The sequence below is a fragment of the Cupriavidus oxalaticus genome, assembly GCF_038900635.1.
GTDB classification, from domain to species: domain Bacteria; phylum Pseudomonadota; class Gammaproteobacteria; order Burkholderiales; family Burkholderiaceae; genus Cupriavidus; species Cupriavidus oxalaticus_B.
In genome coordinates, this window is the sequence record NZ_JAYMRX010000029.1 from 1 (window position 1) to 57,671 (window position 57,671).

47 protein-coding genes and 3 pseudogenes (1 of these 50 running past the window's edge) are annotated in these 57,671 nt (G+C 66.9%); 22 read left to right on the forward strand and 28 right to left on the reverse strand.

Annotated features, from left to right (window positions below; all coding sequences use genetic code 11):
• Positions 1-649 precede the first annotated feature (649 nt).
• A complete protein-coding gene (locus VSR71_RS30285; protein WP_342917255.1) occupies positions 650-1,120 on the forward strand; it encodes an SRPBCC domain-containing protein in 471 nt (156 codons plus the stop codon).
• A gap of 30 nt (positions 1,121-1,150) precedes the next feature.
• On the opposite strand, the gene VSR71_RS30290 is transcribed toward VSR71_RS30285, so the two are convergent.
• The 5 genes from VSR71_RS30290 to VSR71_RS30310 form a co-directional block, all read right to left on the reverse strand.
• Complete coding sequence (locus tag VSR71_RS30290) at positions 1,151-1,372, reverse strand: hypothetical protein (RefSeq protein WP_342917256.1); 222 nt, start codon at positions 1,370-1,372, stop codon at positions 1,151-1,153.
• Between the two features lie 80 nt (positions 1,373-1,452).
• Positions 1,453-2,082: a TetR family transcriptional regulator gene (locus VSR71_RS30295; protein WP_342917257.1), complete on the reverse strand. Its 630-nt coding sequence runs from the start codon at positions 2,080-2,082 to the stop codon at positions 1,453-1,455.
• Positions 2,083-2,102: 20 nt separating this feature from the next.
• Positions 2,103-2,480, reverse strand: a complete 378-nt coding sequence (locus VSR71_RS30300) for a nuclear transport factor 2 family protein (RefSeq protein ID WP_342917258.1) — start codon at positions 2,478-2,480, stop codon at positions 2,103-2,105.
• A 17-nt stretch (positions 2,481-2,497) separates the two neighbouring features.
• Complete coding sequence (locus VSR71_RS30305) at positions 2,498-3,283, reverse strand: glucose 1-dehydrogenase (RefSeq protein WP_342917259.1); 786 nt, start codon at positions 3,281-3,283, stop codon at positions 2,498-2,500.
• Positions 3,284-3,322: 39 nt separating this feature from the next.
• On the reverse strand, positions 3,323-4,210 hold the full coding sequence (locus VSR71_RS30310) for an alpha/beta fold hydrolase (protein ID WP_342917260.1): 888 nt from the start codon (positions 4,208-4,210) through the stop codon (positions 3,323-3,325).
• 179 nt (positions 4,211-4,389) lie between these two features.
• On the opposite strand from VSR71_RS30310, the gene VSR71_RS30315 reads away from it, so the two are divergent.
• The 17 genes from VSR71_RS30315 to VSR71_RS30395 all read left to right on the forward strand — a co-directional run bounded on the left by VSR71_RS30315 (position 4,390) and on the right by VSR71_RS30395 (position 27,110).
• Complete coding sequence (locus VSR71_RS30315) at positions 4,390-5,181, forward strand: SDR family oxidoreductase (protein ID WP_342917261.1); 792 nt, start codon at positions 4,390-4,392, stop codon at positions 5,179-5,181.
• A gap of 121 nt (positions 5,182-5,302) precedes the next feature.
• Complete coding sequence (locus VSR71_RS30320) at positions 5,303-6,871, forward strand: DUF1302 domain-containing protein (protein ID WP_342917262.1); 1,569 nt, start codon at positions 5,303-5,305, stop codon at positions 6,869-6,871.
• 62 nt (positions 6,872-6,933) lie between these two features.
• Complete coding sequence (gene dmpE / locus VSR71_RS30325) at positions 6,934-7,716, forward strand: 2-oxopent-4-enoate hydratase (RefSeq protein WP_342917263.1); 783 nt, start codon at positions 6,934-6,936, stop codon at positions 7,714-7,716.
• A 47-nt stretch (positions 7,717-7,763) separates the two neighbouring features.
• The gene (locus tag VSR71_RS30330) at positions 7,764-8,687 is read left to right on the forward strand and encodes an acetaldehyde dehydrogenase (acetylating) (protein ID WP_342917264.1); all 924 of its coding nucleotides are present in this window, start codon (positions 7,764-7,766) and stop codon (positions 8,685-8,687) included.
• 11 nt (positions 8,688-8,698) lie between these two features.
• Complete coding sequence (gene dmpG, locus VSR71_RS30335; RefSeq protein ID WP_342917265.1) at positions 8,699-9,724, forward strand: 4-hydroxy-2-oxovalerate aldolase; 1,026 nt, start codon at positions 8,699-8,701, stop codon at positions 9,722-9,724.
• Between the two features lie 84 nt (positions 9,725-9,808).
• On the forward strand, positions 9,809-10,795 hold the full coding sequence (gene surE / locus VSR71_RS30340) for a 5'/3'-nucleotidase SurE (RefSeq protein ID WP_342917266.1): 987 nt from the start codon (positions 9,809-9,811) through the stop codon (positions 10,793-10,795).
• A gap of 10 nt (positions 10,796-10,805) precedes the next feature.
• Positions 10,806-11,468, forward strand: coding sequence for a carboxypeptidase-like regulatory domain-containing protein (locus VSR71_RS30345; RefSeq protein WP_342917267.1), 663 nt, complete (start codon positions 10,806-10,808; stop codon positions 11,466-11,468).
• Positions 11,469-11,783: 315 nt separating this feature from the next.
• Entirely contained in the window at positions 11,784-14,150 is a 2,367-nt protein-coding gene (bcsB, locus tag VSR71_RS30350; protein WP_342917268.1) for a cellulose biosynthesis cyclic di-GMP-binding regulatory protein BcsB, read from the forward strand.
• 1 nt (position 14,151) lies between these two features.
• A complete protein-coding gene (bcsZ, locus tag VSR71_RS30355; RefSeq protein ID WP_342917269.1) occupies positions 14,152-15,360 on the forward strand; it encodes a cellulose synthase complex periplasmic endoglucanase BcsZ in 1,209 nt (402 codons plus the stop codon).
• Complete coding sequence (locus VSR71_RS30360; protein WP_342917270.1) at positions 15,333-19,175, forward strand: cellulose synthase subunit BcsC-related outer membrane protein; 3,843 nt, start codon at positions 15,333-15,335, stop codon at positions 19,173-19,175. The genes bcsZ and VSR71_RS30360 overlap by 28 nt, the downstream gene beginning before the upstream one ends.
• A gap of 44 nt (positions 19,176-19,219) precedes the next feature.
• Positions 19,220-20,959: a cellulose biosynthesis protein BcsE gene (gene bcsE, locus VSR71_RS30365; RefSeq protein ID WP_342917271.1), complete on the forward strand. Its 1,740-nt coding sequence runs from the start codon at positions 19,220-19,222 to the stop codon at positions 20,957-20,959.
• 22 nt (positions 20,960-20,981) lie between these two features.
• Positions 20,982-21,185, forward strand: a complete 204-nt coding sequence (locus tag VSR71_RS30370; protein WP_029047114.1) for a hypothetical protein — start codon at positions 20,982-20,984, stop codon at positions 21,183-21,185.
• On the forward strand, positions 21,182-21,994 hold the full coding sequence (gene bcsQ / locus VSR71_RS30375; RefSeq protein ID WP_342917272.1) for a cellulose biosynthesis protein BcsQ: 813 nt from the start codon (positions 21,182-21,184) through the stop codon (positions 21,992-21,994). Before VSR71_RS30370 ends, bcsQ begins: the two co-directional genes overlap by 4 nt.
• The gene (gene bcsA, locus VSR71_RS30380) at positions 21,994-24,585 is read left to right on the forward strand and encodes a UDP-forming cellulose synthase catalytic subunit (RefSeq protein ID WP_342917313.1); all 2,592 of its coding nucleotides are present in this window, start codon (positions 21,994-21,996) and stop codon (positions 24,583-24,585) included. The genes bcsQ and bcsA overlap by 1 nt, the downstream gene beginning before the upstream one ends.
• Before the next feature lie 42 nt (positions 24,586-24,627).
• A complete protein-coding gene (gene bcsG, locus VSR71_RS30385) occupies positions 24,628-26,226 on the forward strand; it encodes a cellulose biosynthesis protein BcsG (RefSeq protein WP_342917273.1) in 1,599 nt (532 codons plus the stop codon).
• Positions 26,223-26,441, forward strand: a complete 219-nt coding sequence (bcsR, locus tag VSR71_RS30390; protein ID WP_342917274.1) for a BcsR/BcsP family cellulose biosynthesis protein — start codon at positions 26,223-26,225, stop codon at positions 26,439-26,441. Before bcsG ends, bcsR begins: the two co-directional genes overlap by 4 nt.
• A 171-nt stretch (positions 26,442-26,612) precedes the next feature.
• On the forward strand, positions 26,613-27,110 hold the full coding sequence (locus VSR71_RS30395; protein ID WP_342917275.1) for an acyl-CoA thioesterase: 498 nt from the start codon (positions 26,613-26,615) through the stop codon (positions 27,108-27,110).
• Positions 27,111-27,199: 89 nt separating this feature from the next.
• Here the strand turns inward: VSR71_RS30395 and VSR71_RS30400 are convergent, their stop codons facing one another.
• The 12 genes and pseudogenes from VSR71_RS30400 to VSR71_RS30455 all read right to left on the reverse strand — a co-directional run bounded on the left by VSR71_RS30400 (position 27,200) and on the right by VSR71_RS30455 (position 43,339).
• The gene (locus tag VSR71_RS30400) at positions 27,200-28,618 is read right to left on the reverse strand and encodes a sensor histidine kinase (protein ID WP_342917276.1); all 1,419 of its coding nucleotides are present in this window, start codon (positions 28,616-28,618) and stop codon (positions 27,200-27,202) included.
• A gap of 293 nt (positions 28,619-28,911) precedes the next feature.
• Complete coding sequence (gene ltrA, locus VSR71_RS30405; RefSeq protein WP_342917277.1) at positions 28,912-30,309, reverse strand: group II intron reverse transcriptase/maturase; 1,398 nt, start codon at positions 30,307-30,309, stop codon at positions 28,912-28,914.
• A gap of 482 nt (positions 30,310-30,791) precedes the next feature.
• Positions 30,792-30,995 carry a CsbD family protein gene (locus VSR71_RS30410; RefSeq protein WP_342917278.1) on the reverse strand — a complete coding sequence of 68 codons (204 nt, stop codon included), beginning with the start codon at positions 30,993-30,995 and terminating at the stop codon, positions 30,792-30,794.
• 148 nt (positions 30,996-31,143) lie between these two features.
• Complete coding sequence (locus tag VSR71_RS30415) at positions 31,144-31,725, reverse strand: hypothetical protein (RefSeq protein WP_342917279.1); 582 nt, start codon at positions 31,723-31,725, stop codon at positions 31,144-31,146.
• 242 nt (positions 31,726-31,967) lie between these two features.
• Positions 31,968-35,090: a CusA/CzcA family heavy metal efflux RND transporter gene (locus VSR71_RS30420; RefSeq protein WP_342917280.1), complete on the reverse strand. Its 3,123-nt coding sequence runs from the start codon at positions 35,088-35,090 to the stop codon at positions 31,968-31,970.
• 13 nt (positions 35,091-35,103) lie between these two features.
• A complete protein-coding gene (locus VSR71_RS30425) occupies positions 35,104-36,336 on the reverse strand; it encodes an efflux RND transporter periplasmic adaptor subunit (RefSeq protein ID WP_342917281.1) in 1,233 nt (410 codons plus the stop codon).
• A gap of 24 nt (positions 36,337-36,360) precedes the next feature.
• On the reverse strand, positions 36,361-37,776 hold the full coding sequence (locus tag VSR71_RS30430) for a TolC family protein (protein WP_342917282.1): 1,416 nt from the start codon (positions 37,774-37,776) through the stop codon (positions 36,361-36,363).
• 378 nt (positions 37,777-38,154) lie between these two features.
• Positions 38,155-39,015: pseudogene (locus tag VSR71_RS30435) on the reverse strand (acyl-CoA dehydrogenase family protein); the annotation flags it as partial.
• Positions 39,016-39,264: 249 nt separating this feature from the next.
• On the reverse strand, positions 39,265-40,449 hold the full coding sequence (locus VSR71_RS30440) for an OmpP1/FadL family transporter (protein WP_342917283.1): 1,185 nt from the start codon (positions 40,447-40,449) through the stop codon (positions 39,265-39,267).
• 154 nt (positions 40,450-40,603) lie between these two features.
• Positions 40,604-41,668 carry a CDP-6-deoxy-delta-3,4-glucoseen reductase gene (locus tag VSR71_RS30445; RefSeq protein ID WP_342917284.1) on the reverse strand — a complete coding sequence of 355 codons (1,065 nt, stop codon included), beginning with the start codon at positions 41,666-41,668 and terminating at the stop codon, positions 40,604-40,606.
• A 28-nt stretch (positions 41,669-41,696) separates the two neighbouring features.
• Complete coding sequence (locus VSR71_RS30450; RefSeq protein WP_342917285.1) at positions 41,697-42,239, reverse strand: VOC family protein; 543 nt, start codon at positions 42,237-42,239, stop codon at positions 41,697-41,699.
• Positions 42,240-42,262: 23 nt separating this feature from the next.
• The gene (locus tag VSR71_RS30455) at positions 42,263-43,339 is read right to left on the reverse strand and encodes a fumarylacetoacetate hydrolase family protein (protein WP_342917286.1); all 1,077 of its coding nucleotides are present in this window, start codon (positions 43,337-43,339) and stop codon (positions 42,263-42,265) included.
• Positions 43,340-43,580: 241 nt separating this feature from the next.
• Here VSR71_RS30455 and VSR71_RS30460 point away from each other — a divergent pair, with 241 nt between their 5' ends.
• Positions 43,581-44,480 (forward strand): LysR family transcriptional regulator, encoded by a 900-nt coding sequence (locus VSR71_RS30460; RefSeq protein WP_342917287.1) that lies wholly within the window; start codon positions 43,581-43,583, stop codon positions 44,478-44,480.
• A gap of 52 nt (positions 44,481-44,532) precedes the next feature.
• Here the strand turns inward: VSR71_RS30460 and VSR71_RS30465 are convergent, their stop codons facing one another.
• The 10 genes from VSR71_RS30465 to VSR71_RS30510 form a co-directional block, all read right to left on the reverse strand.
• Positions 44,533-45,606, reverse strand: coding sequence for an amidohydrolase family protein (locus tag VSR71_RS30465; protein WP_342917288.1), 1,074 nt, complete (start codon positions 45,604-45,606; stop codon positions 44,533-44,535).
• Positions 45,607-45,644: 38 nt separating this feature from the next.
• The gene (locus VSR71_RS30470; RefSeq protein WP_342917289.1) at positions 45,645-46,589 is read right to left on the reverse strand and encodes a PDR/VanB family oxidoreductase; all 945 of its coding nucleotides are present in this window, start codon (positions 46,587-46,589) and stop codon (positions 45,645-45,647) included.
• Positions 46,590-46,706: 117 nt separating this feature from the next.
• Entirely contained in the window at positions 46,707-47,621 is a 915-nt protein-coding gene (locus VSR71_RS30475) for a VOC family protein (RefSeq protein WP_342917290.1), read from the reverse strand.
• A 26-nt stretch (positions 47,622-47,647) separates the two neighbouring features.
• Positions 47,648-48,178, reverse strand: coding sequence for an aromatic-ring-hydroxylating dioxygenase subunit beta (locus tag VSR71_RS30480; protein ID WP_342917291.1), 531 nt, complete (start codon positions 48,176-48,178; stop codon positions 47,648-47,650).
• A 10-nt stretch (positions 48,179-48,188) separates the two neighbouring features.
• On the reverse strand, positions 48,189-49,496 hold the full coding sequence (locus VSR71_RS30485; protein ID WP_342917292.1) for an aromatic ring-hydroxylating dioxygenase subunit alpha: 1,308 nt from the start codon (positions 49,494-49,496) through the stop codon (positions 48,189-48,191).
• Positions 49,497-49,542: 46 nt separating this feature from the next.
• Positions 49,543-50,415, reverse strand: a complete 873-nt coding sequence (locus VSR71_RS30490; protein ID WP_342917293.1) for an SDR family NAD(P)-dependent oxidoreductase — start codon at positions 50,413-50,415, stop codon at positions 49,543-49,545.
• Between the two features lie 32 nt (positions 50,416-50,447).
• Entirely contained in the window at positions 50,448-50,897 is a 450-nt protein-coding gene (locus VSR71_RS30495; protein ID WP_342917294.1) for a nuclear transport factor 2 family protein, read from the reverse strand.
• Positions 50,894-51,310, reverse strand: coding sequence for a DoxX family protein (locus VSR71_RS30500; protein WP_342917295.1), 417 nt, complete (start codon positions 51,308-51,310; stop codon positions 50,894-50,896). The genes VSR71_RS30495 and VSR71_RS30500 overlap by 4 nt, the downstream gene beginning before the upstream one ends.
• A 172-nt stretch (positions 51,311-51,482) precedes the next feature.
• The gene (locus VSR71_RS30505) at positions 51,483-53,105 is read right to left on the reverse strand and encodes a long-chain-fatty-acid--CoA ligase (RefSeq protein WP_342917296.1); all 1,623 of its coding nucleotides are present in this window, start codon (positions 53,103-53,105) and stop codon (positions 51,483-51,485) included.
• 52 nt (positions 53,106-53,157) lie between these two features.
• Complete coding sequence (locus tag VSR71_RS30510) at positions 53,158-53,976, reverse strand: SDR family oxidoreductase (RefSeq protein ID WP_342917314.1); 819 nt, start codon at positions 53,974-53,976, stop codon at positions 53,158-53,160.
• A 284-nt stretch (positions 53,977-54,260) separates the two neighbouring features.
• Between VSR71_RS30510 and VSR71_RS30515 the strand changes: the two genes are divergently transcribed.
• Together VSR71_RS30515 and VSR71_RS30520 are read left to right on the forward strand one after the other, a co-directional pair.
• A complete protein-coding gene (locus VSR71_RS30515; RefSeq protein WP_342917297.1) occupies positions 54,261-54,950 on the forward strand; it encodes an isochorismatase family protein in 690 nt (229 codons plus the stop codon).
• Between the two features lie 253 nt (positions 54,951-55,203).
• Positions 55,204-55,620 (forward strand): PaaI family thioesterase, encoded by a 417-nt coding sequence (locus VSR71_RS30520; protein WP_342917298.1) that lies wholly within the window; start codon positions 55,204-55,206, stop codon positions 55,618-55,620.
• A 436-nt stretch (positions 55,621-56,056) separates the two neighbouring features.
• Here VSR71_RS30520 and VSR71_RS30525 read toward each other — a convergent pair.
• A pseudogene (locus VSR71_RS30525) lies at positions 56,057-56,626 on the reverse strand (integrase arm-type DNA-binding domain-containing protein); the annotation flags it as partial.
• Positions 56,627-56,802: 176 nt separating this feature from the next.
• Between VSR71_RS30525 and VSR71_RS30530 the strand changes: the two are divergent.
• Positions 56,803-57,671, forward strand: a pseudogene (locus VSR71_RS30530) (MFS transporter); its annotated part runs 367 nt beyond the window's last position; the annotation flags it as partial.

Sequence of the window (57,671 nt, forward strand, 5' to 3'; positions counted from 1 at the left end):
GGCGATCAGATCCTCTGGAATGGCCGGCAGCTCACGGTCTGCGGCTTGGCTCGTCTTCGTCTTGCGTGGCATACATGCTCCTTATCGACATGTTATGCCCTAAACACAAAATTTCTGACAGGTCCCCGGCGCGCAGCGCAGCCGTAGGCGTTCCTACCATGCCGCCAGCAGCAGGAGCCACCCACAGCTCTGGGCTCGTTCAAACACCGCGTCAACGCCGAACCACGGTGGCGCACCACGGCGTCAGGCAGTCTTGTCCTGCAACGAAGCGAAGCCCCGTACGAAAGCTTCGGCACGCTACGATAAGTGTGGCCGCCCGCCCGGGGCAGTAAACGCGCTTTTGGTTACTTTTGCCGCTCGGGCAAAAGTGACTCGCCCCTTTAGGGGCGAAACCAGGGCATATCAAATAGCTACCAGATGCCCAGCAGCAAGCAACAACCAATAAACCAATAAAAAAAATGCCGGACCATAACCCCCAAGCCCGGCACCAAGCTCACAGCAGTTGGAGACTCGCGGAGCATAACGACAATATCCCTCAGCCACCCGCAAACATCTTCGTCCACCCGGACTCGTCCATTCAGGGTATGCGCACCCCACAGCCCAGCCCTAGTGTTGTACTCCCAATCCAAGAATGAAAGGAGACAACAAAATGGCCAAGCCCGAAAACCTCGTCACCTCGATCACCGTGGAAATCGAAGCCCCCGCCTCCCTGGTATGGGAAGTCCTGACCGACTTCCCCCGCTACGCCGAATGGAACACCTTCTGCCCGGGCCTGGAAACAACCGCGAAGCTGGGCGACATGGTCCATATGCAAATCCGCATCCCAGGCACCGACCAGATCATCCCGGTCAACGAGACCCTGGTGGCGTGGGAACCGGAGCGCCTGCTGTCGTGGGAGCAACGCCCCACGGACGCAAACAAGGATGCCGCCCGCCGCGACCAGTACATCGAAGCGATCGCCCCCGGCCGCACCCGCTACTTCACCACTGATCTCTTCCTCGGCCTGAACGCTGAGATCATCATGCGCGAACACGGCGCCTGGGTAAAACAGGGCTTCGACCAGGTGGCAAGAGATGTCAAGGCGCGCGCTGAAGCGCTGCATTTGCAGCGCCAGCGCTGACCAGCAGCGCGGAAGACCATCCCGCCGCAGTCATTGCGGCGGGCGCTGGCTGAGCACCACCATGGCCGCAACGCCCCGGCTACGCACGCAGGCTGCATCGCACCCATCCGGCGCCGTGCCGGCAGCACGGGTTTCTTCGTGACCGCCGTACGCCACGGCAACCCCATTGCCGCCGGCAAGCACCCACGCCACGCCAAAGCCAGCCCCAACCGCGGCCAGCCCGGCCGCCCAACGAAATCCGAGCCGCTTCATCGCTGTCTCCTCCGCACCCTTTCCGGGTCCTTTGACAGCATCGTAGGCGGCGCCCGCCGCCATCTCTTCGTCCGAGCAGACTAGGGGGTATCCCGAGGAAATGCCGCGCCGCCGGCGGCATCCGGACATGCACCGCGTTGCATACCCGGCGGCGCATACAGCCGCGCCAGCGATGCCGCGCATCCGGACAGGCCCGACGGCGCCAGCTGCAGCGCGTGGGCGCTCAGCAGGCCCCACAGGTGCGCGACCAGCAGGCCGGCCAGCGCGGGAGCGGGCATCGTGGCCGCCAGCGTGTCGCGCAACATATCGACACCACGCAGCACACGCGCCCGCAGCGGACAGAGCTCACAGTCGGCGCCGCATTTGTGCTGCAGCAGGAACGCCAGCAGGCTGACATGGCGTGCCATGCCGTCGCCATCGAGCAAGGCGGCAAGCGCCGGCTCCAGCACGTCCGGGGCCGCGCCGGCGTGGTGCCGGGCCAGCGGTGCGAGCCGTTCCGCAAGGTCCGCTTCGGCACAAGACAGCAGCGCGTCCATCAACGCGGCGCGCGAGCGGAAATGCGCATACACCGCCCCGCGCGTCATGCCGATGGCGCGGGCCACGTCTTCCAGCGTGACGCAATGCACGCCCCGCTGGCGCATCAGCAGCTGCGCACTGGCCACAATGCGCCCGCGCGTGGCAACGGCATCGTCGCGGCTACGCCGGACCATTGGTGCGGCCGGTGCGGGTCTTAGACGAAATGCACGTCGTCCGGCCCCCAGTGGGCGCGCATGCTCTGGATGCGCCCGTCCGCGCCGAACGTCATGATGTCGGTCACGTCGATGCGTGCCGCACGTCCTTCAAGCCGCGCATGGACCGCGAAGGTCAACGCGGCGGCGTTGCCGTGCGACCCGCGCGGCGGCGCCACCACCTCCAGCCGCGCGCCGAGCGAAGTGGCGTGCTGGTAGAAGGCGAGGATGGCCGGCTTGCCGGCAAGCGGCTGCGCGCCGACCGGATCCTCCACCGTGGCATCGTCGGCGTAGAGCGCGGCGATGCCCTCTGCATCGCCGGCATTGAAGCGTTCGACATAGGCAAGCAGCGTGGCTTTCATCGCGGCGCTATCGGGCATCGTCCTCTCCGTGTCCGTCAGCGCGCGGTGTAGCCGCCGTCGATCACCAGCTCGGCGCCGGTGACATAGCGTCCGGCATCGGACACCAGGTACAGGATGCCCGCCGCGATGTCGCGCGGCTGCCCGACCTTGCCGATCGGCGTCAGGCCGCCGAGATAGTCGAACAGCGCCTCGCCCTGCCCTGAGGCCTGCGCCACATGTTCGAGCATCGGCGTGCGGATGTAGCCGGGATGGATGGAGTTGGCGCGGATCCCCTTGGCCGCATAGAGCATGGCATCGGTCTTGGCCATCATCCGCACCGCGGCCTTCGACGCGTGGTAAGGCGGCACGTCCGGCCCCGCGGCAATGCCGTACATCGACGACACGTTGACGATGGCTCCGCTGCCGGCGCGCTCCATGTGCGCGATCGCATGCTTGGTGCACAGGAAGGTGCCGGTCACGTTCACCGCCATGACCTTCTGCCATTGCTCCAGCGTCACCTGGTGGGTCGGCTCGTTCGGGCCTTCGATGCCGGCGTTGTTGACGAGGATGTCCAGCCCTCCGAAGCGCGCCGCTACCGCGTCCAGCACGCGCGCCACGTCGCTTTCGCTGGTGACGTCGAGCTGCCAGAACGCAGCCTCGCCGCCTGCGCTGCAGATGGCCTCGGCAGTGGCCTTGCCGTCCGCTTCCAGCACATCGAGCACGGCCACCTTCGCGCCTGCCGCCGCCAGTACGCGGGCGGTTTCCGCGCCGATGCCGCGCGCGGCGCCGGTGATGGCGGCTACCTTGCCGCGCAGGTCGAACAGGCTATACGGGTATTCCATGATGTCTCCCGGATGTCGTTGTATGAGTATGGGCGCCAATTATGCCGCGACGGCCTGCGCGGTATCGGCCAGCGCAGTGTCGACCAGGAAGGCGAGGCATTCGCGATTGAAATACGCGGCGTGCTCGACCATCACCCAGTGCCCGCAGCGGTTGATCATGACAAAGCGGGCATCGGCGCAGCCGCCGAGGAACTTCATCGCGCCGGAAGCAGGATTGAACTGGTCTTCCGTGCCCCAGAAGCCAAGCACCGGGCAGCGGATCTCGCCCAGCCGCGCGGTCAGGTTGGGCACCTTCATGGTGGCCAGCACCTCGCGCGGCTGCTCGCGGCACACCGCCATGCGCTCGTCCACCAGCGCGTCGGTGACCAGGCTGGCGTCATGCACCAGCAACTGCAGCAGCTGGCGCATCGTTTCCGGGTTCATGTGCCCGCCGGTGAACAGCGACACCATGCGCTGGATGCCTTCCATCTGGAAGTAGGTCTCGCGCTCTTCCACGCCGCCCGGGGCCATCATCACCAGCCGGCTCACATGGTCGGGATAGTCCAGCGCGTACTGCAGCGCGATGGCGCCGCCGAGCGAATTGCCGACCAGCACGCAGCGCGGCAGCTCCAGTGCCACCAGCTGCTCGCGCAGCGCGGCGACGAAAAAGTCCAGCGTGTATTCGACGTCGTCCGGCTTGGACGACAAGCCATACCCGGGCAAGTCCACCACCACGGTACGGAAGCCCGCCGCGGCGAAGGCCGGCACGTTGAAGCGGAAGTTGCTGTGCCCGCTCGCCCCCGGCCCGCTGCCATGGATAAAGACCACGGGTTCGCCACTGCCCGTATCCAGGCAGTGCAGCCGCAGGCCCCCGGAAGTGGTGACGAAGCGCCCGACCGGCAGGTTCGGATGCAGGGACGAAGGCGTTTGCTGCGGCGTAGCGGACATGTGGGCGTCTCCCGTGTGATTGCGTGCTCTCTCTGCAAGCCAGGCCTGCGAGCGATATCTGCGAGCGGTGTCTGCCAGCGATATTGCGCAGCGCCGGCGCGCCGGGCATCGTTCATTCGGACTACGAGCGATACGCCCACTTCTCCTACGATGGGCCCTCCATGCATCAGGGGGACCCCATGACAGGATTCGACTACACCGGCCAGGCCGTGCTGGTGACCGGCGGCATGCGCGGCATCGGCCGCGCCATCAGCGAAGCCTTCCTGCGCGCCGGCGCGCAGGTCTTCGTCTGCGGACGCACCGCGCCCGCGCACGACGGCGAGCTGCCGTGCGCAAACGGGCGCAGCGCACGCTTCATCGCCGCGGACATCCGCGACCTCGAACAGGTCGACGCCATGCTTGCCGCGATCGCCCGGGCCAGCCCCACGCTCGACGTCGTGATCCACAACGCCGGCGGCTCGCCGTACGCACTGGTCGCCGATGCCTCGCCACGCCTGCTGGACTCGGTGATCCGGCTGAACCTGGTGGCACCGCTGCAGCTGGCGCAGCGCGTCAACGCCCGCATGCAGCAGCAGCCCGGCGGCGGCACGCAGCTGTTCGTCGGCAGCGTCAGCGCGCTGCGGCCCTCGCCCGGCACCGCGGCCTATGGCGCCGCCAAGGCCGGCATCCTCAACGCGGTGCGCACCCTCGCGGTCGAGTGGGCGCCGCGCGTGCGCGTTGCCGCGGTCAGCCCGGGCATGGTGCTGACCGACACCTCGCGCGACCAGCACTACGGCGATCCCGAGGCGTTGCGCTCGATGGCGGCGACGGTGCCGCTGAACCGGCTCGCGCAGCCCGACGATATCGCCAGCGCCTGCATGTTCCTGGCTTCGCCGCAGGCGTCGTACGTGTCCGGCGCCAACCTCGTGATCGACGGTGGCGGCGAACGTCCGGCCTTTCTCGACGCGGCGTCGCTGAACCGCAGCGCGTAGGGAAACCGCCTAGTCCGTTCTGCCGATTTGTGCAGGTCTCCCCCTCTCTACGCTTGCGGCCAGAGCGCGCCATTCGAAGTGCCAGGCCATGAACCACCACCGAAACCAAGGGGAGACCACCATGCAACAACCACCACGCGGCCCAGTGAAGCGCCGCAGCCGGCTGCGGCCGATCGCCATCGCCGCGATGACGGCACTGGCCACGCTGCTTGCGCCCGCCGCGCATGCCGGTGACACGATCGAATTCGGCCGCGACACCACGCTCGACTACAGCGTGACCGCGTCCTACGGCGCCGCGGTGCGCACCGGCCACCGCAGCGACACGCTGCTGAGCCCGGCGAATATCAACGGCGACGACGGCGACCGCAACTTCAAGCCCGGCGACATGATCGCCAACCGCGTGTCGCTGCTGGGCGAAGCCCACCTGCGCCACGGCGCCTTCGGCGCGCTGGTGCGCGGCAGCGTGTTCTACGACTGGGCCTACCGCGGCACCAACTCGAACAACGCGCCGTTCACCGTCAACCACAGCGGCCCGTTCAACCAGTTCACGGAATCGGCGCAGGATTACCACGAGCATCGCGCCCAGCTGCTCGATGCCTATGTCTACGGCGCCACGCCGGTCGGCGGCACGCAGCTCAGCTTCAAGCTGGGCAACCAGGTGGTGGCATGGGGCGAGAGCCTGTTCTTCGCCAATATCGCCGGCGCGCAGGGCCCTGCCGATGCTACCAAGGCCTTCGTGCCGGGCGCCGAGGTCAAGGACATCCTGCTGCCGGTGCCGCAGGCATCGCTGCAGCTGCAGGTCACGCCGTCGTTCAGCCTGATGGGCTATTACCAGTTCACCTTCAAGCCGAACCAGCTGTCGGCGCCGGGCAGCTACTTCAGCACCAGCGACCTGGTCGGCCCCGGTGCGGAGTTCATCATCGGGCCCGGCTTCCGCATCCCGCGCGGGCCGGACGTCCGCCCGTCCGACTGGGGACAGTGGGGCGTGGGCGCGCGCTGGCGCGTGTTCGAAGGCACCGAGGTCGGGCTCTACCAGCTGCGCTATCACGACAAGAACCCGAGCGTCGTGACCTCGATGTTCCCCACGCTGCAATACCAGGAGAAGTTCTTCGGCGGCATCAACCTGACCGGCGCCAGCTTCTCCACGCAGATGCTCGGCGCCAACATCGCCGGCGAAGTCAGCTACAAGGACGGCATTCCGATGCTGGTGGACGTGGCCGGCTCGCCCACCGCCTCGCGCGGCAAGGCACTGCAGGGACAACTGTCGGCGATCTACTCGGTCGGGCCGACCTTCCTCGCCAACTCGCAGTCGCTGCTCGGTGAAGTCGCCTACCTGCATGTGCTGAGCGTCGACCCGGTGATGGGCTTCAGCCAGCTGACCAACACGCGCAACTCGGCGGCGTTCCAGCTCGGCTGGTCGCTGACCTACAACAACGTGTTCGACGGCTGGGACCTGACCGTGCCGCTTACCTATGCGCACCAGTTCAGCGGCCGCTCGGCCGTGGCCGGCGCCTTCGGCACGCTGATGGGCTATGGCGACCGGCGCGCCAGCGTGGGGGTGACCTTCAAGTACCTGAACAACCTGGAGCTCAACCTGACCTACGCGGCCTTTATCGGCGGGCCGAGCATTACCAACCGCCCGCTGGCCGACCGCGACTACGTGGCCTTCAACGCCAAGTACTCGTTCTGACGTCCCCTTCGTCCCGGGCTGCCGCGGCAGGCGCCGCGGCAGCGATAACCCCGTTTCCTGCCATGCACGCCGACCAGATCGCTACGCTCAGCCACGAACTCCACCACGCGCTCGTCACGCGCTCGCCGGTGCCGCCACTGAGCGGCCGCGGCCTGGCGCTGGATGTGAACGACGCCTATCGCATCCAGCAAGGCTTCATCGCCCACCGCCTCGCCGCGGGCGACCGCGTCTGCGGCAAGAAGATCGGCGTGACCAGCAAGCCCGTGCAGCAGATGCTGGACGTGCACCAGCCGGACTTCGGCATCCTGCTGCAGAGCATGCACTACGCCGCGGGCCAGCCGATTCCGGCGCACACGCTGATCCAGCCCCGCGCCGAGGGCGAGATCGCCTTCTTCCTGCGGCGCGACCTGCGCGGCCCGGGCGTGACGCGCGAGGACGTGCTCGACGCGACCGAGTCGGTGGCGGCGTGCTTCGAGATCGTCGACTCGCGCATCCGTGACTGGCGCATCCGCATCGAGGACACCGTCGCCGACAACGCATCCTGCGGCGTCTACGTGCTCGGCGACGAACGTGTCAGTCCGCACGGCCTCGACCTGGCCGCCTGCGCGATGACGCTGGAGAAGAACGGCGAATGCGTGGCCACGGGCCTGGGCAGCGCCGCGCTCGGCCATCCCGCCGACGCGGTGGCCTGGCTGGCCAACACGCTGGGCAGCTTCGGCATCCCGCTGCTGGCCGGCGAGCCCATCCTGTCTGGCTCGCTCGCGGCGCTGATCCCGGTGCAGGCCGGCGACCGGCTGTCCATGCATATCACCGGCATCGGCGGCTGCAGCGCGGTGTTCTGCTGACTTCCTTGCTCACTTCCTGATTCTTTTCATCTGCCACGCGAGACACCATGAACAAGATCCGATGCGCCCTGATCGGGCCCGGCAATATCGGCACCGACCTGCTCTACAAGCTGCGCCGCAGCGACATCCTGGAACCGGTCTGGATGGTCGGCGTGGAGCCGTCATCCGAGGGCCTGGCGCGCGCGCGCGAACTCGGCCTGAAGACCACCAGCGACGGCATCGACGGCCTGCTGCCGCACCTGGAGGCCGACGATATCCGCATCGCGTTCGATGCCACGTCGGCCTACGTCCACGCCGAGCACTCGGCGAAACTGACCGCGCGCGGCGTGCGCGTGATCGACCTGACACCGGCGGCGATCGGGCCGTTCTGCGTGCCGCCCGTCAACCTGGAGGCCCACATCGGCAGCAACGAGATGAACGTGAACATGGTCACGTGCGGCGGCCAGGCCACCATTCCGATGGTGTATGCGGTGTCGCGCGTGCAGCCGGTGGCCTATGGCGAGATCGTGGCGACGGTGTCGTCGCGCTCGGTGGGACCCGGCACGCGCCGCAATATCGACGAATTCACGCGCACCACGGCGGGCGCGATCGAAGCCGTGGGCGGCGCGCGCCAGGGCAAGGCCATCATCGTGATCAACCCGGCCGAGCCGCCGCTGATCATGCGCGACACCATCCACTGCCTGACCGACGAGGCGCCCGACGTCGCGGCGATTACCGCGTCGGTGCACGACATGATCGCCGAGGTGCGCAAGTACGTGCCGGGTTACACGCTGAAGAACGGCCCGGTATTCGACGGCAAGCGCGTATCGATCTTCCTGGAGGTCGAGGGCCTGGGCGACTACCTGCCCAAGTACGCCGGCAACCTCGACATCATGACCGCCTCCGCGGCCCGCACCGCGGAATGCATTGCCGCCGCGATGCTGTCCTCCACTAACGCCACCCCCGCCACCCCCGCCACCACCACTGCCTGAGGAGCCACGCCATGGGCCAACGCATCACCCTGCACGACATGACCCTGCGCGACGGCATGCACCCGAAGCGCCACCAGATCTCGCTGGAGCAGATGAAGGGCATCGCCCGCGGCCTGGACGCCGCCGGCGTGCCGCTGATCGAAGTGACCCACGGCGATGGCCTGGGCGGCGCCTCGGTCAACTACGGCTTTCCGGCGCACAGCGACGAGGAGTACCTGCGCGCGGTGCTGGGCGAACTGAAGCATGCACGGGTGTCCGCGCTGCTGCTGCCCGGCATCGGCACCGTCGACCACCTGCGCATGGCGCACGACATCGGCGTGCAGACCATCCGCGTCGCCACCCATTGCACCGAGGCCGACGTGTCCGAGCAGCATATCGGCATGGCGCGCCGCCTCGGCATGGATACCGTGGGCTTCCTGATGATGGCGCACATGGCGCCGGCGCAGATGCTGGTGCAGCAGGCGCTGCTGATGGAAAGCTACGGTGCCAACTGCCTGTACATCACCGACTCGGCCGGCCACATGCTGCCGCAGGACGTCACCGAGAAGCTGAGCGCCGTGCGCCAGGCGCTGCGCCCCGAAACCGAACTGGGCTTCCACGGCCACCACAACCTCGCCATGGGTGTCGCCAACTCGCTCGCCGCGATTGCCGCTGGTGCCACGCGCATCGACGCCGCCGCCGCGGGACTGGGTGCCGGCGCCGGCAACACGCCGATGGAGGTGCTGGTGGCGGTGTGCGAGCGCATGGGCATCGAGACCGGCGTCGATGTGTTCCGCATCGCCGACGTGGCCGAAGACCTGGTCGTGCCGATCATGGACCACCCCATCCGCATCGACCGCGACGCGCTTACGCTCGGCTATGCCGGCGTGTATTCGTCGTTCCTGCTGTTCGCCAAGCGCGCCGAGGCCAAGTACCGCATCCCCGCGCGCGAGATCCTGGTCGAGCTGGGCCGGCAGCGCCTGGTGGGCGGCCAGGAAGACATGATCGAGGACACGGCGATCACGCTGGCGCGCGCACGGGGACTGCTCGCGGCATAGGACACCGCTTCACTGGATTTTTTGTCTGGCGCGCCGCCGCCGTGCGGCGCTTTCCCTATCGATCAGAAAAGGAGACTGGTTTCCATGCTTAGACTTCCCGCCCCCTTGCGGCTGAGTCTCGCTGCCGCGGCCCTGGCCGCGGCAGCCACCCCCGCCCATGCGCTCAATGTGCTGCTGACCAATGACGATGGCTGCGCCGCACCCGGTATCACCGCAGTGCGCAAGGCCTTGCAGGATGCGGGGCACCGCGTCATCACGGTTGGTCCGGCCAGCAACCAGAGCGGCTCCGGTGCCGCCTACGCCGTGCCCGACGGACGCACGCGGCTGGTGGTGGCGCCGCTGGCCGGCGGCGCCACCACGTACTGCGTGCACCGGGTCAAGCCCACCTACGTGGCCGGCGGCGCGCTCGATGCCACCAATGCCGACTACATCGGCAGCGGCTCGCCGGTCGATGCCACCGCCATGGGCCTGAAGATCGTCGGCCCGGAAAGCGGCTTCACGCCCGACCTCGTCGTCTCCGGCGCCAACTTCGGCGAGAACCTCTCGGACTCGATCCCGCATTCGGGGACGGTGATGAACGTCCTGTTCGCCGCGCGGCGCGGCGTGCCGGCCATTGCGTTGAGCGTCGGCGTCGACTTTGCCGAAGCGCGCAGCGGCTTCCCCGCGACGCTGGCCGCCTTCCCCAAGGCCGGGGCCTTCCTGGCCCGCGTAATCGCCAGCCTGGAAGCCACGCGTCGCGCGGGCCAGCCACTGCTGCCCGTGGCCCATCCGCTCAGCATCAACTACCCGATCACTGCCGGCGGGCAGGCTCCCGCCGGCGTACGCCTGACCGTGCCGGGCACGGTGGATTCGTTCACCACCGCATACAAGCGCAATGCCGACAACACCGTGTCGATCGAAGCCGGCCCGGCGGATGCCGAGCTGAAGGCGCTCGCGCGCACCGCCGAGACGCCGGCCTTCGTGGCCAAGTTCATCACCATCTCGCCGCTCGACGTGGATTTCCGCCCGACGCCGCTTGCGCGCGGCCTGTTCAACCGCTCGCACCGCGACCTGGCCGCGCTGGCGCCCTGAGGACGACATCATGGGCAAGCAACCTGGAAGCTGGCGCCACCTCGTGCTCGCATGCGCGGTGGCCGCCCTGGCGGCATGCGGGGATGACGAATCGCGCGACCTCAGCGGCACCGCCGCGGTCGGCGCGCCTTTGACGGGCGCATCGGTCCAGCTGCGCGACACGAAGGGCCAGGTGCGCCAGGCCACCACCGATGCCGGCGGCGCCTTCCGCCTGGCCGGCGTGCCGGACGGCGCGGTCATGGTGCGGTGCGAAGGCGGTCTTGCGCAGGGCGAGGCCAACCGGCTGCAGCTGCACGGCCTGGTGCAGGCGGGTAGCACCGTCAACTGCACGCCGCTGACCGAACTGGCGCTGTGGAAGCTGCTGGACGGGCCGCCGGCGCGAGCCTTCGACAGCTTCGGCCCGGCGCACGCGGCTCGCCTGAGCAGCGACGCCATCGCGGCAGCCGAGCAGGCGGTGCTGGCCGCGCTGGCCGACGGTGCTGGTGTCGACGTCGATCCCGCCGCCGTGCCCCGCCGCTGGCATGACACGCCGCTTGCGGCCGGCAATCCCGGCGACCCGCACGACGCCGCGCTGGACGGCATGCGCGAGGCGATCGCCGACCAGCCAACCCTGGACCTGATGGGAGAGATGGTGGTGCATGGCATCTGCCGGGCAGACGACACCTGCGCATAAGCGGCACGCCGGAGTGAGGCGGTCGACTCGCCTTGCTCGCGTGCCGTGTGTTTCTCCTACAAATACGAAGCGGAAATGTCCCCTTTGGCAAGAGGGTGGCGTTTCCGCTTTTTTTATTCGCTGTTGAATATTTTTTAGAGCACCGCCGCGATGTGGAGCCCGGGGTGCTTTTGCAGCTACACTTGCCCGACCGTTCCAGCCAGAAGCCGTACCAGCGGCCGCAACATTGTGCCGTGCCATCGCGGCGGGTATCGAGTTCCCGCGCCGCGTGGGCCGTCCGCCCTGGAAGCATGCAAAGGAACTGCCATCCTGCCCATGACCCGCTCCGTCCCGCCCCGCTTCCACCGGCCCCCGCTACGCGCCGCCGCCAGCCTGCTCGCCCTCTCATGCCTGTCGTGGCCGGCGGGCGCACAAGCTCCGGCCGCCGGTGCCGCCGGTGCCGCCTCCGTGCCTGCCGCAAGGCCGTCAGCCACGCTCGTCACCCCTGCCGCTACCGCGTCGGCGGCACAGGCGCCCGGCGGCAACGCAACGCAGGCGGCGCCGGCCGGCACCGCCACCCACGTCCTCACCCTGCGCCAGATGGGCGCCTACGGCCCGATTCCGCTGCGCGGCGTGGACCACGCGCGCCAGCTCGATATCGGCGTGCGGCTCGATGAAGTGGTCACGGCGGCCAGGCTCAGGCTGGCCTTTACCTATTCGCCGGCGCTGGTGTTCCCGCTGTCGCATATCAAGCTGACGCTGAACGACGAAGTCATCGCCACGCTGCCGCTGGAAGAAAAGGAAGCGGGGCGCCTGGTCACGCGCGAGCTCGATATCGACCCGCGCTTCTTCACCGACTTCAACCACCTGCGGGTGCAGCTGATCGCGCACTACACGCTGGACCATTGCGAGGACCCGCTGCACTCGAGCCTGTGGGCCGACATCAGCCCGGCGACCACGCTTACGCTCAATACCTCGCGCGTGACGCTGCCGGATAACCTGGCGCTGCTGCCGGCACCGTTCTTCGACCGCCGCGACAACCGCCGCGTGACCGTGCCGTTCGTGCTGCCGGCCGGCGCCGACGGCGCGACGCTGCGCGCCGCCGGCGTGGCGGCATCATGGCTGGGCGCGCTGGCCGCCTGGCGCGAGGCGCGCTTCCCGGTGGCGCGGACCGCGCCGGCCGGCAGCGACGCCATCGCCTTCGTCACGCCGCAGACCATCCCGGCGGGCCTGAACCTGCCGGCAATCGCAGGCCCCGGCGTCAGCCTCATGCCCAACCCGGCCAGCCCCGACCGCAAGCTGCTGGTGGTGGCCGGCCGCAATGCGCAGGAGCTGCAGACCGCCGTCAATGCCCTGGTGCTGGGCAAGGTGGCCATGGCCGGCAACAGCGCGCGCGTGGAGTCGGTCGACATCGGCAAGCCGCGCCGGCCCTATGACGCGCCGGCATGGGCGCCGACCGACCGCCCCGTGCTGTTCCGCGAACTGGTGCCGGACCCGCAGGACCTGCAGGTCGCCGGCAGCAACCCGAACCCGATCCGCGTCAACCTGCGCGTGCCGGCGGACCTGTACGACTGGACCCGCAGCAACGTGCCGCTGAACCTGCGCTACCGCTACACCGCGCCGCCCACCTACAACGACTCGGCCCTGAGCATCGATATCAACGACCAGCTGGTGCGCTCCTACCGCCTGCGCCCGCTGGCCAGCACCGACGACCACAACGTGGTCAGCGTGCCGCTGCTGTCGGGCACCACCGCGTCGGCGGCGCAGCGGGTCGGCATCCCGGCGTTCCGCGTCGGCAGCAACAACCAGATGCAGTTCCAGTTCCATATCGATTCGCAGAAGACGGCGCTGTGCAGTTCCACGGCGACCAACGTGGCGCGCGCGGCGATCGACCCGGACTCGACCATCGACTTCAGCCGCTTCTCGCACTACACCGGGCTGCCCAACCTGGCGTACTTCGCCAACAGCGGCTATCCCTTCACCCGGCTGGCCGACCTCGCCGACACTGCCGTGGTCGTGCCCGACGCGCCCACCGCGATGGACCAGGAAGCGCTGCTGTCGCTGCTGGGCCATATGGGCAAGTGGACGGGCCTGCCGTCGCTGCGCGTGACCGTGGTGCCGACGGCAAAGATCGACAGCGTGCGCGACCACAACCTGCTGCTGATCGGCACCGGCAGCGGCGCCGCCACGCTGGAAAAATGGGGCAAGTCGCTGCCGCTGCTGATCGCCCGCGGCAAGACCGAGATCTCGCTGCGCGACCAGCGCACCGGCGTCTGGTCGAACTGGCTGGCCGGCGTGCGCGAAGACCCGGTCACGCCGGTGGGTCGCGCCATCCTGTCCGCCGATGGCCCGGTGGCGGCACTGGTCGGCTTCGAATCGCCGCTGGCCGACGGCAATACCGTGGTCGCGCTGACCGCCACCGAAGACCGCCGCGTGGCCGACGTGCTCGACGCGCTGGAGAACCCCGGCAAGGTGGCCCAGATGCGCGGCGACCTGACCGTGATCAGGCAGGACCAGGTCGATGGCCTGCGCCTGGGCGAGCGCTACTACGTCGGCGACCTGCCGTGGTACGCGCGCATCTGGGTGCGGGTCTCGGCCTTCCCGAGCCTGCTGGCGATCGGCGGGCTGCTGGCCGGGCTGGTGGTGGCGCTGTCGCTGTTCTGGACGCTGAGCAGGCTGGCGGCGCGGCGCGGCGGGAACTGACATGCGGCGCACCCTGACAGGCCTGTGCCGATGGCTGGCAGCCGGCGCGCTGGCCTGTGCCTCGCTGGCCGCCGCTGCTGCTGCGCCCGCGCCGGCCTGCAAGTGGGCCGACTGGGATGCCTTCCGCCAGCACCTGATGAGCGGCGACGGGCGCGTGATCGACCGCAGCTCGGACAAGCAGGCCACCGTGTCCGAAGGCCAGGCCTACGGCCTGTTCTTCGCGCTGGTGGCCAACGACCGCGCCAGCTTCGACAAGCTGCTGGCGTGGACCGAGAACAACCTGGCGCAAGGCGACCTGGCCTCGCACCTGCCGGCGTGGATCTGGGGCAAGCTCACGCCCGCGCAGGCAGCCGGCGCCGGCAACCCGGATAGCGGCTGGGGCGTGATCGACAGCAATCCGGCATCCGACGCGGACCTGTGGATCGCATACGCGCTGCTGGAAGCGGGCCGGCTGTGGCAGGAGCGACGCTTCACCGCGCTCGGCACCCTGCTGGCGCGACGCATCCTGCGCGAGGAAACCGCGGTGCTGCCCGGCCTGGGCCGCACCGTGCTGCCGGGACCGCAGGGCTTCAGGCTGGGCGACCAGCGCTGGCGCCTGAACCCCAGCTACGTGCCGCTGCAGGTGATGCGCCGGCTGGCCGCCGCGCTGCCGGAAGAGCCGGCGTGGCAGCAGATGGTCCGCACGTCGGCGCGGCTGATGCTGGACACCGCGCCGCGCGGCTTCTCGCCCGACTGGGTGGAATATGAAGCCGGCCGCGGCTTCCTGCCCGACGCGGCCACCCACGCCGAAAGCGCCTACAACGCGATCCGCGTCTACCTGTGGGCCGGCATGCTGCCCGCCGACGAGCCCCAGCGCGCCGCGCTGCTGCGCACCTTCACGCCGCTGGCCGACTATGTCGCGGCCAGGGGCTATCCGCCCGAGCGCATCGATACCCAGACCGGCCAGACCGGCCCGGGCGACACCAACGCGGGCAACGGCGGCTTCAGCGCCGCGGTGGCGCCGTACCTGGCCGCGCTCGGCCGCGCCGACCAGGCCGCCGCGCAGGCACGGCGCACGCGCGAGCTGGCGCAGCGCGAGCCCGGCGGCCAGGCCGGCTATTACACGCAGATGCTGACGCTGTTCGGGCTCGGCTATCTCGACGGCCAGTTCCGCTTCGCCCGCGACGGCGCGCTGCTGCCCGCATGGAAGACCGGATGCCCAGCGCGCTGAACCCGATCCTGCTGCCGGCGCTGTTCGGCGCCGCCGCGGTGGCGCCGCTGGCAGCCGCGCCGGCGCTGGCCCAACAGGCGCAGCAGGCCGCCAGGCCGTCGCCCGAACTGGCGCAGCTGCTGTCCGCGGCACGCATGTGGGAAGCCAAGAACCGCACCGACGTGGCCCGCGGCATCCTCGACAAGGCGCTGCTGATCGATCCCGGCCAGCCCGACGCGCTGATGCTGATGGGCCTGATCGAGCTGCGCTCCAACCGCCCGCTCGAAGCCGAGAAGATCCTGCGCCGGCTGCGCCAGGCCAATCCCGGCCATCCCGCCACGCTCGAGCTCGAAGACGCCTACCGCATCGCCACGCGCGACAAGGCCGAGATGGCGCGTATCCGGCTGCTGGCGCGCGCCGGCAAGTCGGAGGAAGCGATCTCCCGGCTGCGCCAGCTGCTCCCGCACGGCGCCCCGCGCGGCGAGCTGGCGATCGATTACTACCGCATCCTGGCCGGCACGCCCGCCGGGCGCACCGCGACCATTGCCGAGCTGCGCACGCGCGTGCGCCAGAACCCGGACGACCTGCGCCTGCAGATGGCGCTGGCCAGCCTGCTGACCGACCGCGAGGCGACGCGCCAGGAAGGGCTCGGCATCCTGCAGCGCATCGCCCGGCGGCCCGACGGCGACCGCAAGGGCGCGCTGGAGATGTGGCGGCGCACGCTCTACAACGTCAGCGACGATCCCGCGTACTACAAGTGGTTCGAGGCCTACCTGCGGGAAGTGCCGGACGACGACGCCGCGCGGCAGACGCTGGCAGAACTGGGCAAGCACACCAGCCCGGCCTACCAGGCGCGGCGCGAAGGCGAGAAGCAACTGGCGCGCGGCAATGTGCGCGAGGCCGAGACCGCGCTGGAGATCGCCAACCGCAAGCGCCGCGACGAGGGCGAGACGCTCGGCAACCTGGGGCTGGTACGCCTGCGCCAGGGACGCCACGATGAAGCGCGCGAGCTGTTCACGCGCGCCGCCCAGCTCGATGCCGGCAACCGCGGCAAATGGCGCAGCCTGGAGAGCACCGCCACGTTCTGGGGCACGCTGGCCCGTGCGCGCGAGGCCAATGCCCAGGGCAAGCCGGCGCAGGCCGAAGCGCTGGCGCGCCAGGCGCTGCAGCAGCAGCCGGACAACGCCAATGCGCGCGCCATCCTTGCCGACGCACTGATCGCGCAGGACCAGCCGGCCGAGGCCGAACGCCTGCTGCGCGCCAACCTCGCCGGCCCCGAGCCCGACATCGGCAGCCTGCGCACGCTGGTGAAGCTGCTCAACGAAAGCGGGCGCGGCGACGAGACCGGACCGCTGATCGCCAGCACCGCGAGCCGCCTCAAGGGTTCGGCCGAAGAACTGCGCAGCCTGCGCGCCGAACTGCTCGCGCTGCAAGGCGAACAGCTGCTGGCGCAGCGCAAGCAGAGCCCGGCGCTGGCGCGGCTGGAAGAATCGATCCGGCTGGCGCCGCAGGATCCCTGGACGCGCTTCACGCTGGCGCGCGCCTACCGCGACCTGGGCCTGCCGGCGCTGGGCCGGCGCGTGATGGACGAAGGCGTGGCCGCCGCCGGGAGCGCAGAGATGCGCTATGCCGCGGCCCTGTACCTGAATTCGGTCGACGACATCGACGCCGCCAGTGCGCTGCTGGCTGGCGTACCGGACGCCGAGCGCTCCGACGGCATGCGCCGCCTGTCGGGCAACCTGGCCGCGCAGCGCCTGCTGCGCGAAGCGCGCCAGCTGTCCGCGCAGGGCCGCGAAGACGAAGCGATGGCCAGCTTGCGCGCCGCCGCGGCCGAGGTGCCCGACGATCCGCAGATGCTGGCATCGGTCGGACGCGAATGGATCGCGCTGGGCCAGCCCGACACCGGCCTGAAGCTGGTCACGGACTGGCTCGACGCGCATCCGGACGACCCCGCCATCGACGTGCGCATTCGCTATGGCGAACTGCTGGCCGCGGCCGAGCGCGACGATGCGCTGCGCGCGTGGATCGCAGACGTGCGCGCGCGTCCCGGCCTGAACGCCGCGCAACGCGCCGACCTCGACGACCAGTCGCTGCGGCTGGCGGTGCGCGCGAGCGACCGCCTGATCGCCGAGGGCGATTTCGCCGGGGCGCAGCGCACGTTGATGGCCGTGCCCGCAGCGCAGCAGCGCGAGCGCCGCTGGCTGCTGGCGCTGGCTGACCTGCGCGAGGCCCGGGGCGACTATGCCGGCGCCGCCGACGCTGCGCGCCAGGTGCTCGCGACCAACCCCAGGGACGCCGGCGCGCGGCTGATGGTGGCCAACATGCTGGAGCGCCAGGGCGACGAGAAGCAGGCGCTTGAGATCGTGCGCGCGGTGCTCGCCGATACCCCCGAGGACGACATCGACACGCGCCTGTCGATCGCGCGCCGCTTCACCGCGATGCGGCGCGAGGACGAAGCGCTGGCGGTGGTCGGCCCGCTGCGCCAGCGCTATCCCGAGCGCGCCGACATCGCGGTGCAGGCCGGGCGCATCGCGCAGTCGCGCGGCAACTTCGACGAGGCGGCGGCGCTGTACCGCGAGGCGCGCGTGATGGAACAGCGCGAGGGCGTCAGCCCGCGTCCGGACGACACCGCGGAGGGCACCGCGGCCGGCCGCGCGCTGGCCTCGCTCGAAGCCCGGCGCGAAGGCCAGGTGGCCTCGGCGGTGCTGTTCTCGCACAAGACCGGCGATCCCGGCATCTCGCGCCTGCTGGCGACCGAGATCCCGCTGTACGTGCGCATTCCGCACGGCTACACCGGCCATGCCTTCTTCCATGCCGACACGGTGCTGCTCGATGCCGGCACGCTGCCCGCCGACAACCTGTCCGCCTCGCGCGACTTCGGGCGCATCCGCGCGCTCGGCAATACCGGCCTCGGCCCGATTGGCCAGAACGACCGCGGCGTGGCGCTGGCCGCCGGCTACGAGTTCAACGGCGCCTACAACAGCTGGCGTGCCGACATCGGCACCACGCCGCTGGGATTCCTGCGGCAGAACATCGTCGGCGGACTGCGCTGGCGCGGCGAGATGGGGCCGGCATCGACCACCATCGACGTGTCGCGGCGCGCCGTTACCAGCAGCCTGGTGTCGTACGCCGGCGCCACGGATCCCGCCCATATCGACCCGGCCACCGGCACGGTCACGCCCGCGGCCACCTGGGGCGGCGTGGTGCGCAACGGCGTGCATGTGCGCTATGCGCGCGACGTGGGGCGCTTCGGCCTGTTCGCCGATCTCGGCTACGGCATCTACACTGGTCACAATGTCCTGACCAACCGCGAGTTCACCGTGCGCAGCGGCTTCGACGTGCCCGTCTTCGTGCGGCGCGACCAGCGCCTCACCAGCGGCCTGGTGCTGAACTACTGGCGCTACAGCGAGAACAAGCGCTACTACAGCTTCGGCCACGGCGGCTACTACAGCCCGCAGCGCTACCTGTCGTTCGGCATCCCGCTGGACTGGACCGGGCGGCGCGACAAGCTGTCGTGGCGCGTGCGCGGCTCGGTGGGGCTGTCGAGCACGTATGAGAAGTCGATGCCGTACTACCCGACGGATTCCCGGCTGCAGGAGCTATCCGGCAATGCCACCTATGGCGGCGGCTCCGGCGGCGGCTTCAGCTACACCATCGGCGCGGCGATCGAGTACCGCTTCGCGCCGCACTGGGTCGCCGGCGCGGTGTTCGAGATCGACCGCTCGCGCGACTACGCGCCGAACCGCGCGCAGGCCTACGTGCGCTATTTTTTCGACAAGCAGCAGGGGCCCGTGCCCTACCCGCCCACCCCGGTGCGGCCCTATTCGACTTACTAAGCGACTTGCCAAGCGACTTACTGACCTATATTCCGAGCCTCGCCATGAACGACGCCAGCCGCCCCACCGCCCCGCCGCCGCCGCGCGCGCGCAAGAAGCCGCGCGCCTGGCTGCAGGCGCGTCCGGCGCTGGCCATCGATGCGCTGCCGCCGGCACTGGCGGCGCTCGAGCCCGCCGCCGTGCACGTGGTCTATGCCGACGCCACGCCCGCCTGCGACGCGCTGTTCTGGCAGAGCGCGGCGCGGCTGCTGCGCGCGCGCACCACGGTGCTGTCCCCGCGCGAGCCGGTCGGGATCGCCGACATGCTGCGCGCGCACGGGCTCGACATCGAACGCTCGCGCACGCTGCATACGCGCGCCAATATCTGCACGCTGCGCGGCGTGCCCGATCGCTCCGGCATCGGCGTGCTGACCGAAGCGCTGCAGGCCGTGGTGGACCAGTGCGGCGCACAGGGCAGCCAGTTCCTGGTGGAGGGCGCGCAGGGGTATTTCCGCTGGGACGACCCGGTCGCGCTGGCCGATGACGGCGAGCAGCTGGCGCAATGGTGCAGCGCCAACGGCTGCGGCGTGCTGCTGGTGATGGAGCCGCCCGGCGGCGCGGCGGCGCTGCAGCTGGCGTCGCTGGCCGGATTCCACCGGCATTTCGCCGGCGTGGCGCGGCTGGCGCAGCAGCACGGGCACTTTGTCTGGGAGGTCGGCTTCTGGCGCCACAAGGACGCGATCCTGCCGCCCGAGGTGGTGCCGCTGCGCTTCTCGCCGGTGGACCGTGGCCTGGTGGCCGGCAGCGGCGCCGACGACGCCATCGCGCCCGGCGAGGCCCCCACGCTGCTGGCCCCCGACGAGGACCGCATCATCGTCAGCCGCGCAGCCGTGCTGCGCGAACGCTGGATCCCCGCGCACTGGCAGGTGGTCGACGACAACGCCGCCGCGGTGGCCGCCGCCGCCGGTGCGGTCGCGGCCACCGTGGTGCTGCACTACGGCCAGATCGCCGAGCTCGAGACCCTGGCCGGCCAGGTGCACCAGTTGCGCCACGACGGCGGCAAGGCGCTCAAGATCGTGGTGCGCGAGGACCACGAGATCCTGCGCCAGCGCTACGAGCTGCTGATGATGACGCTGGGCGCCAGCCTGGTGATCCACCGCAACACGCCGTTCGCGCGCGTGCAGACCATGATCGAGGCGATCCAGGGCCAGGTGTTCTCGCGCCCGATCCTGCCCGACTACAAGAGCGCGCTGTCCGCGGTGGTGGCCACCGCCGCCACGGGCTACGTGCCGCCCGCCGACTTTATCTCGCTGGTGCGCACCACGCTCGAACGCAGCAGCGTGATCCGGCTGCCGCACGTGTTGCTGGAACTGCCGCTGCTGCCCGAGGTGGCGCATGTCGACGCGCTGCGCGCGTGCCAGATGCAGGATGCCGGCGACCTGTGCAGCGCCGGCAGCAACGCGGTCTACGCCTTCTTCTTCGCCTGCCGCATGGAGAACGTCGAGACAGCGTGCCGCCATGTGTTCGTGCGGCCGATGTCCGAGCTGTTCGGCGGCGAGCTGCGCTGCGGCGATCCCGAATCGATCCTGGGCTCGCTCAAGCGGCTCGAATCCGATATCGCGCAGCGCCCGGTGCAGGACTACAGCGGCTGGCTGGCGAGCCAGCCCGGGCCGTCGCCGGTGGCGGCGCCGGCGGAACTGCCGCCGCAGGACGCGCCGATCCCGCTGTCAGCGACCGCGCGCGCGCGCCGGGGCCGGCGCGCGCAGCCGCAGGCCTTTACCATCCCGCTGAAGCCGCAACGCTAGGCAAGATCGACAGGAAATCACCATGGACTTGTTTCTCGGCTATTTCATCTGGGGACTGATCCTGGCCGTGCCGGTGGCCTGGGTGGTCTGGCACTTCCGGCTGCTGCGCCTGCTGCCGCGCTGGCGCCTGCCGCGCGCGCGCCGCGCGGTGCGGCTGCCGCCCCAGCTGCAGCCGGTGGTGATCCGCGGCCGGCGCTGGCGCGAAGCGAGCGGAGAGCGCGAATGAAGACCGTAGCCATCGTCTCGACCGTCGGCGGCGCGGGCCGCACCACCGTCACCGCCGAACTCGCCACGCTGCTGGCCTGGCACGGCCATCCTGCGCTGGCGCTCGAATGCGACCCGCGCGGGGTGCTTGGCTTCCATTTCGGCCTGCGCGCGCCGGCCGGGGCAGGTCTGTGCAACAGCGCCAGGTGGAATGAAGCGGGGCAGCGCAGCGACGACGGCGTGCTGTTCGTGCCGTGGGGCGACCCCGGCGGTGCCGCCGAGCAAGGCCGCATGGCCGAGCGGATGGAGCGCGATCCGCACTGGCTGCGCGGCCTGCTGGCCCAGGTGGACCTGCCGGCCAATGCGCTGGCGCTGGTCGACAGCGCGCCGTGGCCGTCGCCGTATGCGCGCCAGGCCATCGCCGCGGCGGATCTGGTGCTGGTGCTGGTGCCGCCGCAGCCGCAGACCTGCGCCACGCTGCCGCCGCTGCGCGCGGCGCTGCGCGAGAGCGGCGCCGCTGTCGCCTGCGCGGTCACGCGGCTGCAGCCGGCGCGACAGCTGCATACCGATATCTCGGTGCTGCTGCGCGCCACGCTGGACGGCGACCTGCTGCCGTATGAAGTGCACGAGGACGCCGCCGTGCCCGAAGCCTTTGCCCGAGGCGAGAGCTTTTGCCGCAGCACGCCGTACTCGCAGGCGGCCCATGACCTGCAGGGGCTGGCCTCGTGGGTATCGGGCTGGAGCCTGCTCGCCGTGCGCGGCAAGGCCGGACCCGACAGCGTGCGCGACATGGGCGCCCGCCCCATGGCCACCGAGACCGAGCGGACATGATGCGCGCGCTGCTGCCCCTGCCGCTGCGCCGGCGCGCGGCCGACTGGTTCCAGGTGCTGCGCCGCGCGCTGGCGCGCGAGCTGGGCGTGGCCACCGAGGCCCCGGTCAGCCTGTGGCTGCTGCGGGTGTTCTTCCGCACCCCGCCGCGCGGGCGCCCTGACGTGGCGCTTCTGGCTGCCAACTGGATGCGGCGGCGCCTGCGCCAGCGCCTGGATATCCCGCGCCACCAGCACGGCCCGCGCATCTGGCTGAGCCGGGCGCTGCTGCGGCCGCCGCGCGCACTGGTGCCGCTCGCCGCCGGCGTGCACCATCGCCGCAAGCCGCAGGCGCCGCCCGAGCCCAGCGCACTGCGCCGCTGGTTCCGCAGCTGGCTCGAACCGGTCTACTTCCGCGCCAAGCGGCTGCGCCGGCGGCTCCTGGCGCGGCTGCCGGCCATCGACTGGAAACGCGTGGGACTGCGTCTCGAGTCGCTGTCGCCCACTTTGTCCGGCGTGCCGTGGCTGATGCCTGCGCTGCTGTCGCTGGCCGCCGCCGCGGGCATCCTGCTGTGCACCACGCCGCTGCCGCTGCGCGACCAGTTTCTGCTGGCCATGCTGATCATCGTCGGCCTGCTGGTGCTGCGCCGCATCCCCGGACGCGCCGCCACGCTCACCATGGCCGCGCTGTCGGTATTGATGGCCGGCCGCTATATCTGGTGGCGCATCACCACCACGCTGCAGTTCGAGAACGTGCCGGAAGCTGTCTTCGGCTACCTGCTGTTCGCGGCCGAGCTCTATACCTGGATCGTGCTGTTCCTGGGCTACGTGCAGACCATCTGGCCGCTCAACCGACAGCCGGCGCCGCTGCCTCCCGATACCGCGAGCTGGCCTACTGTCGACGTGCTGATCCCCACCTACAACGAGCCGTTGCGGGTGCTGCAGCCGACCGTCTATGCCGCGCTGGGACTGGACTGGCCGCGGGAAAAACTGCGCATCTATATCCTCGACGATGGTGGCCGCGACGAAGTGCGCGACTTCGCGCGCGACGCCGGCGTGGGCTACCTGGCGCGCACCGAACACGCGCACGCCAAGGCGGGCAACATCAATTCAGCGCTGCGCCACACGCAGGGCGAGTATGTCGCGATCTTCGACTGCGACCACATGCCGGTGCGTTCCTTCCTGCAGATGACGATGGGCGAGTTTATCGCCGACCCCAAATGCGCGATGGTGCAGACGCCGCACCATTTCTTCTCGCCCGACCCGTTCGAGCGCAATTTCGACACCTTCCGCCGCGTGCCCAATGAAGGCAGCCTGTTCTACGGGCTGATCCAGGACGGCAACGATTTCTGGAATGCCACCTTCTTCTGCGGCTCGTGCGCGGTGATCAAGCGCGCGCCGCTGGAAGAAGTCGGCGGCATCGCGGTGGAGACCGTGACCGAGGATGCCCACACCGCGCTGAAGCTGCATCGCCGCGGCTACAACAGCGCCTATATCCGCATCGTGCAGGCCGCCGGGCTCGCCACCGAGAACCTGGCCGGCCATATCGGCCAGCGCATCCGCTGGGCGCGCGGCATGGCGCAGATCTTCCGCATCGACAATCCCATGTTCGGCAAGGGCCTGCACCTGTTCCAGCGCCTGTGCTACACCAACGCGATGCTGCACTTCTTCTACGGCGTGCCGCGGCTGATCTTCCTGACCATGCCGATCGCATACCTGTATTTCGGGCTGCATGTGATCCACACCTCGGCGGTGCTGATCATGGCCTACGTGCTGCCCTACCTGTTTGTCGCCAACATCACCAACTCGCGCCTGCAGGGACGCTACCGGCATTCGTTCTGGGCCGAGGTCTATGAATCGGTGCTGGCGTGGTACATCGTGCTGCCGACCACGATGGCGTTCATCAATCCGAAGCTGGGCAAGTTCAATGTCACGGCCAAGGGCGGACAGATCCGCGAGGAATACCTCGACTGGACCATCTCCAAGCCTTACCTGGTGCTGCTGGCGCTGAACGTGATCGCACTGCTGCTGGGCCTCGGTCGCATCCTGTTCGATCCGGCCTTCGAGCCCTCGGCGATCATCATGAACCTGGGCTGGGCGCTGGCCAACCTGGTGATGCTGGGCGCGGCCATCGGCGTGGCGCGCGAAGCGCGCCAGGTGCGCGTATCGCATCGCATCCCGATGCGCGTGCCGGCGACACTGCTGCTGCCCGACGGCCGCACGCTCGCGTGCAAGACCGACAACTATTCGCTTGGCGGACTGGGCCTGGCGCTGCCGGTGGAAGTCAGGGTCGAGCCCGGCACGCAAGTGGGCGTGTGCCTGTCGCGCGGCACCCGCAGCTACCATTTCCCGGCGGTGGTGACCCGCAATGTCGAGCGGCAGATGGGCGTGCGCTTCGACGGCATGGACGCGCGCACCGAGCAGCAGCTGATCCAGTGCACCTTCGGGCGCGCCGATGCCTGGATCCACTGGGTCGACGAGCAGCCGGTGGATGTGCCCCTGCGCGGCCTCAAGGAAGTGATCGAGATGGGCTACCAGGGGCTGCTGCGGCTGGTCGATGCGTTCCGCGGCGCCACCACGGCGCTGGCCGAGCGCGTGCGCCCGCGCCGGCTCTGACCTCAAACACAACGCAAACGCGGCAACGCCACGCTTCGGACAATGGGCATCTGGAACCTCTACTTCATCGCCAAGCTGTACCTGTTCTTTATCGGCCGGCTGCATCCCCAATGGCTGCTGAACCTGCTGTTCGCGCTGCTGCTGGTGGTGCGCATCCGCCATCCGGCGCTGTCCGCGCTGCGGCACGTGCTGGCGGTGGTGGCGGGCGCCGCGCTGATGTACCGTGAATCGGACCTGCCGCCATTCTCGCGCGTGGTCTCGCAGTTCTCGAACCTGCAGGCGTTTACGCCCGCGTACATGCTGGAACTCGCGCAGCGCGTCATCACGCGCGAGATGCTGCTGGTTGCGCTGGCGGCGCTGGTGATCTTCTGGCTCGTGAACCGCTGGGTGCGGGTGACAACGCTGGTGCTGGGCGCGCTGGTCGCGGTGCCGCTGTGGCAGGCGCTGTACGGCGCCGGCGGCCCCGGCGGCATCGCAGGCGCCCGCGCCGGCACCGCGACCGCGGCGCTGACCACCGGCGCGGCGCTGGCCGGTGGCGGCGCCGAGGTTACCGCAAGCGGCCCGGATGGCCGGCTGGCCGCGTTCCGCAACCAGGAAGCGCTGCGCCAGGTCAGCTTCCCACGGCTGGCGGCCACGCCCGGCACGTCGGATGCGCAGTACGACGTGATCGTGCTGCATATCTGCTCGCTGTCATGGGACGACCTCGACACGGCGCGCGCGCGCGACAACCCGCTGCTGCAGCGCTTCGATTTCCTGTTCACCAACTTCAGCTCGGCGGCCAGCTACAGCGGCCCGGCGGCGATCCGCGTGCTGCGCGCGGCCTGCGGCCAGCCCGAGCACAAGGCGCTGTACGACCCGGCGCCGGGCCAGTGCCACCTGTTCCAGGCGCTGGCGCAGGCGGGCTTCTCCACCCGCATGCTGCTCAACCACGACGGCCACTTCGACAACTTCCTCAAGGAAGTGGAGAAGGAGATCGGTGTCGACGGCGTCGCGCCGCCCCCCAACACCGGCCTGCCGGTGGCGATGCGCTCGTTCGACAGCTCGCCCGTCATCGGCGACTTCGACGTGCTGCAGCGCTGGTTCCGCGATCGCCAGCAGGCCGGCGGCGGACCGCAGGCGCTGTACTACAACACCGTGACGCTGCACGACGGCAACCGCATGACCGACAACCGTCTGTCCAGCCTGGAGTCCTATCCGCTGCGGCTGTCGCGGCTGCTGGGCGACATCGACAAGGTCATCGAGATGGTGGCGCAATCGGGCCGGCGCGCGGTGATCGTGTTCGTGCCCGAGCATGGCGCTGCCTTGCGCGGCGACGCCAACCAGATCGCCGGCATGCGCGAGATTCCGACCCCCCGCATCGTCAACGTGCCGGTGGGCGTCAAGCTGGTGGGCCTGCCCAGGCGCAACGACCGCACCGTCACCATCGATGCGCCAACCAGCTACCTGGGCCTGGCGCAGCTGCTGTCCAACCTGATTGCCGAGAACCCGTTCGCCGCGCAGGCACCGGACCTGGCCAGCTATGCCAGCGACCTGCCGCAGACGCAGATGGTCGGCGAGAACGAGGCCACCGTGACCATGCGCGAAGGCAACGGCTATGTCGTGCGCACGCCGGACGGGGTCTGGATCGAGGGCAAGCCATGAAGCCGGCCAACGCACGCGGGCTGCCGCTGGCGCGCAGCGATATCGACGTCCTTGGCAGCGAGGTCGACGGCTTCGACCCGCGCCGCTATTTCGACCACCAGGAACTGCGCGCCGCGCAGGCGGCGGCGCGGCGCTGGCCGCTGCTGGCGGGCCTGCTGGGATATGACGCGGAGCCGCCGCAGTCGCGACGTCTGACCGCCGCTCACCGCCGCTGACCGCGTACTACGGCGTGGCCGCCGTCAGATCACCAGCCCGATCCACGCCACACGCCCCCGCGTGACACTGCATGCACATCAGCGCACTGCAACCGGCCAGAATGCCATCATGCCCCGACCTCCCCGGGGCAGGCGTGGCTGCCGCCTGCAGCTCTTTCAAGGAGTCAACACATGTTGATGCGAGACGTGATCCCCCAAGTCCTGAACCACGCGACGGCGATGCCGGAGCCAGGCTCGCTCGAGGCGGGCGGACACAAGACCTTCTACCATGCAATCGACATCTACCTCAAGGATTCCAATGCCTTCATGAATACGTACTTCGCCCGCTATTTCGAATGGCAGGGCATCTGCCGCGAGCGGTGGTTCCATGAATGCATCCACGACAACCTGCTGGCCGCAGGCGGCGTCTTCGTGACCAAGCGCGCGCACCAGGAGTATGTCGAGGAAACCTTCCCGTTCCAGCGCGTGGACTGCTACCTGAACACCTTCCAGGTGCGCCAGTGCTCGGCCTACCTGCTGTTCCGCTTCTGCGTGGGCGGCAAGCCGGTGTCGCTGGGCTACCAGCAGATCGTGTTTGCCGACCGGCAGAAGCGCATCTCGCGCTTCCCGGCGGGGATCATCGAACGGGTGAAGGAGTATGAGCTGGCGTTGCCCGAGTTTGCCAGCTGAAGCAGCGGCGCGGCATGCGTCAGTGCCCGCCTGATCTCCGCTGAAACGCGGTAAGACTGCTGTTGCGAGACCCGTACCGCCGGCGTGGTTCAGCCGGCGGTGCTGGTGCGCAGCCGGCTGTCGGCCATCGCGGTGAAGCGCGGCAGCCGCAGCGTGAAGGTGGTGTGCACCCTGGGCACCGACTCGCACTCGATGCGGCCGCCGAAGGTTTCGATCACGCGCCGGCAGAACGCCAGGCCGAGGCCGGAGCCCAGGCCATGCGCCTTGGTCGAGAAAAACGGCTCGAAGATGCGCGGCAGCACGTCGGCCGCGATGCCGGGGCCGGAATCGCGGAAGCGGATCACGTGGTGCTGGCCTTCGGTCGCGCCGGTGATGTCGATGCGCCCGCCGCCGGTGGCGCGGATCGCATGCAGCGCATTCTTGAGCAGGTTGAACAGCACGTAGACCAGCAGCGTATCGGAGCCGACGAAGCGCCAGCCCGCATCGATGCCGCGCACATGCACCCAGCCGCGTTCATCGCCCTGGAACGGGTAGCGCTCCAGCGCCGCATGGACGCAGTCCGCAATGCCGTGCGGCGCGAAGGTGCTGCGGTCCAGCCGTTCGAGCGTGACCGAGGCCAGCGCCATGTCGATCACCGTGCTGGTGCCGTCGACCTCGCGCGTGATCGCGCCGACCAGGCTCGACACGCGCTCGAGCTGCCCGGGGCGCATGCGGTCTTCGCACAGGCCATGCTCGACCGCCAGCTGGTAGCCCTGCAGCACCTGCGGCCAGGTGCGCGCCAGCTCCTGCGCCTGCATGCGGATCGTGGCCAGCGGCGTGCGCACCTCATGCGCGACCGTGGCCGCCAGCGAATACGGATGCATCAGGTCGTAGCGCACCACGCTGGCGGCCAGGATGCCCAGGCTGGCCGCCACGGCCACCACGCCCGGCGGGTAGAAGGCCACGCCGTAGTTGACCAGGTAGTCGACCCCCGCCAGCGAATACAGCGCCACCGCCACCAGGCACAGCTTGTAGCGCTTGCGGCGTTCGGCGGTGGCGTTGCGGCGGGCCTCGGCCAGGATCCAGGCGCTGCGCATCGCCACCAGCGCGGTCTGCGCCAGGTGCAGCGGATGCAGCGGCCCGGCCTTGGGATAGTCGCCGAAGAAATAGGTGTAGTAGCCCGACACCACCTGTCCGGTAGTCAGCAGCAGCACCGCCAGCACCAGGCTGACCGCATACGACGCCAGCAGCAGCGGCCGCTCCTGGCGGCGCTCGGTCACTTCGGCGATGAAGTGGTAGAACGTCGTCGGCAGGAACAGGATGAACAGGTAACCCAGGCGGGACAGCAACAGCGCCACGTCGGGGTGCGTGGCCTGGTACAGGAAGACCCATGTCCCCTGCCAGGCAAAGGTGGTCACGCACAGCAGGAAGAACGATGCCGACACGCGCGTGACTCCCTTGGTCACCAGCACGTAGAGGCCGTAACCGAGGAAGGTTGACGAGACGAAGGCAGGCAGGGCAGCGTACATGCGCAGTGCGGGTACAGGCCAGACAGCCAGGACAAGCCGGATTAGCCAGCAGGCGTGCAGCGGCAGGTCGGCACCTATCCCTGGCGCGCTGGCGCGAGGCGACATGTTAATGCCGTCTGCGCGTGATGCGTGCTTCATTTCTTTGCATACAGAGCTAACGTCTGCTTAATGCCACGTGGATCACTCCCCACGTCATGGGGGTATCCAAAGCATTACCCGTGCATCGAGTCGGGTGAGGGGTCGCCCCCTCAGCCCGCTCACACCACCGTACGTGCGGTTCCGCATACGGCGGTTCACGAACGAGACTGCAAGCGCCGCTGAGTATCCAGCAGCGATATCAGCCCCATGGCGTCGAAGTAGCTCTTTGGATAGGCCGCGCCCATGGGGCTTGCCCCGGCATTCCACCATGGGCCTCGCCCATTGCGGGCCGAGTGCCACGCGCGAGCCTCCGTTAAACCCTGTCGACGTAGCATCACAGTGCGGGTAGCGCGGCTCTTCGCCTGCCGCCATAGTAAGCAGCGCAACCGCCGCCGCACCCACCCGTCCAGCGTCTCCAACACGCCTTTCACTTCCGTGTATTGGAAGTACCCGATCCACCCGCGCAGCACCGGATTTAGCACCGCAAGGGTATGGGCCAGGCTCCGCCCTCGTCCCGGACGCATCAGCTCTCGCACCCGCTCCGTCAGCCTTTTCAGGCTTTCCGGGGCAATACGTAGCCGCGCCTGTCGGTGTACCGTCAGGCTGTAGCCAAGGAACTTACGCGTCCACGGCCGTGCGCACGCGCTTTTGGCCTCGTTGACCTGCAGCTTCAGCCGTTCCGCAAGGAACGCCGTCATCTCGGCCAACAGTCGCTGCCCCGCCGTCTTACTTCGGACGTAGATATTGCAGTCGTCCGCATAACGGCAGAACGCCAACCCACGCTTCTCCAGTTCGCGGTCCCAGTCCGTTAGCAGGATATTCGACAGCAGCGGCGACAGCGGCCCGCCCTGCGGCGCGCCTTGCCTCCTTGCCTCGACCACCCCGCCACGCATTAGCCCCGCTTCCAGATACCGCCGGATCAGCTTGAGCACCCGGCTGTCCTTCACTTGCCGTGCCACCCGCGACATCAGGATGTCATGGTTGACCCGGTCGAAGAACTTCTCCAGGTCGATGTCCACCACCCAACGCCGCCCTTCCTGCACGTACCGCTGTGCCTGCAAGACCGCCTGCTGGGCGCTGCGCCCCGGCCTGAAGCCGTAGCTCGACTCGGAGAACCCCGGTTCGTAGATCGGTTGGAGGACTTGCAGCAGCGCCTGCTGGATCAGCCGGTCCACCACCGTCGGGATGCCCAGTGTCCTAACCCCGCCCGTAGGCTTGCGGAGGTCCACCGCACGCACCGCCTGCGGGATGTACTGGCCGGCCAGTAGCGCCGCCTTGACGCTTGGCCATTGCACCTTCAACCAGTCGCGCAATGCCGTCACTTCCAGGGCATCCACCCCGGCCGCGCCACCATTGCCGACCACCCTCCGGTACGCCCGCCACATGTTGCTTCTCTTGACCACCGCCTCCATCAGCGATGGCGCCTGCGCTTTCGTTTGCCCGACAGCCGCCGTGCCAGCCTCCGCACCCCCATCGGCCCCGGGCAGGTTCCGCCCGCCTTCCTCCGCTGTGGGCTGCACTCGTTCGTGCATTTGGGCTTCGTCGGTAAGCATCGAGGTCTGTCGTCCTAATCGCGCTCGTTCATGTTCGGCCCTTTGGTACCAACCGCGCACCTCATATGGCCTCTGCTGACTTCTGCACCGCCATCCCGGCGCCTCTCGACGCCGGTAGCACTATGGCAGCGGAGCAGATCTCCCCGGGTATGACGCACCCACCTTCACGCTTATGCCTGTCGGATATACGCCGCATCGCTCCGTGCAAGTATTGGGCTTTGACAATTTTCGCTGTCTTACCCCGATACGGCGCCTCATCCGCTTCCTGTTCGTCAGGCCAGCGCTTTGCCTCGGGCTTCCTTCAGACCCCCAGTCGCCCGGGGAACCCTTGCCTCTGGCTAATACTTCCCCTTGCCGGGTATATAAGGGACTTGCACCCTCAAGTGAGTGCGCCCTGCCGGGCGCACAAAAAGAAGGCGGGACGCCTAGGGCGTCCCGCCTTCTCTTTCTTTTGCCTTCTTTTGCTGCGGTGACAAGCCGGCCTACCAGCGCGTGTCGTTCTCCCACGCCTTCATCTCTTCCTCGGCGCGCTCCTTGGTGTAGCCATAGCGCTCCTGGATACGGCCGGCGAGCTGGTCGCGCTTGCCATTGATCTGCGCGATGTCATCGTCGGTGAGCTTGCCCCACTTTTCCTTGATCTTGCCCTTGGCCTGCTCCCACTTGCCTTCGATCTGGTCCCAGTTCATGTTGTGCTCCTTCATGCGGGGCGGACGGGCCGCGCGCGACCCGCCCGTCATTGCGTCGATGAATGGTCCGCCAGTGGCTGGCGGTCGGCCCGGCTGGGCCATGCCGGCGACAACGCCGGCATGTGCTGCCTGACGGCTTACTTGAGGCTTACTTGCCGTACTTGGCCTTTACGTCAGCCTGGCACTTGTCCTTGGAATCGCCGGACATCGCATCGCAACGTTCCTTGTCGGCCTTGTAAGCGGCGTCCATGGTGTCCTTCTTGGCATCGGCGCGGGCTTCCGCCACATCGGCGCGCGAGCCGGTCGCCGCGGCCTTGTCGACCTTGGCAGGGATCAGGGCCTGTTCATGGGCAGCCTTGGCGTCCTTCTTGCAAACGTCCTTGTCGTTGCCCTTCTTGTCGTCGCACATTTCCTTGGCAACGTCGTAGTCACGGTCAGCCTTCACTTTCTCGGCCTTGGCCATCGACTTTTGCGTGCCGTCGCGCTTGGCTTCGGCCTGGGCCTTGGCAACGTCGCGGTCGCGCTTGGCTTCGGCCTTGCAGACGTCCTTGGCGTTGTCCTTCATGCCGTCGCACTTGGCGGTGGCAGCCTTGTAGTCCGCGTCTGCCTGCTTCACGGCCGCGTCATAGTCAGCCTTGGATCCAGCCGGCGCCGCCTGCGCGAGGGCAAAACCTGCCGGTGCGGCAACCATCATCGAACATACCGCTGCGGTCAGCCATTTCTTCATCATGTCGGGCTCCTTTCCGGTTGTTTGCGTAAGGGTACGCATGAGAGGCCGGCGGCTATGCTGCTGGCCACGCCGTAAGTACAGAGTAGGAGCCGGGGGGGTCCGGAAGCAGGCGTGGGGCTCCGAAAGGTGCGTCAGACTATTCCGACACCAGGGTCCGGGAGCGGCACTTGCGGGGAGTTTGCGCGTGAAGAAGGCTCCCCTGTACCGCTCGCGGAACAGGGGAGTACACCAGCCGGAAAGCCTCAGTCCGAGATCGACGCCGTCAGCTTGCTCTCGTCAGGCGCTTCGCCCTCTTCGTCCGGCCAGTTGCGGCCGATCATCCATTCATACAGCGTCGGCAGCACGATCAGCGTCAGCACCGTGGCGGTGATCAGACCACCGATGATGACGATGGCCAGCGGGCGCTGCGTCTCCGAACCGATCGCGCGCGAGATCGCCATCGGGAACAGGCCCAGCATCGCCAGCAGCGCGGTCATCAGCACTGTGCGCAGCCGGTCCATCGAACCGGTCAGCACGGCCTGGCGCACCGGCATGCCCTCATCGCGCAGCTGGTTGAAGTACGTCACCATCACCACGCCGTTGAGCACCGCCTGGCCGAACAGCGCGATAAAGCCGATCGCCGCCGACACCGACAGCGGGATGCCGGTCAGGAACAGCGCGAACACGCCGCCGATCAGCGCGAACGGGATGTTCGAGATGATCAGCGTGGCGCTCTTGAACGACTTGAACGCGTTGAACAGCAGCAGGAAGATCATCAGCACCGACAGCGGCACCACGATCGCCAGCCGCGCCATGGCGCGCTCCTGGTTCTCGAACTCGCCCGACCAGCTGATCTTGACGTCGTCGGCCTTGACGTTCTTCTTCACCAGCGCCTGCATGTCCTTGACCACGCTGCCCATGTCGCGGTCGCGGATGAAGATGCCGATCGAGGTGGTGCGCTGGCCGTTCTCGCGGCTGATGTTCATCGCGCCCGACGCCGCGCGGAAGGTCACCAGCTGCGACAGCGGCACCTGCGCGCCGTCGACGGTCTGCATGAAGATATTGGGCAGGTTGGGCAGCTCGCGCTCGGACGGCTTCAGGCGCACCGCCACGCTGAAGTGGCGCTCGCCTTCCCACAGCTCGGTGGCGGCCTTGCCGGCGAGCGCGGTTTCCATCAGGTCCTGCACGTCGGCCACGTTGATGCCGTAGCGCGCGGCCTGGGCACGGTCGAACTCCAGCACGTACTGCGGCAGCTCGCCGTCGCGGTCGATAAAGGCGCGCATCACGCCCTTGACCGACTGCACGTTTGCCAGGATCTGGTCTGCCACCTTCTTGTTCTGCTCAAGGCTGTCGCTCTGCACCTTGATGACGATCTGGCCCTTGATCTGCGAGATGCTTTCCAGGATGTTGTCGCGCACCGGCTGCGAGAAATTGGGCTCGATGCCTGGAAGCTGGCGCAGGTTCCTGTCGATCTCGCCGATGATGGCGCGCTTGTTGAAGCCATCGCGCCATTGCTTCTCGGGCTTGAGATCGACCAGGACCTCGACGGTGTTGATCAGCTTGGGATCGGTGCCGTCGTCGGGACGGCCCACCTTGGAGATGGTGGTGTTGACCTCCGGCGTCTTGCGGATAATGCTGCGCAGCAGCCGCGCCTGGTCGCGCGCCTCGTCGATCGAGACCGAGGCCGGCAGGTCGAAGCTGACCCACATCGAGCCTTCGTCCAGCTCGGGCAGGAACTCGCTGCCGAGGAACTTGCCCACGCCTACCGTCACCAGCAGCAGGCCCAGCGCGGCGCCGACCACCAGCTTCTTGTGGTCCAGCGCCCAGCCCAGCATGGGCTCGTACAGCCGCTTGCAATGGCGCACCACGAAGTTGTCGTCGTGCGCGATATTCTTCTTCAGCAGCAGGTGGCACAGCAGCGGCACCAGCGTCAGCGAAATGATCAGCGAACCGATCAGCGCGCCCGTCACGGTATAGGCCATCGGCGCGAAGATCTTGCCCTCGTGCCGCTGCAGCGTGAAGATCGGAATGTGCGCGGCAATGATGATGACCATCGAGAACACGGTCGGACGGCCCACCTCGGTGGTGGCCAGCAGGATCGCGTGCAGCCGCGCCTTGCTGTCGCGGATCTGCTGCTCCTTGAGCTCGCCCAGGCGCTTGAAGATGTTCTCGACCACGATCACCGCGCCGTCAACGATGATACCGAAGTCCATCGCCCCCAATGACAGCAGGTTGGCCGGGATGCCGACCCAGGTCAGCCCGATGAAGGTCGACAGCAGCGCCAGCGGGATCACCAGCGCCACGATCGCCGCGGCGCGCACGTTGGCCAGGAACAGGTACAGCACGGCCATCACCAGCAGCGCGCCCTCGACCAGGTTGCCGAACACCGTGTGCAGGGTCTTGTCGATCAGCGTGGAGCGGTCGTAGTACGGCACGATCTTCACGCCCTTGGGCAGGATTTGGTCGTCAAGCAGGTCGATGCGCTTCTTCAGCGCTTCGAGCACCAGCGACGGGTTCTCGCCCTTGCGCATCACCACGATGCCCGAGACGATGTTGTCTTCATCGTCCTGGCCCATCAGGCCCTGCGGCGGCGCGCTGCCTATCTTGACGTCGGCGATGTCCTTGACCAGGATCGGCGTGCCGTTGTTCTCGGCCACCACCACGTTGGCGATGTCGGCCGAGGTGCGGAAGCTGCCCAGCGAGCGCAGCAGGAACTGCTGGCGCCCGTGCGCCACGGCGCCGCCGCCGGCGTTGGCGTTGGCGCGCTGCAGCGCGGTAAACAGCTGCGACAGCGAGATCCTGGCGTCGCGCATGCGCGCGAGGTTGGGGTTGACCTCGTACTGCTTGATGGTGCCGCCGATCGTCACCAGGTCGGCCACGCCCGGCACCTGGCGCAGGTTCTTCTCGACCACCCAGTCCTGCAGCGTGCGCAGTTCCTGCGGCGTATAGCCCTTGCCGGTCAGCCGGAAGCGGAAGATCTCGCCGATCGCGGTCGACAGCGGCGCCAGGTCCGGATGCACGCCGTCGGGCAGGTCGACGCTGCGCAGCCGCTCCAGGATCTGCTGGCGCGCGGTCACGTCGGTGGCGCGGTCGTTGAACGTCACCATCATGAACGACAGGCCGAACTGGGTGTGCGAGAACACCCGCACCGCGTTGGGCGTGCCGGCCAGCGCGGTCTCGATCGGGATGGTGACCTGCCGCTCGACTTCTTCCGCGGCGCGGCCGGGGTACAGCGTGATGACGTTGACCTGGATGTCGGAAACGTCGGGGAAAGCCTCGATGGGCAGGTTCTTGAACGCGGCCAGGCCGACGCCGACGAAGATTAGCAGCCCCAGCCAGACAAAGAGCTTCTGGTGCAGGGCAAAGCTGACGATGCGCGAGATCATGTGGCGGCCGTCCTCACTTCTTGTCGGCCGCGCGCGCCGCGTTGACAGCGGTGGCATCGCGCAGGATGTCCTGCAGGTAGAGGTTCCCCTCGGTCACCACGGTCTCGCCTTCCTTCACGCCCTCCAGCAGTTCGGTGGTGCCGGGCATGGTCACGCCGAGGCGCACCTGGCGGCGCTCGAAGGTGTTGGCGGCGGTGCGCACGAAGACATAGTTGCGGTTGTCGGCGAGGAACACGGCCTTGGACGGCACCGCGATGCCTTCGAACGATGCCGCGGGCATGCGCGCCGTGACGAACATTTCGGCCTTCAGGCGGCGCCCGGGATTGGGCACGCTCAGCCGGACCTTGATGCTGCGTGCGGTCGGGTCGACATAGTCGGCGATCTTGACCACGGTGCCGGTGAAGGTTTCGCCGGGATAGGCGGCGGTAACCACCTGCACCATGACGCCGTCGCGGAACAGGCTGAGGTCGGATTCCGCCGCATCGACCTGCGCCCACAGCGTGGTCGGGTCGGTGATCAGGAACAGCGGCGCGGCTGGCGGCTGGTCGGGGCGCAGCTCCATGCCCTGGTTGATGTTGCGCTCGACCACCAGGCCGTCGATCGGGCTGCGCAGCGCGAAGCGCTGGTTCACGCCGTCGCTGCCTGCCGCAGCGCCGTACTGGCGCAGCGCCGCCTGCGTGCGCTGCAGGTCGGCCGCGGCGCGCGCCGCGTCGGCCTGCGACTGTTCCAGCTCCTTCTGCGCGATGACGCCGGCGCCGTACAGCTCGCGCTGGCGCGCCAGGGCCTTGGCCGCGACCGCGCTGTCGGCGGCGGCCTTGCGCGCGTCGGCCTGGGCCACGCCGAAGTCCGGCGAAGTCAGGCTGGCCAGCGGCTGGCCGGCCTTGACGGTGGCGCCGGGCTGCACCAGGACCTCGGTCACGCGGCCGGCAAAGGGCGTGGATACGCGCACGGTCTTGTCCTCGTTCCAGACCAGGCGGCCCGGCAGGTTCAGCATGCGCTCGCCGCCCGCCTTGGCGGGTTCGCCGGCAATGCCGGGCAGCGATTTCACGCTGGCCGGGAACTGGATGGTGTTGCCGCTGACCTTGGGGTCGTCATCGGGCTTGGGCGGCTCGGACTTGCCGCAGGCGGCGAGCACCAGCGCGCACAGCGCGACGGCGCAGACGGAGGACAGCCGTGCGGAATCGGCTGGGAAAGGCGAACGATGGGTGCAGGACGTGCGGCGGAACATGCGTGACAAGTGAGACATGAAGATGGCGCGGGAACTGCGGGTTCAGGGGCGTGCCTGCGAAGCCACGGGCGCACCCGTGGTGGTAGAGGTCGTAGAGGTCTGTAAAGCGGCGCGGTAGGCCGACAATGCCTTGGCGTATGCGCCCTGCGCTTCGACGGCGTCGAGCCGGGTCTGGCGCAGCGCGCGGCGCGCGTCGAGCAGGTCGAGCACGCCGGTGGCGCCCTTGCTGTAGGCGAACTCGGCGCTGCCGGCGACGCTTTCGGCGGCGGGCAGCACCTCGTCGCGCATCTGGCGCAGCGACTGGCGCGCGGTTTCGAGCTGGCTGCGCAGCCGGTCGATTTCGTTGCCGGCCTCCAGCATCACGCGGTTGCGGTCGTCCAGCGCGGCGTAGTAGTCGACTTCGGCGCGGCGTGCCTCGCCGCTATTGCGGTGGCGCACGAACAGCGGGATCGACAGGAACACGCCGAAGCTGTTGCCGGTGCCATAGGAGTTGGTGGGGGAGACCGGATAGTGCTCGGCCTGCGCGCCAACGGTGACGTCGGGCACGCGGCCGGCGCGGGCCAGGTCGCGCGAGGCGGCGGCCGCGGCCAGTCGCGCCTCGGCGGCGGTCACGTCGGGGCGGCGCTCGAGCAGGTAGGCATCGGGTTGCGGCGCCGGCGCATCGAGCGCCGGCCAGTCGGCCACCAGCCGGTTATCGGACAGCGTGCCCGGAACCCCCATTGCCTGCGCCAGGCCTGCCTTGTCGCTGTAGTGGTCGGTCATGGCCTGGCGCATGTCGTTCTGCGCGCGCAGCACGTCGAGCTGCAGCTTGTTCACGTCGGCGCGCGCCACGTCGCCCGCCTTCAGGCGTGTTTCGCTGGCCTGGCGGGTGCGCTCGTACAAACCCAGCGTTTCCCGGAGCACCGCCACGCGTTCCTGGCTGACCAGCGCCTCGAAGAAGGCCTGCTCGACCGCGGCGGTCTGCTGCGCCACCACGGCCTGCACCGCTTCGCCCGCCGCGGCGCTGGCCTTGCGCGCGGCGTCGACGCGCAGGTTGCCCTTGTTGGCGGTTTCGATGAGCTGGTCGACGCGCAGCTTGGAGTCCACTGTCTTGCTGCGCAGGTTGCCGGAGCCGACGCCGGCGTGCGGGTTGATGTTCTCGACACCCAGGCTCAGCACCGGGTTGGGCCGCTGCGATGCGATCTGCACATCGGCCTGGCTGGCTTCCACGCCGCGGCGCGCGGCAATGATGGTGCGGTTGCAGCGCAGCGCGTCCAGGCGCACCTGGGCCAGCGTCAGCGTGGCGCCGGCGGGCGGTGGCGTGCAGGGAGCGGCCGAATCGACGGTATCGGCGGCGGCTTCGGCCGCAGTATTGGCCGAGGGCGGCTGGGGTTCGGCGGCAATGCTGGCCGCGGGTGTGGCGAGAACGCCCAGCAGGAGCAGGGTTCCCGCGGCGGCACGGGTAAAGACAACAGGCACGGTCAGTCGGGCTCGGTTCGAAAGCGGTTTTGCGGTCAACGGTCTGCGGTAAACGACCGTGCCCGCCAAGCGGTGCACCGACCGATGAATTTTCATCCGTCGTGGCAGCTGCTCCGCGGTCGCCCGGCTGGGCGGTCTTGCCGCGCCCTCGCCTGCTGTCCCGATGCTCCAAACGCCACCCGGACACGATCTCCCGACGGCATTCAAACCGAATCGCTTTACAAACGGCTTTCATATCGCTGACAAAAGCCTTTAACTGCGTGAAAACCCCATGACCGCGCGACTTCGAACCATGAACGGCAAGCGGCCCGGAAATCACCGACGCGTAGGTCGGCAATTTCCGGGCCGCTGTTTCAGCCCTGGCCTTTGTGGCTGGCCTTATGCCCTGACGCGGTCGTCCAGCCCGAGGCTGCGCCCGATGATCTCCTTCATGATTTCGCTGCTGCCGGCGTAGATCCGCGAGATCCGCGCATCGGTGTACATCCGGCAGATGCGGTACTCCTCCATATAGCCGGCACCGCCGTGCAGTTGCACGCCCTCGTCCACCACGCGCCCCTGCAGCTCGGAGGTCAGCAGCTTGGCCGACGCCGCCGTCTCCACCGTCAGCGTGCCGGCGTTATGCTGCAGCACGCACTGGTCGACGAAGGTCTGGATCGCGTCGAGCTGGGCGCGCAGTTCGGCCAGCTTGAAGCGCGAGTTCTGGAAGGTGCCGATCGGCCGGCCAAAGGCCTTGCGCTCCTTGACATAGTCCAGCGTCAGGTCGAACGCCACCTGCGCCGACGCCATGTAGCCGCAGGCGCCGATCAGCCGCTCCTCGGCCAGGTGCCGGGTCAGGTAGCGGAAGGCCTGCCCGGGCTCGCCCAGCACATTGGCCTTGGGCACCTTGACGTTGTCGAAGAACAGCTCCGAAGTGTCCTGCGAATGCAGGCCCATCTTGCGCAGCTTGCGGCCACGCTCGAAGCCCGGCATGCCACGCTCGACGATAAACAGCGTCAGCCCGTGGCTGCGCTCGGGGTCGGTGCGCGCCACCACCACCACGTAGTCGGCCAGCTGGCCGTTCGAGATATAGGTCTTGGCGCCGTTCAGCACCCAGTGGTCGCCACGGTCCTCGGCCCGGGTGCGGATGCCGGCCAGGTCAGAACCGGTCTGCGGCTCGGTCATGGCGATGGCGAAGATGGCCTCGCCGCGCGCCGCTGCCGGCAACAGGCGCAGGCGCTGCTCGTCGTTGCCGATGCGGCCGGTGATGGCCCGAGGACCGCGCCCGGCCTCATGACCGTCTACCTATTCGATCAGCGGTCTACTCGTTCGGCTTGCAACCCGCACACGGAGTCCCCGCTGGCCTTCCGTCGTCCGGTTGCACGGTTCTCGTCACCCTCCACTGCAGCAACTCCGCGACAATTCTCCGCGGGGCGAGAACATTCATGAGGTTCTACATGGTTCAATGGCGCGCCAGCCGCCCAATCAACCGCTAGAGCAAGCCTCACCCCCTCAGAATCGGTACGAATAGGCCAGGCGGAAAAAGTCGTAACGCGCCTTGATGTTAGTCCCGGTACTCGGACCGGTCCCAATCATGGTTCTCGGCAGCGTATGCTCATAACCGATCGACACCTCGTGCGATGCATTGATACGGTAAGAAGCGCCCAGGGTCAGCGCCTTGCTTGAGATCGCCGGGCTGAATACATTGGCAAGCAGATGATCGCTGTCAACATGGGAGTTCGCGTAGCTGAAGCCCGCCATCAGCAGCCACCTGGCCCCGAGCGCATAGGAAGCACCGACACGGAACACATTCTGATCGCGCCAGCCGAAGGTTGCCGGATCGGACAAGGAAGCGACGCTGTCCCAGTCAATATGCAGCCAGTCGGCGGCAATGGTGAGTCGCTCAACCGGCTTGAAGGCAACGCCGATACCATAACGCTGCGGACCGTCGATACGCCCGTTGTAGCCGGCAAGGATGTCGCCGTCATATCCAGCCAGGCGCCCATAGCGCATCTTGGTATAGTAGCTGGCGCCCACCGAAAATTCCGGCACAGGCTGCCACAGTACACCAACTGCTGCGCCATAGCCGAATGCGGTTGCCGTGCCATGGCTGGGAAGACCGACCAGCGCGCCTGCCGGCGTGGGTGCAATAAAGCCGCTGGCACGAAACTGTTCAAATCCTCCGATCAGCGAAACGCCAACCGCGAGGGTCGGGTCGATCTTGTAAGTGATGGTCGGTGCCACACTAAGCTGCAGCAGAAACGACTTCGCAACCTGTGCCCCCGGCACCGGCAGCAAAGGACTGCCGTAGTCGGTCTTCTCTCCCATCCCGTAGACCGACAAGCCAACAGTCACATCCGGGCTCAACTGATAATTCACGCCGAACTCCGGTGAGGGCGTGACGATATGCGTAGAGTGCGGATTCTGGGCAGAGCCGAAGGTCACGTCAGCCGTGCCGTTGAAGGTGGCTAGATCGATGTCGAAGCGGTTGCCAACATATGCCATGCCCGCCGGGTTATTCGCGGCACTGAGCGCATCCTGGGCCAGTCCGATCGAAGCCCCGCCCATACTGGCAGCCTTGAAGCCATAGCCTGTCATGAATGTGCCGTTGGTCGCCTGTGCGGGCCCGGCAAGCAATCCTAATGCTCCAGCGCACAGGCCGCCCCGTGCCACCCTGGATAGATCCGATAGATGCATCCTGTCTCCATTGTCTTCATTTATATTTTTTTATCGTTTCTTAGCGATTTAGCTGTCGTTCCGGCCCTCCTGATTCCCATACCCGGCCACCCTGCCTACACAGTGGCCAACCACTGGCACCTGGCCGCGTAGAAGCCAGATGCCAGCACCCTCGTCAGGTCAATGACACGTGCCGCGCGCGATCGGCTTCCGAAACAAAGGCATCGGCAAAGAATTCCTGTTCCGGCAATCCACATTCCCTCACGAAATCACGACGGGCAGCCTCGACCATGACCGGCGCGCCGCATGCATAGACTTGCGAGTCCGTCAGCGATGACGCGCAGTCTTCGATCAGCGCGCGGTGTACCAGGCCGGTACGGCCGGCCCAGGCGCATGACTGCGCGGGTTCGGACAGCACGGGAATGAAGGTCAGGCCGGGATGCTGGCTGGCCAACGCGGTCAGCTCGTCGAGCAGGTACAGATCCGCTCGCGTGCGTCCGCCCCAGTACACGGTGATCGGGCGCTGGCGATGAATCCCCTTGCGCAGGGCGTAGCCGAGCATGGCGCGGATGGGTGCCATGCCCGTGCCGCTCGCGAGCATCAGGATGGGCCTGTCACTGTTCTCACGCAGGAAGAACGTTCCCATGGGTCCCTGGAACCGCAGCAGGTCCCGGATCTTCATCGACGTGAAGACATGGTTCGTGAACGTGCCCTCCGGCACATTGCGCACATGCAGTTCGAGTTCGACCACGCCCTCGACGCCCGGCTCGGTCGCGATGGAGTAGCTGCGGCGCCTGCCGTCATCGAGCAGGATGTCGATGTACTGCCCCGCGAGGAAGCGCATCTTCTCATTCATCGGCAGCCGCAGGCGCAGCCCCATCACGTCCGGTGCCAGGCGGTTCATCCCGATGACCCGGCAAGGCACCAGCCGCGGCCGGATGCCGGTCATGTCGTCCAGCTCGTCGACCTCGATCTCGCAATCCGTTTCCGCCGTGGCCTGGCACAGCAATGCATAGCCGCCATCGCGTTCGGGCTTGCTGAGGTATTCAAAGTCGGTCGCACCGTGGCTGACGACGCCGGTCCGGACGCGAGCAAGGCACCCGCGGCAGATTCCGGTCCTGCAGTTATAGGGCAGGCTGAGCCCGGCCTCGATGGCTGCGCCGAGGATGCTGGTCCCCGGCGTGGCCTCGAAAGTATTTCCACTCGGGCACAACGTGATCGTTCTGGCAGTCGATTCCATGATTTGTCTCGCTCAGCGTCGCGGGGGGCTATGCGGCCGGCGTCAGGGACGTCAGGGACGTCAGGGACGTCAGGGACGTCAGGGACGATGCATAGCGGTCGCCGAAGTCGAACATGTCTTCGTGCTGGAAGCCGCCAGCGTAGTGTTGGACTTCCCACCAGTTGTTGTCCCGGTCCTGCAGATAGAACGAATAGACGCCGTGCTGCTCGACGGGATCTGTGGTCTTCTGTAGGCCGTATGCCTCCCGGTTCTGCTGCGCTGCCCGGTACGCGGCATCGACTTCCTCGCGCGAGCGCACGTCGATACCCCAATGGGTCAGAAAGCTCATCGAATGAACTTCGTCGCCGACCTCGACGCAAACGATATGAAACTTGAAGCCGCACCGCAGCGCCATTGACACCGGCGAATGCTGCACGACCTCGAGACCGAGGAATTCCTCGTAGAACTTGCGCGACGCGGCCAGATTGCGGCATTCGAGCGTGCCGTGCGACATCGCGTACGGCTTGATGATGGAAGTTTCCGTCCGCGGATCCGCGTGGGCGTCCGGAACCATTTCCCTGAGATAAGTCATAGTCTCTCTCCTGTTAGCAACGATCAGGCGATGCTGGATTCCAGGGTGCCGAGGCCATCGATCTCGACCTGCACGCGATCACCCGCGGCAAGGAATTCCCGCGTCGCGGCGCCTACGCCTGCGGGCGTGCCGGTCAGGATCACATCGCCCGGCTGCAGGGTCACGGCCCGGGACAGATGGGCAATCTGCTCGGCCAGCGAAAAGATCATCTGGCTGGTATTCGAATCCTGCTTGACCACGCCGTTCACGCACAGGCGGATGCCCAACGCCTGGGGGTCTGGCACCTGGTCAGCGGGGGTGATCCACGGGCCCATCGGGCAGGCGCCCTCGAAGGCCTTGTGCGAGGTCCAGTCGAAGTGGAATGGCGTTCCGGCCGGCATCTGTGGGCGCTTCATCAGGTCACGCGCCGACAAGTCATTGGCGATCGTGTATCCGGCCACATACTGCAGCGCGTCGGACGCTGCCACATTGCGCGCCGGTTTGCCGATCACGGCTGCGAGTTCGGCTTCCCAGTCGAGCGTGGCGGCATGCTCGGGATGCTTCGTCTGCGCCTGCGGCCCGATTACGCAGCTGCGCGACGGCTTGATGAAGAACCACGGCGCACCGAAGTACGCGCGCAGGTCATCTGGCATCGGATGATTGAGCGCCTTGCTCATTTCCGCAACATGGTCACGATAGTTGGCCCCAGCGCAATAGATGGTGCCCGGTTGCAGCAAGGGAGCGCGGAGTTGAATATCGGACAGTGGCAGGCCCTCGGTGCGCTGTGCCGCAAGATTCGCCGCATGCTCCGACAGCTTGCGGCTCTGGGCCGGCCAGTCTTCCAGCAAGGCTTGAACGGTCATGCCGGCACCCTTCTGATCGCGGCCGGCGAACAAGGCTTCGATGTCGAAGACTGCGTTGTTGACGACCAATCCGGCGCGGGCCGGCAGCGAATCGGTGGAATACGTGACCAGTTTGTACGCAGTTGGCATGAGGGCTCCCATGTATGAGGTCTGGTGTCTATGGATCGCGGGGAAGCGGGCTTGGATGTTCGATTCGGAGCATCGCCATGCCTTACCGGATGCCGGCTTGCATGTGATATGGCTTGTGCGCGATGACAATCGTGTATCGCTTGCCCGCTCGGAGCACACGGAACAAGCTACCCGGCGATACAACGACTCGAATTGATCTCAGTATGGATTGGGGACATGAGCTTGAGTAGCGAGCGAACCTGTACTTCTGTCGTCCACGGACCGGTGGAATCGCCGCGCCGTGACGAGGCGGCTGCCATGGTTGATCCGGATGGCTGCCACCCGAGCGAAGTTCGTATAATCGATTTCCACCGGTCCAACCGTGAAAGCAATGGGCATCGATCTCAACAACGTATCCATCTTTGTCCACTCGGTGCGAGCGGGCAGCTTCGCGGAAGCGGGGCGCCGCCTGGGCATGCCGCCGAACACCGTCAGCCGCCGCGTCCAGAACCTGGAAGAAGAATTGGGCACGCGCCTGCTGCAACGGTCCACGCGCAAGCTCAGCCTGACCACCGCCGGGCAACAGTTCTACGATGGCTGCTCACCGAGCATCGATGACATCGATCGCGCGCGCCTTGAAGTGTCGGACTCGGTGCTGGAGCCGCGCGGCACCGTCCGGGTTACCGCTCCCGCGGACTTCTTTGATTATTTTGAGATCGAGAACGTCGCCGAGTTTCTCAAGCTACACCCGCAGGTTCATCTCGATTTCCTGTTGAGCGACGAACGCATCGACCTCATTGCCGAGTCCATCGACATCGCCTTCCGTGTCGGTCCGATGCCGGACTCGAGCCTCGTGGCACAGCGCCTGGGCAATACCTATCAGTACCTCGTCGCCAGCCCCGCTTATCTGAGCGACGCTGGTACGCCGCATACCGTGGAAGCCTTGACTGCACACGAATGCATCGGCGCGCCGACATTGGGAACACAGATGCGCTGGCGACTGGATGGCCCGGATAGCCAATGCGAAGTGCTGGTGACGGGACGCTTCCATGCGAGTACGGCGCAGAGCCAGCTGCGCGCCGTGCGGATAGGACTGGGAATCGCCCTGCTGCCCTTTGCCGCGATCGCTGATGACCTTGTCACGGGGCGGCTGATCCGGGTCCTTCCCGAGTATCGCAGCGACCAGGGCGGCGCCTGGGTCGTGTATTCCAGCCGGCGGCATCTTTCGATGGCGGCCAGGGCACTGACATCGTTTGCCTTCGACAAGCTGAAGTCCAGGCTCTCGGAGTAACCCGGCGCCGGGCGCGGACGGCAACACGCGCTCAGGATGCCCGCACCCTGCCTTAAGGTACAGCGCCCTCCAGCCCAAGCCATCGTCGGGCATTTGCGCCGCGAAGCAGGGGCATCCATTCGTCGCGCACGTCGAGGGCCGCTGCTCGTCCCACAGGATCCTTGTCCATGATCGCAAACGGATAATCCGACCCAACCATGACCTGGGTTGGCCCCATCAAACCAATCAGCGATACGATCGCCGTCGCGTCGTACAAGAGGTCGTCGTAGTACAGGCCGCGCGCCAGGTCACGCGGCGCCTTCCCGATCACGTCGCGCAATGGTCCAAGCGCATCCCAGGCGTGCTGCAGGCGGGCCAGGAGAATCGGTAGAGAACCTCCGCCGTGACTGAACGCGATACGCAATCGCGGGCAGCGCGCGAGCGTCCCGCCTGTGATCATGGAAGCGGCGGCCAGCCCGATTTCACCCGGAAATGCCAGGACTTGCTCCAGCGCTGCAGGCCCGACCAGCCGTTCAAGACCCGCTGGCCGTAATGGATGCACGAATATCGCAGCTCCCCAACGCTCGGCGGCCTCGAAGAACGGGCGGAAGCGCGCATCGCCGATGGGGACACCGTTCACGTTGCCGGCAATCTCCACGCCGGCGAGGCCGAGCTGATGCACCGCATGATCAAGCTCGGCAACAGCGCGATCGACATCCTGCAGCGGCACCGCGCCGAGACCAATGAAGCGGTGCGGTGCGCTCGCGACCATCGAGGCTATCGTGTCATTCAGGTACCGCGCCATCGCCGCCCCGTCATCGGGGTCGAGCCAGTAGGCCAGCAGCTCTGGCATCGGCGAGAGCACCTGCTGCGCGATATCAGCCGCATCCATGTCGGCAATGCGCCGCCAGGTATCCCACGCATGGTCCGAGACAGTCCGGTAGACCTTGCCGGACACCATGACGTGCCGATGGCAGGCTTGTGCCGCGACCATCGATGGCCATGGCGCGTCGGCCCTGCTGCCGACATACCGGGGAAAATCATGGGGCACGACGTGGGTATGCACATCGATGCAGCCACACTGCCCATGCGCGGTCGGCCGGCTGCCGCCCGTTGGCGCGACACGCGCGCCGTCATGCTGGTACATGCGTCGTGACTCTGTTTATCGGCGCGCGGCCGGAGAGGCTATAGATCCAGAACGAGGAGCTGGCTGCGGGCACGCGAGCAGCACAGCAGCATCTTGTCGTTTGCCGCCCGCTCTGCCTCGTTGAGGAAGGCATCGCGATGATCGGGTACGCCCTCGACCACGCCGGTCAGGCAGGTGCCGCAGATGCCCTGCTGGCACATGACTTCCACTCGCACCCCGTGCCGGGTCAGCACATCTACCACCGACTCGCCCTCGGGCACTTCCATCTCCCTGCCGCTGCGCGCCAGGCGGAGGGTGAAGCGGTCGCGCGGCAGGCTGTCGAGCGAGGGATCCGCCTGGAAATGTTCCAGATGGACCGCGCCGGCGGGATAGCTCTGCGCCGCCGTATGCTCGACAAGGTGCATGAAGGGCCGTGGCCCGCACGCGTAGACGTGCCGGCCGTCAGGCCGCCACGCCAGCCGTTCCCGCAGATATGCGGCCATTTCGGCCGGCTCGACCCCGTGATGAAGCGTCACGCGGTCGGCGAACTCCGGGCCGGACAGCAGTTCTCCAAACGCCGTGTGCGATGCGGAACGCGTGAAGTATTCAAGCCGGAACGACTCGCCCGCCGCTTGCAGATGCCGAGCCATGCTGAGCAACGGCGTCACGCCAATGCCGCCGGCGAGCAACAGATGCTCCCTGGCATCGGCCGCCAGCGGAAAATTGTTGCGCGGTCCGGTCACCCCGATGCGATCCCCCACGCGCAAGCGATCGTGCATTGCGCTGGACCCACCGCGCGATTGCGCCTCGCGCTTGACCGCGATGGTGTAGGAATCGCTCTGCTCCGGGCCATTGCAGAGCGAGTACTGCCGGATCAGCCCGGGCCCAAGGTGCAGGTCGATGTGCGCACCGGCCGTAAAGCCCGGCATCGGCCGCCCGGATTCGTCCACCAGCTCGAAACTGCGGATATCCTGGGCCTCGTCGGCGATGCGTTGCACGCGCATCATAAGCAAGGGGTGATGCATATGAGAACCTCGATGTTTCCGTCAACGGTCGCCTCGCTTTCGGCGCGTCCCGTTCATATCGACATGCGTCAAAGGGCAGCGAAAGCCGCGATGCCGCTACTGCGTGGCCGACCGAATGACCGTAGCGTGGATGGCGCCCGTCGCACCCATGCGCGGATCTGGCATCCCGCCCCAGCTATCGACCGACTCCGGCTTTGGCGGCAGCACACGAGCGGGTCGGGCGTCGATGTCCGCGAACTCTTCCATGCCAAAGCTGTATTCCAGCGTCAGCCCATCCGGGTCGAGGAAATACAGGAACACGCTCTGGGACGCGGGATGCCGCCCGGGGCCGTACACGACCGGCACTTGCTGCCTGGCGCAACGGTTTATCGCGCGGCCGATATCGTCGATCGCCTCGACCATGAAGTTGAGGTGGTGGAATCGAGGCCGGTCCGCTGATCCGATCCCGAGTCCGTGGTGATAGGGGCTGCCGGCCGGACGCATGAAGCTCGCCATTTCGCCGATGCTATCCGAATCGAGGAAGCCGAGTACGTCGCGGAAGAAGGCATGCGCCGCGGCGCGCTCCGGTGTGCTGAATACGACGTGGCCAATACGCTGGATGCGCGTGTGCGATGGCTCGTAGGTCAGCTCGCCCGACGGCAGCCGGGGCACATAGAACTCGAGCGTGGCGAGGGTGTTCGGTTCCACCATGCGCGTTGCACGCCCCAGTTTCCGCGCCTCGCATTCCGTGTCGCCCACCAGCTCGTAGGGCACGCTGTGGTCCCGCAACCGCTGGTGAAGGATGTCGAACTGTGCTTCGTCTTCGAGCATCCAGCCGACGCAGCGAAATCCGGCCGACGGATGCTCGTGCAGAACGACCGAATACGGCGCCTGCTCGCAGCGAAACAACGCCGCGCCATCCGCACGCAGGCCGATCCATTGCAGCCCGACCATATGCTCGTAGAACTCGCGCGAGCGCGCCAGGTTGCTGACATTCAGTTCGACATAGCCCAGCTTTTGGTATCGGATCATTGATGACACCTTTTTTGAGGGATGGGTCAAAGGATGAAGCTGAGCTTCCCGTGGGGGCGCAGCGCTTCCAGGTCAAGCACCGCGCGGCGCTCGCGCAGGAGCAGCCCGGCCGGACCGCGGACGACGACATGGCGGTATTGGCCAACGTAGACGTCGGTCTGTTCAAACTGGAACCGCCAGACCGCGAAATTGGCCGTGATCGACGCACGACCGGCACCGGATTCGACGACGCGGACATTGGTGATCAGCCGGCGGGTACGCGAGCGCGGATTCTCCGACCACACCGAGCGCCCCATCAGTTGGCCGACACGCGAGCACAGGCTCGGGTAGTGGTCGGCGATCAGGAACAGCGACTTGCGGTGATCGGCATCCGGCTTGTCGAGCGGCGGCACCAGATACACCGCGTCGTCGGTCAGGAGTCGCAGCCACTCGTCGAGCCTCCACTCGTCCAGCAGGGCCGCTTCCTGAAACAGGAACTGCTCAACCTCGGCTGCTGTGATCGGTTCGTCCTGGCGGTTCGTTGCCGCCTGCAGGTCATTGCTTGCATGTTCGCGCATGGACATCACCTCATTGTGTAGCGGTCGTTGCAACAGCCGTTTCCGAACCATCGGAACAATCCGTGGGCCCATCGGCGCCAAGCATCATGGCCTGCCACCTGCGCCAGAAGGCGCGCATCTGCAGTTCGTCGCTGGCGAGCGGCGCGCGCCCCATGCCGCGCGAGATATCCGACCATCCAACTTCCTTCTGCGAAGCGAACGCGCGCTGGCACCCCTCCAGCCCCGACACATCATCCGGCGTGCCGAACCCCGCCGGCCCCAGGAAGGAGATAAAGTTCTCGAAACGCCGCTCGCGCAGTTCCTGCGACTCGTTCTCGGGCAAAAGTGCCCAAGCATCGATCTCGATGAAATCCGGCGACACCGGGTAGAACGTACGCACGGTCCGCCACATCGAGATCAGGATAAGGTTCGGATAGATGAAGATGTTCCGGCTGTAATCGGCGATCCGGCTGGCCCGCTCCTTGCCAAATTTCTCGTCGAGCGTGGCCCGGATGCCTTCAAGTTCCAACTTCGCGCTGCCGGTCAGCGGCGTTGGCAGCAGCGGGCTCTCTATCAGCGCGTGGCCATTGTTGAGCGCAATGCCGCGCGTCGCCGACATCGATCCCGGCCCGATCCACTGGTTCGGGTCCATGCCGATGTCGGGAAGGAATTGTCGGAAGTACCGCTGGTGCGTCGACATGACGTGATAGGCGTCGATGCTGTTCTCCACCAGCAGCTTCCAGTTGGCGCGCATGCTGTACGCCTGCGCGCCCGGTACGATTTCCACCTCGTCGCCGCCGTAGTCGAGCATCGCATCGATGTATTCGCGCGCATCTCCCAGGTACGTTGGCAGGTCGATGATGTCCGGGTCAAAGCAGACGAACATCATGCCACGGTAGCTCTCGAAACGAGGCACAGGCTTCAGTCCCATCTGTTTCTTGTCGAAGGCGGCCGAGTAAGCGTCTTCGCCGGGCAGCCCCACCAGCGAGCCCTCCAGATTGAAGGACCAGGCATGGTAGAAACAGGTGAACACGCGCGCGTTCCCTGAGCGCTCGCGGCAGACAGCATTGCCGCGATGGGTGCAGCTGTTCAGGAAGGCGCGGCGCTGCCCGTTCGCGTCACGCGTCAGCAGCAGCGGCCGGCCGCCGACCTTGCGCGTGATGTAGTCGCCGGGATTGCGCAGCTCCGACTCGTGCCCCGCATACAGCCAGCAGCGGTCGAAGATCTCACTGCGCTCGCGCTCGAGGATGGCGGGATCGGTAAAGGTACTGCGGTGAACGCGGAAGGTGCCGCGCTCACGGTCGTCCTCGACCAGCGGCTCGATTTGCGGTCCTTGCATGGTTGTCCTCCAGTTGAATCTCAGGGTTTCGATGCCGGGAGCGACATCAAAGCATCGCCATACCGCCGCTCACGCCGAGGTGCTGTCCGGTCACGAAGGAAGCTTCGCGCGAGGCAAAGAAGGCGACGGCGGCGGCCACCTCGGTCGGATGGGCGGGACGACCGATACCGGCGTCGGAGTGCCCGACGAGGCTGATGAGCTCGCTCATGATCTCGGGCGGCGTCCAGGAGGGGTCACGGAAGCCCGCCGGTTGCGGATCCGGATCGCCGTCGGCGCCCGATTCCACCGCGCCCGGCGAGACACAGTTGACGGTGATGCCGTCGCGCACCGTTTCGCCTGCCAGCGTCGCGGTCAGCCCGACCATCGACCCTTTTCCCACCCCTGCCAGCACCGTATGGAACGGCAGGCCGGTTCGCCACGCCTCGCCGCCGATATTGACGATCCGCCCGTAGCGGCGTTCGAGCATATAAGGCAACACCGCCTTGCATGCGCGCAGCGTGTTCCAGACGTTCCATCGGACGGCGTCCTGGAGCAGCGGCTCAGGAAAGTCGACCAGCCGCATCCGGATCAGCGCTGCGGCGTTATTGACCAGTGCGTCGATCCGGCCGAACCGTTCATGCACATCGGCGGCCATCTGGTCGGCAACGCCAGCTTCGCTGAGGTCTCCCGCATGCGAGACCACGGTGGCGGCGGTTTGGCGCGACAGCTGCGCAGCGGTGCGCTCGGCACGGTCGGCCTGAATGTCGGCGATCACCACGCTCGCGCCCTCCTCGGCGAGGCGGCGCGCAATCACGCGGCCCAGTCCCTGCGCCGCACCGGTGACGATGACCACCTGGTCCTCGAAGCGGCGGCTTTGCGTTCTGATCTCGTAATCGGCGCTCACCGGAATTTGCCCGGCCGCGTTCTTCATTTCGCTCATGGGTTTCTTTGTCTCCATATCTTGACTGGTGCTTAGCGCGGGATCCATGGGTAGCGAGCGGCATCGCGCCCGGCATAGTCCGGGTCGAGATAGACGAAGCAGCGATGGATCAGGCCGTCGCGAATCTCGAAGACATCGCACCAGCGTCCCGCCGCCCATGACGGCGTGTCGGCCTGCCACGGCCCGTCACGATGAACGCCGTGGCTGGTGCCTTCGCACACGACCGTGTCGCCGCCGGAGAGGATCCAGTTGACCTGATCCTGGTGGTGACTGACCGACTGGAGCAGTGCACTAACATCCATCAGCATCCGGCCGATCTCGGCCTTGCCCCTGGCAATCCCCCATTTCGGGTAATGGACGATCGCGTCATCCGCGAACAGTTCGAGGATCGACTGCCCAGACTCAGTTACGCCGTGATTGTCGACAGCGCGCAGGTATTCCAGCGCGATTGCCTTACGTTCCTCGTTCGTCATCGGTTTCATTTGATTGCCTCCTTCGAGCCGCTACGCTGGTAACTGGTCTGTTGGCGACGCGCATCGGACCCGCGCCGCCGCTCGCGCACAAAGAGCCAGGCGCACGCGACCGCCAGCACGACTGCCGGGGCCGGGCTTCCTCCGATGACGAATACATGAGCCGCGATTGCCACGAGCATGATGAGCAAGAGCAACAGCGCCCCGAAATGCCTCGTGGACGCAGGCAGCAGCAATGCGCATCCAGCGAGCTCAAGCGTGCCGGTGACGAACCTGAACCATTGGCCGGCCCCGATCCGCTCGAACAGGTCGACCATCCAGGGCAAGCCCAGCAGCATTGCGGAGCCGGCTGCGCAAAAGATCGCTGCGACGAGAAGACACACAACTCCGCGAATCCTGGCAGATGTGGATGAGGCTGATTTCATTGCGGGGTTCCTGTATCGCGGTTAGACGCGGCTCGTTTTCCCAGCTTAATGCGGGACCTCGCTTCCGATTAGCGGGGGATTCCGGATTTCACTCGTCCGTCCGGCGGACGATGCAGCCAGACCCAGCCAGGTGCTACTAGAAAGCCGGCAGTGCGCGCGATGGCGATGCCAATCAGACGAACGCGCCGGCGTAACGTCTGCGCAGCGAGATCTTGTCGACCTTCCCGGTTCCTCCCAGTGGAAGTGCATCGAGAAAGACGATATCGTCCGGCAGCCACCAGCGCGCGACGCGTGTGGACAGGAACGCAAGCAATTCGTCGCGCTCTACTGATTGCGCTGGGTTGCGCTCAACGAACATCAGAGGGCGTTCGTCCCACTTTGGATGTTTGACGCCGATGACGGTTGCGAGCGCAACAGCAGGATGCGCCATCGCGGCGTGCTCGAGGTCGATCGAACTGATCCACTCTCCCCCGCTCTTGATCACATCCTTGACGCGATCGGTGATCTGCACCACGCCGTCGGGATCGATCTTCGCTACATCGCCCGTTGGGAACCAGCCATCGCGCAGCGGCGAGCTTTCGCCCTTGAAGTACTCTGAAAGTACCCACAGACCGCGTACACAGAGTTCACCGACCGCAGCGCCGTCGCGCGGCAAGGTCTGCCCTGCCTCGTCGACGATCTTCACTTCTGCGCCGAACAACGCCCGCCCCGGTCGGGATCGGAGAACGTGCTGCTCGGCGTCTGCAAGGTCTTCGTGCTTTGGCAGCAGCCCGCTCATCGTGGCGACGGCAGTTGTCTCGGTCATGCCCCAGCCGCAGCGAACCTCGACGTTGAAATCCGCTTCGTACGTGGCGATCAACGAGGGTGCCATCGCCGCCCCGCCGACGACGGCGCGCCGGAACGTGGAGAAACGCTTGCTGCCGGCTTCCAGATATTGCGCGAGTCCATGCCAGATGGTAGGCACGCCCGCGCTCACGGTTACCGCTTCGGCCTCGATCAGGGCATACAGGCTGGCACCGTCCAGGTTCGGACCCGGCAGCACGAGCTTGCTGCCATTGATGGGCGCGGCATAAGGAATGCACCATGCGTTGATATGGAACATGGGCACTGCCGGCAGAACGCAATCCTGTGCTGACAGGGACATCGAACCGGGCAGGCTGAGGACAAGACTGTTTAGAATGATCTTGCGATGCGAATACAGGACGCCTTTCGGATTGCCAGTCGTGCCCGATGTGTAGCACAGTGCAGCAGCCTTCCGCTCATCGAGTTCCGGCCACACAAAGTCATCGGGCTCTGCTTCGAGCAAGGTCTCGTAGCAAAGCAAGCGCTCGACGCCGGGCAAGTTGGGCATGCACGTTCGTTCGCACAAGGCAATCCATACCTCCACACCAGGACAACGCTCGGCGAGCAACGCCACCTTACCGGCAAAGCTGGAGTCGAACAGCACGACGCGGTCATCGGCGTGGTTGATGATGTAAGCCAGCTGCTCTATCTGCAGTCGCGGGTTGCATGTATGCATGACCATACCGCTGCCTGACACGGCGAAGTAGCTTTCCAGATGCCGGTGGTTATTCCACGCAATGCTGCCCACCACATCCCCGTCGACCAGGCCGAGCCGGGCCAGCGCCCGCGCCAGGCGTCGTGCGCGATGGGCTGCCTCGGCGTAGGTATAGCGAAACAGCGGTCCATGCGTTTCGCGAGACACGATCTGCACGTCACCATACTGTTGCTCGGCATGTGAGAGGACTGAAGAAATCAGTAGCGGACGGTCCGTGTCCAGGTATGTGTACTGCATGAATGGTCTCCTCGCATATTGTTCTTTGGATGTGCTCTGCGGCGCGGCAAGCTCAGGCGTTTGTCTGCGTCGCGCGGGCGCCTGCGGCTTCCAGCGTGGGCTTCACGCTGTCCAGCGCACCGCCGCCATCGCACGAGACCACCGCTCCGGAGATATAGCTTGCATACGGCGACGCGAGGAACAGTGCCAGATTGGCGATGTCATCCACGCTGCCCAGCCGCCCGAGCGGGACATTGGCGTTGCTATCCCCGCTGTTCCCGGCTCCGTTGGCGATCAATCGCTTGAACCCCTCGGTTTGCGCGATCGGGCCGGGCGATATGGCATTGACCCGCAGGCCGGCCGGTCCCCATTCCAGCGCCAGAACACGGGTGAGCTGGTCCACGCCGGCCTTGGCTGCGCAGGCGTGCGCCTGGAAGCGCATCGGGATCGACGACTGTGGCGCGGTTATGTTGAGGACCACGCCGCCGGGCTTGCTCATGTGTGCAAAGGCCTGTCTCAGGACATGGAAGGTGCCCACCAGATCAATGTCGACGACTGCCCGGAAGCCATTGGATGACATGTCCTTCGCTTCGCAGAGAAAGTTGCCCGCCGCGCCTGAGACAAGCACGTCGATGTCGCCGAACGCGGCCACCGATGCCGCCATCGCCCGTCCGACGGCGTCGAAGTCGCGCACGTCGGCGCACACGCCATTCACCTGTCCTCCGAACTGACCCAGTGCAGCGCACGCCTCCTCCACGTTCTCGCGTTTGCGGCTGACGACGGTCACTCTGGCACCTTGTCGGGCAAATGCTTGGGCGATGCCAAAGTTGATGCCGGTAGTCCCGCCAAACACGACAACATGGCGATCCGCGAAATCCAGGTCGATCTGCATACGGCTGCTCAAGTCCAGAAGAAGTGAATTCGATGAGCAGAGTATGGAGAACCCTCTGGTGCCCGAGTAGCCCGTCGATGGGGATTTCAGTCGTCCAGAAAGAACAGCAATCACGGCCGCGGCTGGTGCGGAATCCAGCATTCGTTGCTGCTAGCCGTGGACGATAGAAATCCAATCTCGCCCGCTACCGTCCCATCGAGGCGACCGACATAATCAACACAACGGCGAGCACCTTGCGTTCGTTCGCTCCGTCAAATCAAGTCATTCACTTGAGAGAGAACATCATGCAACTATTCAATCTGCAGGACACCGCGATTGTTCTGATCGACCATCAGGTCGGCATCTTCGACTGGGTCCAGTCCATTGACCGGACCCAGCTGAAACGCAACGCGCTGATGCTGGCAAAGCTGGCGTCCCGCGCGGATCTGCCTGTCGTCCTGACGACCAGCCAGGAAACCAATGTCCAGGGCCCCCTCATGAAGGGAATCCGTAAGGCCTTGCCGGAGGCCTATGCCAGGCGTGTACGCCGTGTCGGCATCGTCAATGCATGGGACGTCAAGGCCTTTGCCGAAGCCGTTCGCGCGACCGGAAAGCGAAACCTGGTGATGGCGGGCGTAACCACTGATGTATGTGTGATCGCACCGGCCATCAGTGCGGTCGAGGAAGGATTCAATGTACAGGTCGTGACCGATGCCAGCGGCTCGGCCACCAAGATCGGCGATGAGGTCGCCTGGCAACGCATGACCTCCGCTGGCGTGCGTCTGACCTCCACCGCCGGCATCGTTGCAGAACTGGTTTACAACTGGGACACCGAGCTTGGCGACTATGCATTGAACCTGATCCCCGGCGTCCTGGACGCGTCGGTCAAGCTGCGTATCGCGCTGCGCCTGGTCGGCCGCCTGCTTTCGGGACAAGGGCTGCCGCGGGTCGATTCGGAACGGGCAAGCAAGGCTGGCAAGTTCGCGTCACTCTGAAACGACACGGGCGCCAGTTCCGACGATGGGGACTCACAGCGTTTGCTCCCCGGTGAGGGCTTCGGCATCTCACGCGGGATCTGCTGCAGATCCCGCCGCTCGCTGCATCGCCCGCCGCCGCAATAACGGGCGCCAACGGTCGAAAGCATCGTGGTACTTAGCATGAGCCTGGCGGTGCGACCCGCACCATGTCGGGCCATTGACCGCATATCCCTCGCTGAAGACGACCAGGAAGAGTCCACACAGGATCGCGATGTCCGACACACTATTCACGCTTGACGAAATAGACGCCACGCTCGAGCGCGTGCTGGCACCATGGGTCCGCCGGCTGGGCCTGCGCGCAGAGGCCGTGGACGCCGCAGGCGTCACGCTGCGCCTGCCGTTTGATGAATCGCTGCGCCATGCGGGCGGCGTGGTGTGCGGGCAAGTGCTGATGTCGGCCGCGGACACTGCGATGATCGTCGCAATCGTAAGCGCCCTCGGCGCATTCCGGCCGATGACCACGGTGACGTTGACGACGAACTTCATGCGGCCGGTAATCGATGGCGACCTGCTGGTCCGCGCCAACGTCCTGAGGCTAGGCAAGACGGTCGTCTTTGGCGAAATAGAACTGACCGGCGCCGACGGCAAGCTCGCAGCGCACGCAACCACCACTTACGCATTGCTGTAACAATGGCACCATCCCCGATGATTTCCCGCCTTGCCGAAGGCGGGCTCATCGATATCCGCCCATCTGGCATCCTATCGAAATACCGGTACCGTCCCCGACACCGTGCGCCGCTCTCCCGCCCGTTGAAGCTGGCGTGCGAGCTCGGCAATGCGACGCTCCCCTGCCTCCAGCGCTGCCGCAGAGGTGTGGACCGAGTAGCGGCCAAGATGCAGGGAATGCGAGTGCGGGACGGCCGAGCCAAGGACGAAGACAGCGTCTTCGCCAGTGTGCGCATGCAAGGTGACCGGCGTTTCGCCATGCTCAAAGAGCGCCATCTCGCCTGCTGCAATAGGTTCGCCTGCCGCACTCAGGGAACCTTTGGCCAGCGCAAGCCATCCGACCGTATGGCCCAACGGCGGGGAATAGGACCAACTCTCCCTGGCACGCAGGGTAACGAGCAGATAGTTGATGCTCCGGAGCGATAGCCCCACAGCTCGGCCAGGTTGAACATTTTGCGAATGCAGGACATCGTCCGGTTCGCTTGAGTGGGGGACTTCTCCATACGTTTCATCAGCGCGGTGATGTCCTGACGCGTGACCTCGTGGACCTTCTTGCGGCCGAAGGAGGGAATGATGAATCGGTCGATCTGGTACTGATAGACGATCTGCGTGCACCGCTTGTTTTGTAGCCTGGAGTGTTCGTCCATGAATCGCGAGCAAAGCTCCTCGACTGTAGGCGCCTTGCGGGCATTGGCTTTATCGTGTCCGGGGTCTCCGCCGCGCCGGACTTCGGCCAGCCAGTCCTGTGCCAGAGACCGCGCCTGCTCGACGGTTAGCTCGCCAAACTTGCCGAGCGCTGGCTTACGGCGCACGCCCGAGTTCGCGCGTTACTGAAGCATGAACACCTTGCGGCCGGCTGGAGTTACCTTACAGATGAAGCCTGGAACGATCGTGTCCCGCAGTTCGACGTCATTGGTCTGTGCTTTTGCAGCATCAACAATGCTTTTGGTCAGCTTGATCTTCGCCATGTAGTGCTCCTGACAGGACCCGAGTCCAGGGGCCGGCTAAGAGCCAAGCGAATGAGAACCGGGGCAATTTGGATCGTGCACCGGGGTATGATCCAACGCGTTGAATCTGCGGAAAACCCGCCACAGCAAGCTGTATCCAAGCCGAGTGCGAACCGGTGCGGAATTGATCCTATGTTTACAAGACCCTCTCCCTTGCCGCCCTGGGCGGCGCGCTTGAATTCTACGATTTCATCATCTTCGTTTTTTTCGCGACGGTGATCGGCCAGCTGTTCTTCCCGCCCACCGTGCCGGACTGGCTGCGCCAGCTGCAGACCTTCGGCATCTTTGCCGCCGGCTACCTGGCGCGTCCGCTGGGCGGCATCATCATGGCGCACTTCGGCGACCTGCTCGGCCGCAAGAAGATGTTCACGCTGTCGATCCTGCTGATGTCGGTGCCGACGCTGCTGATGGGCCTGCTGCCGACCTATGCCTCGATCGGCCTGGCCGCGCCGGTGCTGCTGCTGGTGCTGCGCATCCTGCAGGGCGCGGCCGTCGGCGGCGAAGTGCCCGGCGCCTGGGTGTTCGTGTCGGAGCATGTGCCGGCGCGCCACGTCGGCTATGCCTGCGGCACGCTGACCGCGGGGCTGACCGCGGGCATCCTGCTGGGCTCGCTGGTGGCCACGGGCATCAACAGCGTCTTCACCCCGGCCGAGCTGGCCGATTACGGCTGGCGCCTGCCGTTCCTGATCGGGGGCGTGTTCGGCATTGCGTCGATGTACCTGCGCCGCTGGCTGCACGAGACGCCGGTCTTTGCCGAGCTGCAGCAGCGCAAGGCGCTGGCGGCGGAAATGCCGCTCAAGTCGGTGGTGCGCGACCACGGCGGCAGCGTGGCGGTGTCGATGCTGCTGACCTGGATGCTGTCGGCCGGCATCGTCGTAGTGATCCTGATGACACCGACCTTCCTGCAGAAGCTGTACGGGTTCGATGCGCGCACAGCGCTGGTGGCCAACAGCGTTGCCACGTTGTGCCTGACCCTTGGCTGCGTGGTGTCGGGCGCGCTGGCCGA

Bases quoted from the DNA above. Each gene is read 5' to 3' on its own strand.
- VSR71_RS30510 (WP_342917314.1), bottom strand. From the start codon at position 53,976: ATGCAGATCGACCTGGATTTCGCGGATCGCCATGTTGTCGTGTTTGGC.
- VSR71_RS30295 (WP_342917257.1), bottom strand. From the start codon at position 2,082: ATGGTCCGGCGTAGCCGCGACGATGCCGTTGCCACGCGCGGGCGCATT.
- bcsB (WP_342917268.1), top strand. From the start codon at position 11,784: ATGACCCGCTCCGTCCCGCCCCGCTTCCACCGGCCCCCGCTACGCGCC.
- VSR71_RS30360 (WP_342917270.1), top strand. From the start codon at position 15,333: ATGGAAGACCGGATGCCCAGCGCGCTGAACCCGATCCTGCTGCCGGCG.
- VSR71_RS30285 (WP_342917255.1), top strand. From the start codon at position 650: ATGGCCAAGCCCGAAAACCTCGTCACCTCGATCACCGTGGAAATCGAA.
- VSR71_RS30440 (WP_342917283.1), bottom strand. From the start codon at position 40,449: ATGCATCTATCGGATCTATCCAGGGTGGCACGGGGCGGCCTGTGCGCT.
- VSR71_RS30330 (WP_342917264.1), top strand. From the start codon at position 7,764: ATGAACAAGATCCGATGCGCCCTGATCGGGCCCGGCAATATCGGCACC.
- VSR71_RS30485 (WP_342917292.1), bottom strand. From the start codon at position 49,496: ATGCAAGGACCGCAAATCGAGCCGCTGGTCGAGGACGACCGTGAGCGC.
- VSR71_RS30315 (WP_342917261.1), top strand. From the start codon at position 4,390: ATGACAGGATTCGACTACACCGGCCAGGCCGTGCTGGTGACCGGCGGC.
- VSR71_RS30460 (WP_342917287.1), top strand. From the start codon at position 43,581: ATGGGCATCGATCTCAACAACGTATCCATCTTTGTCCACTCGGTGCGA.
- VSR71_RS30465 (WP_342917288.1), bottom strand. From the start codon at position 45,606: ATGTACCAGCATGACGGCGCGCGTGTCGCGCCAACGGGCGGCAGCCGG.
- VSR71_RS30415 (WP_342917279.1), bottom strand. From the start codon at position 31,725: ATGATGAAGAAATGGCTGACCGCAGCGGTATGTTCGATGATGGTTGCC.
- VSR71_RS30445 (WP_342917284.1), bottom strand. From the start codon at position 41,668: ATGGAATCGACTGCCAGAACGATCACGTTGTGCCCGAGTGGAAATACT.
- VSR71_RS30520 (WP_342917298.1), top strand. From the start codon at position 55,204: ATGTCCGACACACTATTCACGCTTGACGAAATAGACGCCACGCTCGAG.
- bcsR (WP_342917274.1), top strand. From the start codon at position 26,223: ATGAAGCCGGCCAACGCACGCGGGCTGCCGCTGGCGCGCAGCGATATC.
- VSR71_RS30495 (WP_342917294.1), bottom strand. From the start codon at position 50,897: ATGAAACCGATGACGAACGAGGAACGTAAGGCAATCGCGCTGGAATAC.
- VSR71_RS30320 (WP_342917262.1), top strand. From the start codon at position 5,303: ATGCAACAACCACCACGCGGCCCAGTGAAGCGCCGCAGCCGGCTGCGG.
- bcsA (WP_342917313.1), top strand. From the start codon at position 21,994: ATGCGCGCGCTGCTGCCCCTGCCGCTGCGCCGGCGCGCGGCCGACTGG.
- ltrA (WP_342917277.1), bottom strand. From the start codon at position 30,309: ATGCTTACCGACGAAGCCCAAATGCACGAACGAGTGCAGCCCACAGCG.
- VSR71_RS30400 (WP_342917276.1), bottom strand. From the start codon at position 28,618: ATGTACGCTGCCCTGCCTGCCTTCGTCTCGTCAACCTTCCTCGGTTAC.
- VSR71_RS30420 (WP_342917280.1), bottom strand. From the start codon at position 35,090: ATGATCTCGCGCATCGTCAGCTTTGCCCTGCACCAGAAGCTCTTTGTC.
- VSR71_RS30395 (WP_342917275.1), top strand. From the start codon at position 26,613: ATGTTGATGCGAGACGTGATCCCCCAAGTCCTGAACCACGCGACGGCG.
- VSR71_RS30450 (WP_342917285.1), bottom strand. From the start codon at position 42,239: ATGACTTATCTCAGGGAAATGGTTCCGGACGCCCACGCGGATCCGCGG.
- bcsG (WP_342917273.1), top strand. From the start codon at position 24,628: ATGGGCATCTGGAACCTCTACTTCATCGCCAAGCTGTACCTGTTCTTT.
- VSR71_RS30470 (WP_342917289.1), bottom strand. From the start codon at position 46,589: ATGCGCGTGCAACGCATCGCCGACGAGGCCCAGGATATCCGCAGTTTC.
- bcsZ (WP_342917269.1), top strand. From the start codon at position 14,152: ATGCGGCGCACCCTGACAGGCCTGTGCCGATGGCTGGCAGCCGGCGCG.
- VSR71_RS30425 (WP_342917281.1), bottom strand. From the start codon at position 36,336: ATGTCTCACTTGTCACGCATGTTCCGCCGCACGTCCTGCACCCATCGT.
- bcsQ (WP_342917272.1), top strand. From the start codon at position 21,182: ATGAAGACCGTAGCCATCGTCTCGACCGTCGGCGGCGCGGGCCGCACC.
- VSR71_RS30515 (WP_342917297.1), top strand. From the start codon at position 54,261: ATGCAACTATTCAATCTGCAGGACACCGCGATTGTTCTGATCGACCAT.
- VSR71_RS30505 (WP_342917296.1), bottom strand. From the start codon at position 53,105: ATGCAGTACACATACCTGGACACGGACCGTCCGCTACTGATTTCTTCA.
- VSR71_RS30290 (WP_342917256.1), bottom strand. From the start codon at position 1,372: ATGAAGCGGCTCGGATTTCGTTGGGCGGCCGGGCTGGCCGCGGTTGGG.
- VSR71_RS30475 (WP_342917290.1), bottom strand. From the start codon at position 47,621: ATGATCCGATACCAAAAGCTGGGCTATGTCGAACTGAATGTCAGCAAC.
- VSR71_RS30500 (WP_342917295.1), bottom strand. From the start codon at position 51,310: ATGAAATCAGCCTCATCCACATCTGCCAGGATTCGCGGAGTTGTGTGT.
- dmpG (WP_342917265.1), top strand. From the start codon at position 8,699: ATGGGCCAACGCATCACCCTGCACGACATGACCCTGCGCGACGGCATG.
- VSR71_RS30310 (WP_342917260.1), bottom strand. From the start codon at position 4,210: ATGTCCGCTACGCCGCAGCAAACGCCTTCGTCCCTGCATCCGAACCTG.
- VSR71_RS30370 (WP_029047114.1), top strand. From the start codon at position 20,982: ATGGACTTGTTTCTCGGCTATTTCATCTGGGGACTGATCCTGGCCGTG.
- VSR71_RS30300 (WP_342917258.1), bottom strand. From the start codon at position 2,480: ATGCCCGATAGCGCCGCGATGAAAGCCACGCTGCTTGCCTATGTCGAA.
- dmpE (WP_342917263.1), top strand. From the start codon at position 6,934: ATGCACGCCGACCAGATCGCTACGCTCAGCCACGAACTCCACCACGCG.
- surE (WP_342917266.1), top strand. From the start codon at position 9,809: ATGCTTAGACTTCCCGCCCCCTTGCGGCTGAGTCTCGCTGCCGCGGCC.
- VSR71_RS30305 (WP_342917259.1), bottom strand. From the start codon at position 3,283: ATGGAATACCCGTATAGCCTGTTCGACCTGCGCGGCAAGGTAGCCGCC.
- VSR71_RS30345 (WP_342917267.1), top strand. From the start codon at position 10,806: ATGGGCAAGCAACCTGGAAGCTGGCGCCACCTCGTGCTCGCATGCGCG.
- VSR71_RS30480 (WP_342917291.1), bottom strand. From the start codon at position 48,178: ATGCGCGAACATGCAAGCAATGACCTGCAGGCGGCAACGAACCGCCAG.
- bcsE (WP_342917271.1), top strand. From the start codon at position 19,220: ATGAACGACGCCAGCCGCCCCACCGCCCCGCCGCCGCCGCGCGCGCGC.
- VSR71_RS30410 (WP_342917278.1), bottom strand. From the start codon at position 30,995: ATGAACTGGGACCAGATCGAAGGCAAGTGGGAGCAGGCCAAGGGCAAG.
- VSR71_RS30490 (WP_342917293.1), bottom strand. From the start codon at position 50,415: ATGAGCGAAATGAAGAACGCGGCCGGGCAAATTCCGGTGAGCGCCGAT.